The sequence below is a fragment of the Halorubrum trapanicum genome (assembly GCF_002355655.1).
GTDB classification, from domain to species: Archaea; Halobacteriota; Halobacteria; order Halobacteriales; family Haloferacaceae; genus Halorubrum; species Halorubrum trapanicum_A.
In genome coordinates this window covers 2278938-2334339 of the sequence record NZ_AP017569.1, presented here as the reverse complement: position 1 = coordinate 2334339, position 55402 = coordinate 2278938, and the positions used below count along the sequence as shown (strand labels likewise).

General features: G+C 68.8%; 56 protein-coding genes (2 of these 56 only partly in view). 32 read left to right on the top strand and 24 right to left on the bottom strand.

Translation table 11 applies throughout. The features are described 5' to 3' along the window. On the bottom strand, positions 1–1205 hold the 5' portion of the coding sequence (locus CPZ01_RS11385) for an ATPase domain-containing protein (protein WP_096395187.1). The gene continues 283 nt to the left of window position 1, outside the view; the window shows 1205 of its 1488 coding nt (coding positions 1–1205); the start codon lies at positions 1203–1205; its stop codon lies beyond the left edge, outside the window. 73 nt (positions 1206–1278) lie between these two features. On the opposite strand from CPZ01_RS11385, the gene CPZ01_RS11380 reads away from it, so the two are divergent. After that, positions 1279–2799: a PAS domain-containing protein gene (locus CPZ01_RS11380; protein ID WP_096395185.1), complete on the top strand. Its 1521-nt coding sequence runs from the start codon at positions 1279–1281 to the stop codon at positions 2797–2799. Between the two features lie 71 nt (positions 2800–2870). Here the strand turns inward: CPZ01_RS11380 and CPZ01_RS11375 are convergent, their stop codons facing one another. Further along, positions 2871–3836 carry a hypothetical protein gene (locus CPZ01_RS11375; RefSeq protein WP_096395183.1) on the bottom strand — a complete coding sequence of 322 codons (966 nt, stop codon included), beginning with the start codon at positions 3834–3836 and terminating at the stop codon, positions 2871–2873. 151 nt (positions 3837–3987) lie between these two features. Here CPZ01_RS11375 and CPZ01_RS11370 point away from each other — a divergent pair, with 151 nt between their 5' ends. The 5 genes from CPZ01_RS11370 to CPZ01_RS11350 all read left to right on the top strand — a co-directional run bounded on the left by CPZ01_RS11370 (position 3988) and on the right by CPZ01_RS11350 (position 8388). Beyond that, positions 3988–4512, top strand: a complete 525-nt coding sequence (locus CPZ01_RS11370) for a transcription factor (protein WP_096395181.1) — start codon at positions 3988–3990, stop codon at positions 4510–4512. After that, positions 4512–5207 carry a DUF2110 family protein gene (locus tag CPZ01_RS11365; protein WP_096395179.1) on the top strand — a complete coding sequence of 232 codons (696 nt, stop codon included), beginning with the start codon at positions 4512–4514 and terminating at the stop codon, positions 5205–5207. The genes CPZ01_RS11370 and CPZ01_RS11365 overlap by 1 nt, the downstream gene beginning before the upstream one ends. 12 nt (positions 5208–5219) lie before the next feature. Further along, entirely contained in the window at positions 5220–5999 is a 780-nt protein-coding gene (locus CPZ01_RS11360) for a DUF5803 family protein (protein ID WP_096395177.1), read from the top strand. A 75-nt stretch (positions 6000–6074) separates the two neighbouring features. Further along, positions 6075–6773, top strand: coding sequence for a competence/damage-inducible protein A (locus tag CPZ01_RS11355; protein WP_096395175.1), 699 nt, complete (start codon positions 6075–6077; stop codon positions 6771–6773). 475 nt (positions 6774–7248) lie between these two features. Next, positions 7249–8388 carry an ATP-NAD kinase family protein gene (locus CPZ01_RS11350; protein WP_096395173.1) on the top strand — a complete coding sequence of 380 codons (1140 nt, stop codon included), beginning with the start codon at positions 7249–7251 and terminating at the stop codon, positions 8386–8388. A 148-nt stretch (positions 8389–8536) separates the two neighbouring features. Here the strand turns inward: CPZ01_RS11350 and CPZ01_RS11345 are convergent, their stop codons facing one another. Together CPZ01_RS11345 and CPZ01_RS11340 are read right to left on the bottom strand one after the other, a co-directional pair. Next, complete coding sequence (locus CPZ01_RS11345) at positions 8537–10228, bottom strand: Na+/H+ antiporter NhaC family protein (protein WP_092920490.1); 1692 nt, start codon at positions 10226–10228, stop codon at positions 8537–8539. A 288-nt stretch (positions 10229–10516) separates the two neighbouring features. Then, a complete protein-coding gene (locus tag CPZ01_RS11340; RefSeq protein WP_096395171.1) occupies positions 10517–11161 on the bottom strand; it encodes a LysE family translocator in 645 nt (214 codons plus the stop codon). Between the two features lie 332 nt (positions 11162–11493). Here CPZ01_RS11340 and CPZ01_RS11335 point away from each other — a divergent pair, with 332 nt between their 5' ends. Further along, positions 11494–12060 carry a maltose acetyltransferase domain-containing protein gene (locus CPZ01_RS11335; protein WP_096395169.1) on the top strand — a complete coding sequence of 189 codons (567 nt, stop codon included), beginning with the start codon at positions 11494–11496 and terminating at the stop codon, positions 12058–12060. Between the two features lie 3 nt (positions 12061–12063). Here CPZ01_RS11335 and prs read toward each other — a convergent pair whose 3' ends face one another. Then, entirely contained in the window at positions 12064–12924 is an 861-nt protein-coding gene (gene prs / locus CPZ01_RS11330) for a ribose-phosphate diphosphokinase (protein ID WP_096395167.1), read from the bottom strand. A 165-nt stretch (positions 12925–13089) separates the two neighbouring features. On the opposite strand from prs, the gene CPZ01_RS11325 reads away from it, so the two are divergent. Further along, the gene (locus tag CPZ01_RS11325) at positions 13090–13746 is read left to right on the top strand and encodes an HVO_0476 family zinc finger protein (RefSeq protein ID WP_096395165.1); all 657 of its coding nucleotides are present in this window, start codon (positions 13090–13092) and stop codon (positions 13744–13746) included. A gap of 686 nt (positions 13747–14432) precedes the next feature. Here CPZ01_RS11325 and CPZ01_RS11320 read toward each other — a convergent pair. After that, a complete protein-coding gene (locus CPZ01_RS11320) occupies positions 14433–15101 on the bottom strand; it encodes a hypothetical protein (RefSeq protein ID WP_096395163.1) in 669 nt (222 codons plus the stop codon). A gap of 864 nt (positions 15102–15965) precedes the next feature. Here CPZ01_RS11320 and CPZ01_RS11315 point away from each other — a divergent pair. From CPZ01_RS11315 to CPZ01_RS11300, 4 genes are all read left to right on the top strand, one after another. Next, positions 15966–16469: a hypothetical protein gene (locus CPZ01_RS11315; RefSeq protein ID WP_096395161.1), complete on the top strand. Its 504-nt coding sequence runs from the start codon at positions 15966–15968 to the stop codon at positions 16467–16469. A 244-nt stretch (positions 16470–16713) separates the two neighbouring features. Continuing rightward, a complete protein-coding gene (locus CPZ01_RS11310; RefSeq protein WP_096395159.1) occupies positions 16714–17019 on the top strand; it encodes a putative quinol monooxygenase in 306 nt (101 codons plus the stop codon). Between the two features lie 100 nt (positions 17020–17119). Then, complete coding sequence (locus tag CPZ01_RS11305) at positions 17120–18778, top strand: gamma-glutamyltransferase family protein (protein ID WP_096395157.1); 1659 nt, start codon at positions 17120–17122, stop codon at positions 18776–18778. A 208-nt stretch (positions 18779–18986) separates the two neighbouring features. Then, on the top strand, positions 18987–20369 hold the full coding sequence (locus tag CPZ01_RS11300; RefSeq protein WP_096395155.1) for an ABC transporter substrate-binding protein: 1383 nt from the start codon (positions 18987–18989) through the stop codon (positions 20367–20369). 139 nt (positions 20370–20508) lie between these two features. Here CPZ01_RS11300 and CPZ01_RS11295 read toward each other — a convergent pair whose 3' ends face one another. The 4 genes from CPZ01_RS11295 to CPZ01_RS11280 form a co-directional block, all read right to left on the bottom strand. Further along, the gene (locus tag CPZ01_RS11295) at positions 20509–20922 is read right to left on the bottom strand and encodes a DoxX family protein (RefSeq protein ID WP_096395153.1); all 414 of its coding nucleotides are present in this window, start codon (positions 20920–20922) and stop codon (positions 20509–20511) included. 77 nt (positions 20923–20999) lie between these two features. After that, the gene (locus CPZ01_RS11290) at positions 21000–21839 is read right to left on the bottom strand and encodes an Nmad3 family putative nucleotide modification protein (RefSeq protein ID WP_096395151.1); all 840 of its coding nucleotides are present in this window, start codon (positions 21837–21839) and stop codon (positions 21000–21002) included. Positions 21840–21853: 14 nt separating this feature from the next. Then, entirely contained in the window at positions 21854–22447 is a 594-nt protein-coding gene (locus CPZ01_RS11285; RefSeq protein WP_096395148.1) for a DJ-1/PfpI family protein, read from the bottom strand. A 133-nt stretch (positions 22448–22580) separates the two neighbouring features. After that, positions 22581–23492, bottom strand: a complete 912-nt coding sequence (locus CPZ01_RS11280; protein WP_096395146.1) for an acyltransferase — start codon at positions 23490–23492, stop codon at positions 22581–22583. A gap of 153 nt (positions 23493–23645) precedes the next feature. Here CPZ01_RS11280 and CPZ01_RS11275 point away from each other — a divergent pair, with 153 nt between their 5' ends. From CPZ01_RS11275 to CPZ01_RS15720, 5 genes are all read left to right on the top strand, one after another. Next, a complete protein-coding gene (locus CPZ01_RS11275; protein WP_096395144.1) occupies positions 23646–24719 on the top strand; it encodes an aldo/keto reductase in 1074 nt (357 codons plus the stop codon). 301 nt (positions 24720–25020) lie between these two features. Beyond that, positions 25021–25761, top strand: coding sequence for a helix-turn-helix domain-containing protein (locus CPZ01_RS11270; protein WP_096395142.1), 741 nt, complete (start codon positions 25021–25023; stop codon positions 25759–25761). 68 nt (positions 25762–25829) lie between these two features. Continuing rightward, on the top strand, positions 25830–26015 hold the full coding sequence (locus CPZ01_RS11265; RefSeq protein ID WP_096395140.1) for a hypothetical protein: 186 nt from the start codon (positions 25830–25832) through the stop codon (positions 26013–26015). Between the two features lie 154 nt (positions 26016–26169). After that, positions 26170–27522: an APC family permease gene (locus CPZ01_RS11260; RefSeq protein ID WP_096395138.1), complete on the top strand. Its 1353-nt coding sequence runs from the start codon at positions 26170–26172 to the stop codon at positions 27520–27522. 304 nt (positions 27523–27826) lie between these two features. Further along, the gene (locus CPZ01_RS15720; RefSeq protein ID WP_321167225.1) at positions 27827–28189 is read left to right on the top strand and encodes a DUF4396 domain-containing protein; all 363 of its coding nucleotides are present in this window, start codon (positions 27827–27829) and stop codon (positions 28187–28189) included. Positions 28190–28294: 105 nt separating this feature from the next. Here the strand turns inward: CPZ01_RS15720 and CPZ01_RS11250 are convergent, their stop codons facing one another. Both CPZ01_RS11250 and CPZ01_RS11245 read right to left on the bottom strand, forming a co-directional pair. Beyond that, positions 28295–29653: a M28 family peptidase gene (locus CPZ01_RS11250; protein ID WP_096395136.1), complete on the bottom strand. Its 1359-nt coding sequence runs from the start codon at positions 29651–29653 to the stop codon at positions 28295–28297. Between the two features lie 78 nt (positions 29654–29731). Then, on the bottom strand, positions 29732–30067 hold the full coding sequence (locus CPZ01_RS11245) for a DUF7113 family protein (protein ID WP_096395134.1): 336 nt from the start codon (positions 30065–30067) through the stop codon (positions 29732–29734). Between the two features lie 124 nt (positions 30068–30191). On the opposite strand from CPZ01_RS11245, the gene CPZ01_RS11240 reads away from it, so the two are divergent. Further along, positions 30192–32075 carry an ATP-binding protein gene (locus CPZ01_RS11240; protein WP_096395132.1) on the top strand — a complete coding sequence of 628 codons (1884 nt, stop codon included), beginning with the start codon at positions 30192–30194 and terminating at the stop codon, positions 32073–32075. A 103-nt stretch (positions 32076–32178) separates the two neighbouring features. After that, positions 32179–32634, top strand: coding sequence for a universal stress protein (locus tag CPZ01_RS11235; protein WP_096395130.1), 456 nt, complete (start codon positions 32179–32181; stop codon positions 32632–32634). Between the two features lie 30 nt (positions 32635–32664). On the opposite strand, the gene CPZ01_RS11230 is transcribed toward CPZ01_RS11235, so the two are convergent. Further along, complete coding sequence (locus tag CPZ01_RS11230; protein ID WP_096395128.1) at positions 32665–32952, bottom strand: transcriptional regulator; 288 nt, start codon at positions 32950–32952, stop codon at positions 32665–32667. Positions 32953–33059: 107 nt separating this feature from the next. Between CPZ01_RS11230 and CPZ01_RS11225 the strand changes: the two genes are divergently transcribed. After that, on the top strand, positions 33060–33791 hold the full coding sequence (locus CPZ01_RS11225; RefSeq protein WP_096395126.1) for a DUF4013 domain-containing protein: 732 nt from the start codon (positions 33060–33062) through the stop codon (positions 33789–33791). A gap of 92 nt (positions 33792–33883) precedes the next feature. On the opposite strand, the gene CPZ01_RS11220 is transcribed toward CPZ01_RS11225, so the two are convergent. The 4 genes from CPZ01_RS11220 to CPZ01_RS11205 form a co-directional block, all read right to left on the bottom strand. Then, a complete protein-coding gene (locus CPZ01_RS11220) occupies positions 33884–34360 on the bottom strand; it encodes a 50S ribosomal protein L11 (protein ID WP_006112818.1) in 477 nt (158 codons plus the stop codon). Positions 34361–34989: 629 nt separating this feature from the next. Further along, the gene (locus CPZ01_RS11215; protein WP_096395124.1) at positions 34990–36366 is read right to left on the bottom strand and encodes an MFS transporter; all 1377 of its coding nucleotides are present in this window, start codon (positions 36364–36366) and stop codon (positions 34990–34992) included. Beyond that, on the bottom strand, positions 36363–37103 hold the full coding sequence (locus tag CPZ01_RS11210) for a TetR/AcrR family transcriptional regulator (RefSeq protein ID WP_096395122.1): 741 nt from the start codon (positions 37101–37103) through the stop codon (positions 36363–36365). The genes CPZ01_RS11215 and CPZ01_RS11210 overlap by 4 nt, the downstream gene beginning before the upstream one ends. Positions 37104–37272: 169 nt before the next feature. Then, on the bottom strand, positions 37273–37467 hold the full coding sequence (locus tag CPZ01_RS11205) for a cold-shock protein (RefSeq protein WP_004596869.1): 195 nt from the start codon (positions 37465–37467) through the stop codon (positions 37273–37275). A 223-nt stretch (positions 37468–37690) separates the two neighbouring features. Between CPZ01_RS11205 and sdhC the strand changes: the two genes are divergently transcribed. From sdhC to CPZ01_RS11185, 4 genes are all read left to right on the top strand, one after another. After that, a complete protein-coding gene (gene sdhC, locus CPZ01_RS11200; RefSeq protein WP_096395120.1) occupies positions 37691–38116 on the top strand; it encodes a succinate dehydrogenase, cytochrome b556 subunit in 426 nt (141 codons plus the stop codon). Position 38117: 1 nt separating this feature from the next. Beyond that, positions 38118–38489: a succinate dehydrogenase hydrophobic membrane anchor subunit gene (locus tag CPZ01_RS11195; RefSeq protein WP_096395118.1), complete on the top strand. Its 372-nt coding sequence runs from the start codon at positions 38118–38120 to the stop codon at positions 38487–38489. Positions 38490–38496: 7 nt separating this feature from the next. After that, positions 38497–39381 (top strand): succinate dehydrogenase/fumarate reductase iron-sulfur subunit, encoded by an 885-nt coding sequence (locus CPZ01_RS11190; RefSeq protein WP_096395116.1) that lies wholly within the window; start codon positions 38497–38499, stop codon positions 39379–39381. A gap of 111 nt (positions 39382–39492) precedes the next feature. Further along, positions 39493–40095, top strand: a complete 603-nt coding sequence (locus CPZ01_RS11185) for a hypothetical protein (RefSeq protein WP_096395114.1) — start codon at positions 39493–39495, stop codon at positions 40093–40095. 66 nt (positions 40096–40161) lie between these two features. Here CPZ01_RS11185 and CPZ01_RS11180 read toward each other — a convergent pair whose 3' ends face one another. Beyond that, positions 40162–41463 carry a site-specific integrase gene (locus CPZ01_RS11180; RefSeq protein ID WP_096395112.1) on the bottom strand — a complete coding sequence of 434 codons (1302 nt, stop codon included), beginning with the start codon at positions 41461–41463 and terminating at the stop codon, positions 40162–40164. 125 nt (positions 41464–41588) lie between these two features. Here CPZ01_RS11180 and CPZ01_RS11175 point away from each other — a divergent pair, with 125 nt between their 5' ends. The 3 genes from CPZ01_RS11175 to CPZ01_RS11165 all read left to right on the top strand — a co-directional run bounded on the left by CPZ01_RS11175 (position 41589) and on the right by CPZ01_RS11165 (position 44656). Beyond that, positions 41589–43418: an FAD-binding protein gene (locus CPZ01_RS11175; protein ID WP_096395110.1), complete on the top strand. Its 1830-nt coding sequence runs from the start codon at positions 41589–41591 to the stop codon at positions 43416–43418. A 290-nt stretch (positions 43419–43708) separates the two neighbouring features. After that, complete coding sequence (locus CPZ01_RS11170) at positions 43709–43936, top strand: TrmB family transcriptional regulator (protein WP_096395108.1); 228 nt, start codon at positions 43709–43711, stop codon at positions 43934–43936. An 84-nt stretch (positions 43937–44020) separates the two neighbouring features. Further along, positions 44021–44656, top strand: a complete 636-nt coding sequence (locus CPZ01_RS11165; protein WP_096395107.1) for a uracil-DNA glycosylase — start codon at positions 44021–44023, stop codon at positions 44654–44656. Positions 44657–44707: 51 nt separating this feature from the next. Here CPZ01_RS11165 and CPZ01_RS11160 read toward each other — a convergent pair whose 3' ends face one another. Beyond that, positions 44708–45883 (bottom strand): NAD-binding protein, encoded by a 1176-nt coding sequence (locus CPZ01_RS11160; protein WP_096395106.1) that lies wholly within the window; start codon positions 45881–45883, stop codon positions 44708–44710. Positions 45884–46034: 151 nt separating this feature from the next. Between CPZ01_RS11160 and CPZ01_RS11155 the strand changes: the two genes are divergently transcribed. Genes CPZ01_RS11155 through CPZ01_RS11140 form a run of 4 tightly spaced genes read left to right on the top strand, consistent with a single transcriptional unit; the run spans position 46035 to position 50105 of the window. After that, positions 46035–47303, top strand: coding sequence for a potassium channel family protein (locus CPZ01_RS11155; RefSeq protein ID WP_096395104.1), 1269 nt, complete (start codon positions 46035–46037; stop codon positions 47301–47303). Positions 47304–47347: 44 nt separating this feature from the next. Next, a complete protein-coding gene (locus tag CPZ01_RS11150; RefSeq protein ID WP_096396257.1) occupies positions 47348–48703 on the top strand; it encodes a cation:proton antiporter regulatory subunit in 1356 nt (451 codons plus the stop codon). Between the two features lie 22 nt (positions 48704–48725). Continuing rightward, positions 48726–49010: a ubiquitin-like small modifier protein 1 gene (locus tag CPZ01_RS11145; protein ID WP_096395102.1), complete on the top strand. Its 285-nt coding sequence runs from the start codon at positions 48726–48728 to the stop codon at positions 49008–49010. A gap of 39 nt (positions 49011–49049) precedes the next feature. Next, positions 49050–50105, top strand: a complete 1056-nt coding sequence (locus CPZ01_RS11140) for a deoxyhypusine synthase (protein ID WP_096395054.1) — start codon at positions 49050–49052, stop codon at positions 50103–50105. Between the two features lie 551 nt (positions 50106–50656). Here CPZ01_RS11140 and CPZ01_RS11135 read toward each other — a convergent pair. From CPZ01_RS11135 to CPZ01_RS11115, 5 genes are all read right to left on the bottom strand, one after another. Further along, a complete protein-coding gene (locus CPZ01_RS11135) occupies positions 50657–51691 on the bottom strand; it encodes an LLM class flavin-dependent oxidoreductase (RefSeq protein ID WP_096395053.1) in 1035 nt (344 codons plus the stop codon). A gap of 467 nt (positions 51692–52158) precedes the next feature. Next, complete coding sequence (locus CPZ01_RS11130; RefSeq protein ID WP_096395052.1) at positions 52159–52335, bottom strand: 50S ribosomal protein L37e; 177 nt, start codon at positions 52333–52335, stop codon at positions 52159–52161. Beyond that, positions 52332–52574, bottom strand: coding sequence for an LSM domain-containing protein (locus CPZ01_RS11125; protein WP_017344111.1), 243 nt, complete (start codon positions 52572–52574; stop codon positions 52332–52334). The genes CPZ01_RS11130 and CPZ01_RS11125 overlap by 4 nt, the downstream gene beginning before the upstream one ends. A gap of 80 nt (positions 52575–52654) precedes the next feature. Then, entirely contained in the window at positions 52655–53968 is a 1314-nt protein-coding gene (locus CPZ01_RS11120) for a hypothetical protein (protein WP_096395051.1), read from the bottom strand. Further along, the gene (locus CPZ01_RS11115) at positions 53965–54618 is read right to left on the bottom strand and encodes a hypothetical protein (protein WP_096395050.1); all 654 of its coding nucleotides are present in this window, start codon (positions 54616–54618) and stop codon (positions 53965–53967) included. The genes CPZ01_RS11120 and CPZ01_RS11115 overlap by 4 nt, the downstream gene beginning before the upstream one ends. A 279-nt stretch (positions 54619–54897) precedes the next feature. On the opposite strand from CPZ01_RS11115, the gene CPZ01_RS11110 reads away from it, so the two are divergent. After that, positions 54898–55402 carry the beginning of a ribonuclease J gene (locus CPZ01_RS11110; RefSeq protein WP_096395049.1) on the top strand. Its footprint extends 848 nt past the window's final position, so 505 of the gene's 1353 nt are visible here — the first part of the coding sequence; its start codon is at positions 54898–54900; its stop codon lies beyond the right edge, outside the window.

The following is a 55402-nucleotide window of genomic DNA, read 5'->3' as shown; positions in this document are numbered from 1 at the left end:
TTCCGCGTCTCGTCGACGAAAATCCCCGTCACGCCCGCGTTCTTGAGGTACCGACCGAGCGCGTGCATCTGCTGGAGCATCTGGTCGTCGCCGCCGCGGAGCGTCAGCCGGTAGCCGGAGATGCCGTCGACCATGACGATGTCGGCGCCCCGCTCTTCGACCTCGTCGCGGACCATCCGCGCGAACTCCTGCGGCGACCGCTCTAGCGCCTCCACCTCGTTCACCTGGAGGGTCCCCCGCTCCAGCATCTCGTCGACCGGGATGTTGACGGCGCGCGACCGGGTGAGGAACGTCTCCCGGTTCTCCTCGAAGAGGTAGATGACGGAGCGCTCCCCGCGGCCCGCGGCCTCCTTCATAAACTGCGTGCTCAGGGTGGTCTTCCCCACCCCGGTCGGCCCGCTCACGATGGTGACGGTGCCGCGTTCGATCCCGCCGTGGAGCAGCTGGTCCACCTCCGGGATCCCCGAGGAGATCTGTTCGAACTCGAGGTCCCGGTCGCGCTGTCCGGGCTGGAGCGCGGGGTACACCTCGATGCCGGAGTCGGTGACCCGGTAGGCGTGGTCGCCGCTCTGGGTCGCCGACCCGCGGAACTTCGGCACGCTGATCGTCTTGCCGTACTCCGCCGCGTCCAGCCGGATCGTCCCGTCCGTGATGAACTCCAGGTCGTCCGTCGGCAGCGACTCCGTGTTCTGGACGGTGAAAAGCACCGTCGCCCCCTGATCCTTTAAGAATCGCATGAACCCGACCACCTGCTTCCGGAACTGGTAGTCGTCGGACAGGAGGAAGCGGAGCTGGGTCAGCGGGTCGACGACGACGCGGTCGGGATCGACCTCGGTCACGCCCTCGACGATCCGGTCGGTCAGCGGCTCGCGCTCCACCTCCGCGGGCTCGAACACCTCGTACGACTCGTCCTCGACGAAGGCCTCGGCGTTCGGACTCAAATCGAGGAACTCGATCGCGTCGGTGTCGAAGCCGAGCGCGGCCGCGTTCGCCTTCAGGTCCCGGAGGTCCTCTTCGAGGTTGACGAACAGCGCCGTCTCTCCCTCGTCGACGCCCTGCTGGAGGAAGTGGAAGCTCAGGATCGTCTTGCCGCTCCCGGCCTGCCCGCGGACCATGTAGCTCCGCGCGGGGATGAGGCCCCCGGACAGTACCTCGTCGAGCCCGGCGACCCCCGTCGACGCTCGCTCGGCCGTTGGCGATGTCATAGCTCCCCAGTCGCCCTCGACCGGCATATAAATGGGTAGTTCTTAGTGGGTTCCCCGCCCCGTTGGAAGGGAGATGGGTTCGGAGTCGGGTCCGGTTGTCGGTGGCGCCGACAGCGACGGGTCCGCCGTCACCGACTCGGCCCCCGGCGATAGCCGAGCCCCCAACCAGGGGCGCACGGAGACGTCGTCACCGGGCGACGACGCGACGGTCCTCCTGTTGATGGACGCCGACCGCGACCGCGAGCTGCTCGCCGAGGCGCTCAGCGACCGGTACCGAATCCGGGCCGCGGCCGACCCCGCCGCGCTCGACGCCGAGTTCGACTGCTGTCTCCTCGACGCGGGCGCGTTCGAGGCCATCGGGGACGCGCTGGACGCCCGCCGCGAACGGGCCGGCCCCGCGTTCCTGCCGTTCGTGCTGTTGGTCGGGGAGAACGCCCGGACGCAGCCGACCGACCGCGCCTGGGAGCGCGTCGACGACGTGATCGAGCTGCCTGTCGCCCGGCGGGCGCTGCTCACGCGGGTCTCGAACCTGATCGAGCGCCGGACGACCTCGCTCCGGCTCCGACGGACCGTCGCGGACCTGCGGCTCAAGGAGCGATCGATGGACGAGGCGCCGGTCGGGATCACCCTCGCGCGGGCGGCGGACGGCGACGACAACCCGCTCGTGTACCTCAACGAGGAGTTCGAGTCGCTGACCGGCCACGGCGAGGAACGGCTCGGCGAGGACTGCCGGTTCCTTCAGGGACCGGACACCTCTGAGGAGACGACCGACGAGATCCGGGCGGGGCTCGACGAGGAGCGACCGGTCGACGTGGACGTCCTCAACTACCGAGCGAACGGGCAGAAGTTCTGGAACCGGCTCCAGATCGAACCCCTGCGGAACGAGGCGGGCGAGACCACGCACTTCGTCGGGTTCCAGACGGACATCACCGATCGGAAGATCCGCGAGCGGCGGCTGGAGGTGATGGCCCGGGTACTCAACCACAACCTCCGGAACAAGATGAACCTCATTTCGGGGTACGCGGACCTGCTCCGAAAGGGTCCCGACGAGGAGTCGCAACGCCGGGCACTCGACGTGATCGCCGAGACGGCAGCGGACCTCACGGGGATCGCGGCCGCCGTCCAGAAAGTCGACGAGACGGTCTCCGCGCCCCCGCTCGACGCCCCGATCGACCTCCGCGACGAGCTGATCGAGATCCGGAACCGGACCCGCAGTCGCTACCCGGAGGCCGAGGTGACCCTGGCGCTTCCGGACGACGATCCGATCGGGGTGACGGTCGTCGGCCTCCCCGTCGCCGTCGCGGAGGCGGTCGAGAACGCCGTGAAACACAACGACGCGCCGTCGCCGTCTGTCGAGGTGCGCGTCGAGCGCCGTCCGCCGGGGTGGATCGCGATCGAGGTCGCGGACGACGGCCCCGGGATCCCGGACCACGAGACGCAGGTGCTGGAGGCGGGCGAGACGTCGCTGACCCACGCCGACCGGCTCGGCATCTGGCTCATGTACTGGGTCGTGGCGAAGGCGGGCGGCGAGTTCGACGTCGACACCGGCGCGGACGGGACGACGATCCGGCTGGAGGTCCCGGCGCACCCCTGACCGGGTTGCGGGCCACGCGGCCTATGGGCCACGCGACCGGTCGGCCGCCACCCTTTGCCCTCCGTATTCCCCTAAAACGCTCGCTTCGAGCGGAGCCGCGCGAGCCGCGTCCGGGCCTCCTGCCGGCTCGTTCCGCGGACGCGGCCCGTCTCGGCGTCGGCCATGGAGACGAAGGAGAGCCGGTCGAGGAGCGGCGGCCAGTCGCCGGCGCCCGCGGCGTCGCTCGCGAACGCGACCGCGTTGCCGAGCCCGTTCCGCTCCTCGGTTCCGGCCCGCGCGACGAGGGCGTCCGCGGCGCGGCGTCCGCCGGCGACGGAGAGCCGGTCGCCGACCGTCGCGGGGATCCACGCCGGGAGGAGCAGCAGCCAGCAGCAGACGCCGGCGGCCGCGTACGCCCACGACGGGACGCGCTCGCGGTCCGGCTCGTAGCCGTGGATCCGGTTGACGCGCCGGTCCGCGGCGGTGCGGTCGCCGCGGCGCCCCACGAGCAGCGTCGCGAGCAGCGCCGCGGTCTCGACGGCCGCCAGCGCCGGGAGCGTCGCCGTCGTGAGCAGCGCCTGCCGCGTTCGAAGCCTGACGAGCGCGTGGCGCAGCGCGGCGTCGCGGTCGGCCTTCGGGAGGGCGAGCAGGCGCGTCGACACCACCAGCCGCGACCCGCGGTAGCCGTCCGCGACGGCGACGTTCGCGGCGTCGGCGCGGACCGCGGTCGCCTCGGGCGCGTCGACGCCGACCTCGGCCGCGAGCGACTCGACGCGGTCGGCGACGAAGTCGGCGCGGCGGTCGTCGAGGTCGGCGGCGGGGAGCCGCGCGATCCGCCTGTCGACGAGGACCGGGCCGAGCAGCGCGGAGGCGGCCGGGCCGGCGACGACGGCCGCGAGCAGTCCCCCGGGCGCGCCGACCGGGACGAGCCCGAGTCCGCCGGGGCCGAGCAGCGCGGCGAGCGGGACCAGCGGGACCGCCGCCAGCACCGCCGGGACCGCGAGGAGCGCGAGGGCCCCGAGCGCGCGTCGCCCCCGTCCGTCGACCGAGTCTGCCATACGGGCGAGTGTGAGCCACGGCCCGTAAAGCTCTGCCGGACCCGCGGGTGGGTCGACCGCGGGCCGCGGGGGCGACCTCCCCGGATCGGTGCGGGGAACGTGACCGCGCCTTTCGGAGGTTTTAACCGGATTCCTCCACCAGTTTCCCGTAATGGCTTTTGAGGATCTACTGAACGACCCCGTCATCCAGAAGTACCTCCACGAGCTGGTGGGGCCGACGGGGATGCCGGTCGCGGCCGCGCCGCCCGACGGCGAGGTCACCGACGAGGAGCTGGCCGAGGAGCTGGGCCTGGAGCTCAACGACGTGCGGCGCGCGCTGTTCATCCTGTACGAGAACGACCTGGCGACGTACCGGCGCGTCCGCGACGAGGACTCCGGGTGGCTCACGTACCTGTGGACGTTCCACTACGACAACATCCCCGAGAACCTCCAGGAGGAGATGTACCGGCTGCTCGAGGCCTTAGAGGAGCGCGAGGAGTACGAGCGCACGCACGAGTTCTACCTCTGTGAGGTGTGTTCGATCCGTTTCGAGTTCGGCGAGGCGATGGACTTCGGCTTCGAGTGCCCCGAGTGCGGCTCCCCGGTGGAGGCGATGGACAACGACCGGCTCCGCGACGCGATGGACCAGCGCATCGAGGCGCTGCGCGACGAGCTCAACGTGGACGTGACCGGCTGATGGTCGTCCTCGCAACCAAGTGCTACGTGGAGGGCGACGCCCGCGAGCGGGCGCTCGACGGCATGAACTCGCTCGTCGCCAACGACGTCGGCGAGCTCGACGCCGACTGGCAGGTGGGCGTCCGCGACGACGAGTTCGTCCAGGTCGACGTGACGGGCGAGGACGCGCCGGTCGCGCGCAACGTCCTCGCGGAGACGTGGGGCGAGATCGTCGCCCACGACGGCGGACTGGAGGCGGGCGAGGAGTACGTCGGCACCCTCGAGTCGTGGGACGACGTCGGGTTCACGCTCGACGCCGGGGTCGACGTGTTCGTCCCCGCCGACGAGCTCGGGCTCGGCGTCGGCTCGCCGGAGCAGGTCGTCGAGCGGTTCGGCCTCGTCCAGCACCTCCCGATGCGGTTCGTCTACGGCGGCGACGCCGGCGACCCGGACGCGGAGCCCTCCCGGCTCGCCGACGCCGAGCGCGACCGCCTGTACGACTGGCAGCGCGGCGACGGCCGGGTGAACGTCAACTCCGCGACACGCGGCGAGACGCGGGCGACGGTGAACCGCGCGGGCCACGCGCAGGACATCGTCACCGTCGAGCGGCTGGGGCTCTTAGAACAGAGCATCGTCTGCGCGGAAGGCACCGACCCGCCGGGACTACTCGCCGCCATCGGCTCGTACCTCCCGGCCGAGATGCGCTGCGTCGTCTGAACCCATACAAACGTGAACAGACGCTTCGCGCTCGCGGCGGCGGCGATCGCCCTCCTCGCGGTCAGCGCCGGCTGCCTCGGCTACGCGACCGGGGGCGGCGAGGTGACGAACGAGACGCTCGACGCCGAGCCGCCCCGCGAGTACGAGTTCGACACGGACCGCGACGCCGCGTTCACCCTCTCGACCGACGCGAGGTACACCGCCGTGTACGCGGTCGGCGACCGGGAGGAGATCCGGCTGTACGAGCAGACGCCGTACGCGGGCGACCAGCCCCTGGAGTTCGAGGCGTTTCGGTATCAGTACCCCGACGGCGAGGTGATCACGGGCAGCGAGTTCCGCGCGCGCGGCGGCGAGATCGAGCGGACGACCGACGAGACGTGGATCCGCTTCGCCGACGACATGGCCGGCGGCAAGGCCGCGTTCTCGGGCGCCGGGTCGCCGCGCCGGTTCACGATGCGCGCGTACGTCGAGGGGTCGTACGCCGTGACGCTCCCGCCGGAGTTCAGCACGGAGTTCCCGGTCGTCGGCCACGTGTCGCCGCGCGACTACTCGGTCGAGACGGTCGGCGACCGCGACCGGATCGTCTGGGACGAGGTGACGAGCGGCTCGATCGTCGTCCAGTCGTACCGCGAGGGCGACCTGGCGGTGTTCGGCGTCATCCTCGCCGTCGCCGTGGTCGCCGCGATCGCCGGCACGCTCTACTTCCGCCGGCAGCTGGAGGCGCTCCGACAGCGCCGCCGCGACCTCGGACTGGGCGTGTACGACGACGAGGACGACGACGGCTGGCTTTGAGCCCCCGTCGTCCGTCGGTCGCTCGCGTCGGCCCGCGCCGCGGTCCTTTTCTAGCACGCGCCGCTTGAGGCGGGTATGAACGCCGCCGTCGTCACCGTCGGGGACGAGCTCCTCGTCGGGGACACCGAGAACACGAACGCCACCTGGCTCTGCGACCGCCTCGACGCGCGGGGGGTCGCCGTCCGGCGGGTGACCGTCGTGCCGGACGAGGTGAGCGAGATCGCGCGCGTCGTCAACGAGTACCACGCCGAGTACGACGCGGTGGTCGTCACCGGGGGCCTCGGCCCGACGCACGACGACGTGACGATGGCAGGGGTCGCGGCCGCGTTCGGGCGCGACCTCGCAGAAAACGAGGAGGCGGCCGCGTGGCTCGCCGAGCGGGGGTACAGCGGGAGCGACCTCGCGGCGGAGACGACGCACCTCCCCGCGGACTGCCGGCCGCTGCCGAACGAGGTCGGGGTCGCGCCGGGCGCCGTCGTCGAGTCCGTCTACGTCCTCCCGGGGGTTCCGGGGGAGATGAAGGCGATGTTCGACCTGGTCGCCGACGAGTTCGCGGGAACGCGGACCCACGTGGTCACGGTCGACGTGGACGAACCGGAGAGTGAACTGCTCGACCGGTTCGCGTCGCTTCGCGAGCGGTTCGACGTACGGGTCGGCTCGTACCCGGGCGAGGTCGTGACCGTGAAGATCACCGCGGAGAGCGAGGGAGAGGCGGAGCGCGCCGCGGCGTGGATCCGCGAGCGCACGGACGCGGTCGAGGAGCGGTCCGCCTGAGCGGTCCGGAGACCGTCCGCCTAGCGGTAGAGGTACGCGACCCACACGGCGACGAGCGCGAGGCTCGCGAGCAGGACCGCGCCCGCGGTCGCGCTGATCGGCAGCGGCTCCGTCACGGCGGCTTCGAGGATCATGTCCCGGAGTTGTCTTGGGGGCGTCTTAAGCGTTGATTCTCGAACGAGGAGGGGACCGTCCGGCGGACGGGCACCGATGCGCTGGCACGAAAACGGGACCAGGAGCGGTGGGCGTGTGGCGGCTACCACGAGAGGGATCCGGTCCCTGTGAGACGAGCAGTTGCGAGGCCGATGGCGGGCTCACTCCATCGGCACACGGTCCTACGGGGTGACGCCTGTTGGTTCCCGTGCCTCGTTGTTGCGGATTTTTATCAGTCCACCGGGGGGCCGACGGCGTCCGACCTCCTCGACCCCCGGCCGGACGCGGCTCGCTTAAGGGGCCGGCGCGGTGAACGTTGGGCATGCACGTGGGGATCGCGGTGAACCCGGTCGCCGGGATGGGCGGCCGCGTCGGGCTGAAGGGGACCGACGGGAAGGTGGCCGAGGCGGTCGAGCGCGGCGCGGAGCCCCGGGCGCCCGACCGGGCGAAGCGCATGCTCGACCGGCTGGCCGCGGTCGCGCCCGAGACGAGGGTCTCCGTCGCCGCGGACCCGATGGGCGAGTCGATCGTCCGCGAGGCGGGCTTCGACCCCGTCCGCGTCGTCGACCCGTTCGACGGCGAGGGGGCGGAGTCGGCGGCACCCCCTGAGCCGACGGAGACGACCGCGGCCCACACCGCCGCGGTCGTGCGGGCGTTCGCGGGTATCGACGGGGATGGGGACAGCACGGAGGGGAGAGACCCCGTCGACCTCGTCCTGTTCGTCGGCGGCGACGGCACCGCGGCGGACGTCGCGGACGCGCTGGAGGGGACCGACGTGCCGATGCTCGGCGTCCCGGCCGGCGTGAAGGTGTACTCGTCGGTGTTCGCCGTGTCGCCGGAAGATGCCGCGGAGGTCGCCGCCTCCTTCTCGCGGACCGAGCGCCGCGAGGTGATGGACATCGACGAGGACGCCTACCGCGAGGGGGAGGTCAACCCGACGCTCCGCGGGGTCGCACACGTCCCGGTCGCGGAGGACCTCCAGTCGTCGAAACAGACCGCGAGCGGGACCGTCGAGTCGCTGGCGGAGGGCGTCGCGGCCGACATCCGCGAGCGCGACGGCGAGGGCGTCACCTTCGTCCTCGGGCCGGGATCGACCGTCGGCGCGATCAAAGAGGAGCTCGGCTTCGACCCCTCTCCCATCGGCGTCGACGTGTGGCGCGACGGCGAGGTGATCGCCTACGACGCGACGGAGGCGGAGATCCTCGACGCGCTCGGCGAGGAGAACGTCGTCGTCGTCTCGCCCATCGGCGGGCAGGGGTTCGTCTTCGGCCGCGGCAACCCCCAGATCTCGCCGGCCGTGATCCGGCGCTGCGACCTCCGGATCGTCGCCTCGCGCGCGAAGCTCGACGACGTGCGCGCCCTCCGCGTCGACACCGACGATCCCGACCTCGACGCGGAGCTCGCGGGGTGGGTCCGCGTCCGCGTCGGGAAGTTCGAGACGCGGATGATGAAGATCGTCTGAGGCGAGGCGCGTCCCGCCTCGCCGTCACCTGCGACGACGGCCGTGGCGACCGGACCTCTGGAATACCCCTCGTCCGGCGGGCGTCTAGTCCGTCCGAGGTCACTGAGCGCTCACGCAACGCGAAGATCGACCGAGGGTCGATGTCGGTTCAGCTACCTATCACCGCGAACCCGAACACGAGGGCGAGGTATACGACGACGACGGTGACCGCCAACACCGGAACCAGCGTGAGGTGGTCGTGACTCCCGTTGTTGCCGTCGACCTCACCGCGCTCAACGGCGTCGACGTCGACCTCGCCGGACTCGATGGCGTCGGCGGAGGGCATTACCTCGGGGAGTCCCTTGCGTCTGGCGTCAAACTTGTTGAGAGCGAGCACCGCGACCACCGTCAGCACGAGCGCTAGTGGCAAGAGGACGTAGGCCGTCTGAAGACCGAGACCGTACAGCACGAGCACGAACACCGTGACCCCTGCGGCAGTTCCGGCGAACGGGATCTGGGTGTTAACGTGGTCGATGTGGTCAGAGCCCGAGAAGATCGACGACATGACTGTCGTGTCGCTAATCGGCGAACTGTGGTCCCCGTAGATGGCGCCGCCGAAGAGCACCCCGACGAGCACGGGGAGGATTGAGGGACCGACTAACTCGTACCCCAGCGGGATTGCCAGCGGAGTCAGAATAGCCATGGTCCCCCAAGAGGTACCGGTCGTGAAGGCGACGAACATCGCCGCGAGGAAGATGATCACTGGGAGGAAGCTCCCGGGGACGCCGCTGCCGACCATCACGTCGACGATGACCTGAGCGGTGCCCACCTTCTCTGCGGCTAAACCGATCGACCACGCCAACACGATAATCGCGATGGCGATGTTCATCGTCTTGAAGCCCTGAATGATGGTGTCGCTGGCCGTTTCGAGGTCCATTGTTCGGTAGCCGAGCGCGCCGACAAATCCAGACACCATGAACGCGAAGGAACCGTACAGAAGACCGAGGGCCACGTCGGTCTCTTGGAACGCCTCCGAGATGCCGACGCCGGGGTTATGGCCACCTCCGAGCCACCACATCGAGACCAAGCTGACGACGAGCAACACCATGATCGGCCCGAAGAAGTTCACCAGCGTCGGGTTCTTATCGCTGGGTTCGCCGACGTCTTGTGAAACGTCCGACAGCGGTGTCGCGTCCTCACGGATGGTCTGACCGGTGGACCGCGCTCGCCACTCGGCGTCGAGCATCGGACCGAAGAACCGCTGGGTAATCGCGATGAACCCGACCATGAAGAACGCCATGAAACAGTAGATGTTCCAAGGAATGCTCTGGAGGAACAGTCCGAAGGGAGTCATCCCGAGTTCCGAGGCGGTGACCGTGGCGGCCTCGAAGCCGACGATAATCATCGACACTTGGTACCCGATCCAAGATGACACCGGCCCGAAGGTCGCTACGGGCGAGGTCGTTGAGTCGAGCGTATACGCGTGCATCTCTCGGGAGGAGCGGTTCTCCTGAGCGAGGTCCCGCGTGGAGTTTCCCGTGACAATCGTGCTGGTGTACGAGCTAAAGAAGATGAACACGCCGATGAGCCAGGTGAGAATCTGCGACTCGCGGGCGCTGTCGACTCGGTCGCCGATCCACTGCTCTAGTGCTAGTATGCCTCCGGAGCGATGGATGAACGCCGCGCCCGCCCCCATGAACATGATCAGGATTATGAACTTCGTGTCGAATGGCGACCGGAACACCTCTACGAGCCAGTCCATGGTGAGCGCTGTCGCGGCGATGGGGTTCCAGCCCGCCACGATCATCGCACCGATCCAGACGCCGGCGAACAAGGACACGAGCACCTGCCGTGTCGTCATCGCCAGTACGATCGCAAGAAGCGGCGGCGCCAACGCCAACAGACCGTAGGTTGTGGTGGTCACACCCACGATTGAATATCGACCCATGATAAATATTCGTATATATCTACAACGGCCTCCGTGGCGTGCCGAAACGTCTCGAACCCTTCCCGGTCGACGTACGATATCAATAATATTCTCAGTCTATCGTACGATTATCATATTCACAGACGGAAGTACAGTACACACGACTGCGCCGAAATCACGGATAGTGATCGTACGAGTACGGTTTTTGAAATTTCTCAGGGATCACGCGCCGAGCTGCTTCTCGGTTACAAGTTTTAAACCGAAGCCGATCAGTACGCTACCGCTCGCATACTGTACAAACCGAGAAATCGTCTTGGAGTTAACGATGATGTGTCGTACGCGGCTGGCGAACATTACCACGATCAAGAGGTACAGGACGCTGAGAGTAGCGTAGGTCACCCCTAGAATGGAGATCTGGAGCGAGACGTTTGCCGGCTGAGAGACGAACTGTGGGAAGAACGCGAGGACGAAGACGGCAACCTTTGGATTAGAGACATTGATCGTCACCGCTTGCCGGTATGACCGTTTAAGTGAGGTGTTTTCCGCTGAGAGGTGATTCCGGATCTCGAACGCTTCGTCGTGTCGGAACGTCTGAACACCGAGATAGACGAGATAGGCGGCGCCAACGTATTTCACGACGGTGTAGGCGAGCGCTGACGTTCGGACAATCGCAGCTAATCCGAGTACCGCTGCTGTCGTGTGAACGAGGACTCCCGTCGCCGTTCCACACGCGGCAGCCGCCCCAGCATAGCGCCCGCGACGGAGACTCTCTGTCAAGGCGTATATCGTATCGGGGCCGGGAGAAATAATGACCACGACCGCCGCCGAAACGAACGCAACGAGGGTCGGAGGATCAAAAATGGGCATAGTTGAAGAGAACAATTTCTCGGTTTTTTATTTTTATTGGAGAATCTAACGTTATCTGAATATACGTTACTATGGATCAAAAGCATTGTACTCCACGGATACTCTCAACTACGATATATTTTCCCAAAGCTGAATAAAAAGAATGTGATCCCGCTACGCTCTCCCGGAAGCGGTCCGGTGCGTTGAATCCGAGTACCGCACGGCCATCACGACATCTGTCGACTCGACAGCCTCCCCGCGCTGAAGCGCGAGGCTTTTCGCCTCGAGTTTTTGTAACAACCTTCGGCAGCGCCGACGGACAGCCCTTTGTCGCTCGCCGCGGCCGATGATGTATGGAACGCGAGAAGGAGCGGATGCTCGCCGGCGAGGCGTATGACCCGTCGGCTCCCGAACTCGCCGCCGATCGCCGGCGCGCACGGGACCGCTGCCGGCGGTACAACGCCACCGCCCCGACGGAGACCGACCGGCGCGACCGACTCCTCGGCGAGCTGTTCGGCGAGGTCCGCGGCGACGCGACCGTCGTGCCGCCGTTCCGCTGCGACTACGGGTACAACGTCGGCGTCGGCGACGGCTTCTTCGCGAACTACGGCTGCGTCTTTCTCGACGTCGCGCCTGTCGCGTTCGGCGAGAACTGTCAGCTCGGCCCCGGCGTCCACGTGTACACCGCGACGCACCCGATCGACCCCGACGAGCGCGCGGCAGGCCGCGAGTTCGGCGACCCCGTCGCGGTCGGCGACGACGTCTGGATCGGCGGGCGGGCGGTCCTCACGCCCGGCGTCGAGGTCGGCGACGGCGCGGTCGTCGCCGCGGGCGCCGTCGTGGTCGACGACGTGCCGGCGCGGACGGTGGTCGGCGGCAACCCGGCCGAGGTGATCCGGGAAATCGACGACGACGAGTGATCTTTACAGGGAGTCGAGCGCATTGGCCACCGCCGGCGCGACGCTGACGACGCTACAGCCCCGCTCGACGGTGTCGGTGCCGACGATCCGGTCGACGCCGGCGGCGCGCAGCTTCGTCACCGCGTTGGCCGCGAGGACCGGGTGGACGCAGGCGGTCAGCACTCGCGCAGCGCCGCGGTCGGTGAGCACGGCGACCGACTCGCTCATCGTGGAGCCGGTCGCGATGATGTCGTCGACGACGACCACGTCGCGGTCGGCGACCGGCGCGTCGGAGGGCGACACCGCGACGGCGCCCGTCTCGCGGTCGCGGTGCTTCTCGAAGTAGTCCGTCTCGCCGGCGCCGTAGGCGTCGCGAACGGTGGCGGCCGCGTCGATCGCGCCCTCGTCGGGCGCGAGGAACAGCGGATCGTCGAGGTCGGCCGGGAGCGGGTCAGCGAGCGCGCCCGCGGCGTCGACCGTCTCGACGGGAACGTCGAAGAAGTCGGCGACGGTCGCCTCGTGGGGGTTGACGAGGACGACGCGGTCGGTCCCGGTCGAGATCGCCCGCGCCATCGCGCGGGCCGACACCGGCTCGCCGTCGCCGAACGAGGCGTCCTGGCGGGCGTACCCCATATAGGGGACAACGGTGGTCACGCCCGTCGCGCCGGCCTCGCGGACGGCGTCCTGGAGTTGGAGCAGTTCGACCCACGCCTCGTCGGAGTCGGTCGCGGCGACGATCACGGCCTCGTCGGCGTCGAAGTCGGGCACCGCGGCGAGCCCCTCCCCGTCCGGGAACCGGTCGTATGTCGGGGTCGCGAGCGCCCGGCCCGTCTCCGCGGCGAGCGCGGCCGCGAGCTGCTGCGAGCTGGACCCGGGTACGATCATGGGCGACCGTTCCGCGGACACCGGTAAACCAGTTTCCTTACCGCGCGGCCTCGGCGGGACGTTCCGACCGCGGAACCGCACCCCGTCGGCGCGCGCCACGCGAGCGCGACCCACACCGGCCCCACAGGGGCGGATATTTACGGGCGCGGCGGGTACGAGCGCCCAATGAGCGACACCAAAGCCGGCGCGCGCGTCGGGCTCCCCTGTCCGTCGTGTTCGCCCTCCGAGCCGACCGTCCACGAGGTCCTCAGCCCGGGCGGGCAGGCCACCGTCCGCTGTACCGAGTGCGACCACACCCACAAGGCCGAGATCCCCGAGGAGGAGACCGTCGCCGTGACGATCGTCGTCTCGCAGGACGGCGATTCGTTCACGACGACGATGGACGTGCCCGCCGAGGGCGACGTGGCGACCGGCGAGGAGTTCGTCGTCGACACCGACGACGCCCTGATGCAGGTGCGGATCACGGGGATCGAGCTCGGACCGGAGAACCGCGTCGAGGAGGCTGAAATCACCGACGTGGAGACGCTGTGGACCCGCGCGGTCGACAACGTCGCGGTCCCCGTCACGCTCCACCCGAAGGACGGCGACGCGGACCAAACGCGCTCACTGCGGGTGAACGTCCCCGGCGACTACGAGTTCACCGTCGACGAGACCGTCGAGTTCGGCGAGGAGGAGTTCACCGTCGAGGGGCTCCAGATCCGCGAGGACGCGCCCGAGTACCGCCACGAGAAGCTCGACCACCCCGGCGACCTCGCCTACGCGAAGGACCTCAAGCGGGTGTACGCCCGCGACGAGACGCTCACCGCGTGGTCGGCCTGGTAGGCGCGGCGCGCTCTCCCCACCCCGCCCGGCGAAACCTCGTACCAACATAAACAATTATGAAGGATACGCCCATCAGTCGAGTCGTGCCACCCGTAGTACACGACTGACGCACGCTCGACGGCGGGGACGGCGACCGGTCCCGGCGGTCCGAGCACGCGCGAGGCGACCGAGACCGAACCGACGACCGACCGATCGGGTCCATCGACGAACCCGGCTGACGACGGTGCGACCGACGCCGACGACGGGACCGACGGCCTGCCGACCGCCGCCGAGGCGGTCGCGCAGGCGGCGGGGACGTTCGACCCGTCCGATACCCGGCGGATCGCGAACGGCACCGACCGCTGGAACGAGTACGCCGGCTCGTCGCACTGACGCCGCGGCCGGATCCTTTTATTCGACGGCGCGACTACCGACGAGCGGCCGATGACGAATCACCGCTCCGAGCCGGACTCGGCACCCGGCGACGACGAGCCCTATGAGTGCCGAGGCCACACTTCGGTGTCGAGCGCGGTGTATTGACGTCGCGTGAGATTTCGGGCAGCGGACACACGATGGTACATACGGCCACCGTGCTGGGGATCCGAACCCGAAAGTTCGGTGCCGCGTGCCGAACACGCTGACTTCGATGGGGTCTCCCGCTGGTGAGTTCGAACCGGAGGCCGCTCGCCCGACCCGTTGGTGAACTCTCACGCGTCGTCCCGTTCAACCGTCGACGAGGTCTGTACGGTCCCCGTTCGCGACGCGTTTTCGACGCCGGTTGAGTCCGGCCCGTCATCGTGGGCATCAGCACGGGAACCATCTCCGCGCTCTTGTCGAGTGCCCGCTCCAGTCGGTTCCGGCGGCTGGGTCCCTTCGGCCTGTTTCTCACGGGCGAGCCACATCACCAGTCCCAGAAACAGGAGACCAACACCGACCCACAAGCCCGCTTCGACGACCGAGACGAGAGCGTCGACGACCGCGAATTCCAGAAGGAGCGAAACCGTCGATGGCAGGAGCAAGAGGCCCGTGAGAGAGAAATACAGGGAGATCCCGGACAGCAACAGTATCAGCCCGCTCTGTACAGCGGTACTCATCATAACACCGTCGTCAAGGCCGGCGTCGGTGACGACGTATTCCGGCCCCGTCAGCGCATCAACCACCTCCGCCAGCAGAATCAGGCCGACGCCGACGCTGCCTCGCTGAACTGCCCCGATCGGATCGGGAACGACTAGCAGCGAGGGGAACGCGTCTGCGATACCGAACGGGTTCAGCAGGAACGTCGCCATCGCGGAGATGACCGACGCCAATCCAGCGAGAAAACAGACGAACACCACTACCGCGACCAAGGTACCGCCGTGATCGGTGTCACGAGACATGGTCGAAAGGCCCTGTATTGGGTGAATCCTCTGAAATATAAAAGCTCGGTTCTGTTGAAATCCTCTGAATCTAATAGTTTTCACCCCAATCGCTCAGTACAGGGGTAGCGGCGAGCGATAGCGGGAGTGAGTATCGCAGATCGGTGGCGACGAGACAGTATTCAAATAGTCGTGAGCGACGGCGACAAGCGCTTATAAAAAGAGAATGCGGTGGCGCGCCTGCGAGCGGCCGCCACCGGCGGCCGCGAGCCAGCCCGCGAGGGAGTCAGTCGCCGGAGCGAAGCGGAGGCGACTGACGAGGTTGGGGAGGGGTGAGGTGCGGTTGCGGGACTGTGCGGGGCGGGACTCAAAGGGGCAGCCGCGAGACGGACGCAGGCGACGTAAGTAGCGTGGCGCTACGCCCACGGAAAGCCGGCGGCGAAGCCGCCGGCGACACCGCAGGGAGCGAACGGAGTGAGCGACCAAGGAACGCAGCGAGCGTGCGTCCGCCTCGCGGCTGGGGCTTTGAAGGCCCTCACCGCAGCAGCGTCAGTCACTTATAAATAACCGACAGCAAAACCGCGATCCTGCTTATAAATAGCCTCACTCACGACGTACTACACTCACTCCCGAAACCAACCAAGAAGCACTCTTCAGCGACCACTTTTTTCAGGTAAGAGCCCATCTGAAAAAGAGGATTTCAACAGAGCCAAAAACTCGTTTTTATCGGAACCGCAGTAGGTAGAGAGTAGTGGTGAAGAAGCACGTCGAGTTTCGGTCGACTCGAACCCCCGTCCCGTGTTCCGGTCACGCCGGCTTCCGAACATCGCGCCACGAGGGACTTCCCCGAAAGATACAATCTGTTGGTAGTCCAACTGGTGTGACGTGACCGCTTGGACGAACAGCACCGGTTGGGACGGGGCGCCGGAGGAGTACTTCCAGTCCTCCGAGGAGCGGCTCGAAGAGTCCCTGTACACCGGCGCGACGAGTCCGCGAGACCTGACGAACGACGAGCTGAACCTGTTGCTCGACGATCCGATTCACTCGCCGATGGAGCAGAAGCTCCGCGAGGAAAAAGACAGGCGAGCCGGGATCGATCGCGATCCGGCTTCGGAGACGGAAGCGTCCGCCGGGTCCGCGAAGCAGACGCGCGATCCGATCTCGGAGACCGAGCTGTACGATCGGACCGCGGAGCGAATTCAGCAGATCTCGCGGCGAGTCGCCGGCGAGACGCTCAGCGAGTCCGATCTCAAGGGCCTGGTGAAGGAGATACACACCGAGTACGGCACGGCGGACAAGCGGCGGATCATCGCCGACCTCCACTCCGACGACACCGACCGACAGGAGGACGCGCTGCGCGAGGTCGGCCGGGATCTCGGGTACATCTGAACGCTCCGGCTCGATCGGGGCACAGTGGCGTTGTCCCCGTGACACCGGGTCAGCACCGTGGCGCGCTCGCCATGCCGGCCGCCCCGTCCGCCGGCTCAGAGGAAGTGTGAGGCGTGCCGTCGCACCGGTCGACGTGTCCCCCCGGCCCGTCGATAGGGATCGGGCTTCGCGTCCGGATACCCCCCGCGTCCGGATACCCGGTGTCACGGGAGTTTTACGCCTCGCAGCCCTCCGATCTACTGGAATGTCCGACTCCGAGTACGCGCTTCAGGCGCGGCTGGAAGCCAAGCCCGAGAAGGCCGACGAGGTGGCCGAGTTCCTCGAGTCCGCGCTCCCCGCGGCCGAGGCCGAGGAGAAGACGACGACGTGGTTCGCGCTGCGGCTCGACGAGACCACGTTCGGCATCTTCGACACGTTCCCCGACGAGGAGGGCCGACAGGCGCACCTCGACGGCGAGATCGCGGCGGAGCTGTTCGAGCGCGCCGACGAGCTGTTCGTCGAGGAGCCGCAGGTCGACGAGATCGACGTGCTGGCGGCCAAACACTCCTGAGCAGTCCGCGGTCGCAGCCGAGCGTCCCGCCGACCGCGGCGGACCGACACCGGACACATCCGGTCGGAGCTTTATTCTCTCGCGCCCCGGACGGAACCGTATGGAGCCAGACTTAGACCGATTCACGTCGCGCCGGTCGACCGTGTACGGTCAGCGCGGCGTGGTGGCGACCAGTCAGCCGCTCGCGAGCGAAGCGGGAATCGAAGTCCTCCGAGAGGGCGGCAACGCGTTCGACGCCGCGGTCGCGACCGCGGCCGCGCTCAACGTCGTCGAGCCCACCTCGACCGGGCTCGGGGGCGACGTGTTCGCCCTGTACCGGACCGCCGACGGCGACGTGGGCGCGATGCGCTCCTGCGGCGGCGCGCCCGCGGACGCGACGATCGAGAACGTCAAGGCGGCGCTCGCCGAGGACGACGACGCCGACTCGTACTACCCCGACGACGGCGGCTACGCGGTCGACGACGCCGGCGAGGCCGGGATGCCCTTTTACGGCCCGCACGCGGTCACGGTCCCCGGAACGGCCCGGGGCTGGGAGGCGACCGTCGAGGAGCTCGGACGCCTCAGCCTCGCCGACGCGCTCGCGCCCGCCATCCGCTACGCGACCGAGGGGTACCCGGTGTCCGAGGTGATCGCGTCGTACTGGGCGAGCGCCGACGCGCTGTTCAGCGACGACCACGCCCGCGAGGCGTTCCTCTTCGACGACGAGCCCCCGAGCGTCGGCCAGACGGTGACGCTCCCCCGGCTCGGCGAGTCGATGCGGACGATCGCCGAGGAGGGCGCCGACGCGGTGTACGAGGGGGAGATCGCGGAGGCGATCGCCGACGAGGTCCAGTCGCGGGGCGGGTTCATGACCGTCGACGACCTCGCCGACTTCGAGGTGGAGTGGCCGGACCCGGTGTCGACGACCTACAACGGCGCCGAGGTGTACGAGCTCCCGCCGAACAACCAGGGACTGATCGCCCTCGAAGCGCTCAACGTCGCGAGCGAGCTCGGCGCCGGCGAGTACGAGTACGACTCGCCGGAGCGCGTCCACTACTTCGCGGAGGCCATGAAGCGGGCGTTCCACGACGGCCACCGCTACATCACCGATCCCGAGTACGAGGAGGTCCCGCCGCTCGCCTCGGAGGAGTGGGCGGCGGAGCGCGCCGCTGGCGTCGGCGAGACCGCCTCGCACGACGTCTCCTTCGGCGTGCCGAACGCGAACGCGGAGGACGCTGACACCGTCCTCCTCACCGTCGCCGACGAGGCGGGCAACGTCGTCTCGTACATCAACTCGCGGTTCGCTGGCTTCGGCTCCGGCCTGGTCGCCGGCGACACCGGCATCGCGCTCCAGAACCGCGGCGCGTCGTTCTCGCTCGACCCGGACCACCCGAACAGCCTCGAACCCGGCAAGCGCCCGTTCCACACGCTCATCCCGGGCGTCGTCCGGTTCGACGAGGACGACTGGGCCGCGTTCGGCGTGATGGGCGGGTACATGCAGCCGCAGGGCCACGTTCAGGTGATCTCGAACATCGTCGACTACGATATGCCGCTCCAGCGCGCGCTCGACGAGCCGCGCTGGCGCTACCGCGAGAGCGGCGAGCTGGGGCTCGAACCGCACTTCGACGACGACGCCGCGGCGAAGCTGGTCCGGAAGGACCACGACGTGCGGACGCTCTCGCCGGTCATGTTCGGCGGCGCACAGATCGCCCGGAACGAAGGCGGAGTGCTGTCGGCCGCCACGGAGCCCCGGAAGGACGGGAACGCGCAGGGGTACTAAGCCGGAGGCGACCGCGCCGCCCCGCGGCCCGATATCCTATCAGCGAGCGAGAACGACCCCCGCGTTCGCGGTCGACCGCCGATCGGCGAACGGTCGGGAGAGCGCGGCTGTACCGAACGGAAGCGGCTTGCTGCGTCCGAATTCCGGCGCTGTGGTATTTGTGATCGTGGATACACTTATAAGCGCTCGTATGGTATACGCTCACAGCATGAAGCGACGAATCCAGCGACGCGACGTACTCAAGGGCGCCGGCGCGGTCGGCATCGCGGGCCTCGCCGGCTGCTCGACGGAGAGCGGCGACGGGTCCGATGGCGGTGACGGCAGCGACGGGTCTGACGGCGGTGACGGAATGGACGGCGGCGACGGCTCCGACGGCGGCGACGCCAACAACGTCCCCGACGCGGTGATGGTCGTCGGCTTCCCGCAGTCCGGCATTCAGCTGTTCCGCGACTTCTACTCCGAGTTCGCCGACAGCGCGCCCGACCTCGACATCATCGTCCCCGACGGGCTGATCGACGCCGACCTTCCCGAGGAGGTCGACAACGATATGAACAACGTCATCGGCACCGCGCCCTCCGCGGGCGGTCCCGGGGCGGAGTTCTTCACCGAGTCGTATCAGGAGGCGTACGGCGAGGAGCCGGGCGTGTTCACCGCGCAGGCGTACGACGCGATGGCGGTCGAGATCCTCGCGGCGACCGCGGCGGGCGAGAACGACGGCGAAGCGATCCGCGACCGAGTCCGGACCGTCGCCAATCCCGGCGGCGAGGAGTTCGGGCCCGCGGACCTCCCGGACGCGGTCGAGACCGTTGCGAGCGGCGACCCGGTCAACTACGTCGGCGCGTCCTCCAGGGTCAACTTCGACATCAACGGCGACATCGCGACGGCCGCCTACGACATCATCGACTTCCGGAACGGCGAACTGGAAACCATCGACACCGTCGAGTTCGGGAACGACCTCACCGAGGAGGACCTGAACGCGACGGCCGCGGATCCGGTCGGCGTCGACTCGTTCACGGCACGGATCGGCGTGTTGATGCCAGAGACGGGTGACCTCGGTCCGCTCGGCGTCCCGATCCGCGACGGTGCGCTGCTGGCCGCGACACAGGTCAACGACGCCGGCATCAACGTCGACGTCGAGACGCGGGTCGAAGACACGCAGACCAACCCGCAGGCCGGTATCTCGGGCGCGAACGCCATCGTCAACGCCGGCTACGGCGCCGTCGTCGGACCGGCGTCGTCGAACGTCAACCTCCAGGTCGCAGACCAGGTGTTCATCCCCAACGGCGTCGTCGGCATCTCGCCGTCCTCGACCGACCCGAACGTGACGGACTTAGAGGACAACGGCTACATCTTCCGGACCGCGCCCTCCGACCTGCTCCAGGGGCCCGCGATGGCCGACCTCGCCGTGGGCGACAACGTCGGCGCCGAGAGCTCGGGCACGCTGTACCTCAACGACGCCTACGGGCAGTCCCTGGAGGAGGCGTACGTGAACGCCTTCGAGGAGCGCGACGGGACGATCACTCAGCGCGTCTCCTTCGAGCCGAACCAGCCGACGTACACCAGCCAGTGGTCGAGCGTGCTGAACGAGTAGGAGTTCGCCAGAGCCGTTCTCCGATTTTTTCGTTGCTCGTGAGCCGCTGCGCTCGTCGAGGAGCGGGGAGACAGTCGGAATCGACACCGGAGCGGGTTGTGAGACGATTCGGCTGCGCGTCGCGATTCGCCGCCGCCGGTCACTTCTTGTACGCCTCGCGCAGGAACACCAAGGCCCCGCCCAACATTGCGAGGTTGCCGAAGAAGGCGAGCCGCTCGCCGCTCTTGTCGTCCTCGTCGGCGTTCCAAAAGTCGTGCATCGTCGCGGTGACGACGGTCAGGAACGCGACCGCTGCGCCGGTCGCGACCCGGGGGAGCCGCCAGAGCGCGATGCCGAGCCCGGCGACGACCATCATGCCGGAAGCGAACGGCGCGGCGACGTCCGGCATCGGGACGCCCGCCGACTCGGCGTACTCGATCGTGTCGTCCATGTCGCGGAAGTCCTCCGAGGCCTGCGCGGCGAGGCCGACCCCAAGCAGGACGCGGCCGAGCCGCGACGGCGCGCCGCGGTCGACCGCCTCGTCGGTCGTCTCCGTGGGTTCGTCGTCGCTCATACCTCTCGTAACGGCGGCCGACGGTATAAATCGCGGTGGCGACGGGAGCGGACCCCCGCCGCGTCGCACCCGGCCCGTCACACCCCGTCGATACGCTCCAGTACCCGACTCGTCGCCGCCGCGTCGAAGGCCATCGGGCGTCGCCACCAGGGGCCCCTCCCGGAGTCGCTCGACAGGTCGGTGACGATCGGGTTCGCCTCGCCCCCGGCGTCGGCCGCGCTCAGCGGGACGACGCGGTCGAAGAGCCCGGACGCGTCCGGGTCGCCGAGCGCGACCACGCGGGCGTCGAACGGGTCGCGCTTCAGGTGCGCGTTCGTCGGCGCGACCGCGGCGGCGGCCGCGCGGTCGACGACGCCCCCACCGTCCCCGTCGCCGCCGTCTCCCTCCCCGGTCGAGAGCACGCGCTCGACCCGCATCCCGGCGAAGAGGTACGCGCCCCAGTCGGGCGCGAGGTCGGCGTCGACGTCGACGCCCCGCTCGCGGAGCCACGCGCCGCCGCGCTCGTCGACTTCCGGGTCGCCCGCGCGCTCGTCGCCCGGTCCCGCCCACCCGCGCGGTCGCAGCGTGAGCGTCGCGTAGAAGAGGAGCCAGTCGCCGGGGTCGAGGTCGGCGATCCGGGACGCCTTCACCCCGTAGGGGTCGCCGTACGTCGCCCGCTCGCGGCCGTGGACGCCCGGGAACTCGGGGTCAGCGTGGACGGGCGTCCCGCGCAGCTCCGCCGGGACCGCGAAGGGGAGGTCGAGGTCGCCGTAGGCCGGGACCGGCTCGTCGACGGGGAACCGGTCGCGGGAGAGCGTCGGCGCCGACTCGGGGATCGGGACGTACGCGAACGAGCCGTCGGGATAGACGGGGCCGCGGAAGCCCGGCTCGTTCGTGTTGGCAGCGACGTTGACGGCGACGGCGCGGGGGTCGGACACGAAAAACGAGGGGTTCAGTCGGCCGTCGCGGCGGCCCCCTCGTGTTCGATCTCGGTACCGAGGAGGTCGAGGAACTCCGCGATCCACTCGGGGTGGTCGGGCCACGCCTGCCCGGTGACGAGGTTCCCGTCGGTCGTCACGCCGTCGACCCACGAGCAGCCGGCGGCCTCGACTTCGGGCCTGACGGCCGGGTACGCCGTCATCTCGTAGCCGTCGAGCACGCCCGCCGCCGCGAGGATCTGCGGGCCGTGACAGATCGACGCGACCGGCTTGTCGGCCTCGAAGAAGTGGCGCACCGCGTCGAGCACCTCGTCGTAGCCGCGGAGGTACTCGGGGGCGCGTCCGCCGGGGACGACCAGGGCGTCGTAGTCGGCCGGGTCGACGTCGTCGAACCCGTGGGTGAGCTCGAAGTCGTGGCCGCGCTCCTCGAGGTACGTCTGGTCGCCGCGGAAGTCGTGGATCGCGGTCTTGACCGTCTCGCCCGCCCCCTTCTCCGGGCAGACGGCGTGGACCTCGTGCCCGACCGCCCGAAGCGCCTGGAACGGGACCATGATCTCGTAGTCCTCGCCGAAGTCGCCGACGATCATCAGTATCTGTTGTCCTGGCATGCGCGTAACACCGTCTGTCAGTACGCGCTACTAGCCAATAACGATACTGGGGAGTGATACCATGATACGCTCCCCCTCGAAAGCGGTTCTCGCGCCGTCAGCCGGACGGCGGCATTAGGGAGACCGGCGGGCGTCAGCGGGACTGGTTCGGCGGCCGGAGGTCCCGCTGAAACTCGTCGAACTGTTCGAGGTCGTCGGGGAGCTCGTACTCGATCTCGCGGTCGTCTTGGTTGTCGGGGAGCCGACCGTCTTCGAGCTCCTCCGCTGCCTCCTCCCACCCGGGTTTCACGCGGACGGAGCGCGCGGGCGAGCCGACGACGACGTGGTGGTCGGGCACGTCGCCCTGAACGACGGAGCGCGCGCCGACGACGCTGTTTTCCCCGATCCGACAGCCCGCCCTGACCATCGCGTCGTAGGTGACGCGCGCGTCCGCCTCGACGATCGTGTGGAAGTTCCGCACCTCGGTCTGGTCGACGATGTCGTGGTCGTGGCTGTAGATGTGGACGCCGTCGGAGATGGACGCGCGGTCGCCGATCGTCAGCTTCCCGCGGTCGTCGAGGTGGACGTCGTCGTGGATCACGACGTTGTCGCCGACCTCGATGTTGTGGCCGTACGTGACGGAGATTCCCTTGAAGAAGCGACAGTTGTCCCCGCACTCGGCGAACAGGTGCTTGCCGAGCATCTGTCGGAAGCGGAGCGCGAACTCGACGTTGTCGGCCATCGGCGTGGCGTCGAACTGCCGCCAGAGCCACTGGAGGTGTTTCGAGCGCTGGAAGCGGTCCTCGTCCTTCTCGGCGTAGTACTCCGACTCCAGCGTCGCGTTACACGGGTCGTACCCCTGGAGGCGGACGCGCTCGGCGCGCGACACCGACTCGCCGCTCTGCCACGCCTCCCACGCCTCGCGGTCGCCGTGGAGGTCGATCAGCACGTCGCGAACGACCTCGCAGGTGTCCTCGTCCGAGGAGAGCCGCTCGTCCACCTCGTCGATGAACCCTCGGACCCCGGCCTCGGCGCCGTCGGGCAGGGACACGTGTCGCTTTGTCATCGGCCCTCCTTCGTCGCCGTCCCTCAAAGGGATTCGGTTGTGCGAACGGGACGCGCGGGCGCCGCCCGCGATCCGGGCCCGCGCGCGGTGGCGGCGTTCCCACGCGGTGACCGAGACCGCACCGGATAAGTGCGCCAGCACCCAACGGCGAGTATGGAACACCGCGAACTCGGTAACTCGGGCGTCGAGGTCTCGGAGATCGGCTTCGGCGCGTGGGTCGTCGGTACCGACTGGTGGGGCGACCGCTCGGACGACCAGGCGGTCGGGATGGTCGAGGAGGCGCTCGACGCGGGCGTCACCTACGTCGACACCGGCGACGTGTACGGCCACGGCGACAGCGAGGAGATAATCGGGAAAGCGATCGACGGCCGCCGCGACGAGGTGACGCTCGCGACGAAGATCGGCTACGACTTCTACAACAACCCGCAGGCCGGCCACGGCGAGCTTCCGAAAGAGCTCGACCGCGAGTACCTCGAAACCGCCTTCGAGCGCTCGCTCGACCGCCTCGACACCGACCACGTCGACCTGCTCCAGTTACACAACGCGAACGTCGACGACGTCACGCCCGAGGTGCGGGACCTCCTCCGCGAGTGGAAGGAGTCGGGGCGCGTCCGCGCGCTCGGCTGGGCGCTCGGCCCCTCGATCGGCTGGCTCGCCGAGGGCGACGCCGCCGTCGAGTACGAGGAGTTCGACGCGGTCCAGACCGTCTTCAACCTCTTCGAGCAGGAGCCCGGCCGCCACTTCGTCGAGACGATCCGCGAGAGCGACTCCGACACGTCGGTCATCGCCCGCGTCCCGCACTCCTCCGGCCTCCTCAACGAGCAGGTGACGCCCGACACCGTCCTCGAAGACGGTGACCACCGCTCGCACCGCCCGAAGGAGTGGTACGAGACGGGCTGGGAGAAGGTCGACGCCATCCGCTTCCTCGAGGACCCCGACGGGGTCGAGGGGACGCGCACGATGGCGCAGGCCGCGATCCGCTGGCTGCTCGCGCACGACGAGGTCGCCTCCGTCACGCCCACCTTCCGCGACGGCGACGACATCGCCGAGTGGAGCGCCGCGAGCGACGTGCCGCCGATCTCCGACGCCGAGTACGACCGCCTCGAAGCGCTGTACGCCCGCAACTTCGACGTCGACCGCGACGACGGGATGGACGTCCTCCGCACCTCCGTCGACGGCGAGGACATCGAGGCGGCCGGCCTCGACAAGCGCGCGGCCTCGTACTGAGCGGCGACCCGCCCCGCCGCTTGCGACGACGACCCACCCTTCTATTTCGCGTCGAAACCGCACGACAGCGGCGCTACTCGTCGGCTTACGACCACTTTCACCGCGCTCCACGACCGCGAGCGGCGGCCGCGCCACTGGCGGCGGTAGGAACGGTGGCTCGGTGGAAACCCGTCGTCACAGGGGGCTCGGTGGGGGTAACCGACTCGTCATCGCCACCACGCCGACCGTTGCGCAGTCGCGGGTATAAATGGCTCGCGACGCTCCGGAACCCGTTTGAACCCCGGCCACCTCTACCCCTCCCATGCGAGAAGTGACGTTCCGGATCCGCCACGCGGGGGAGCCGGAGTGCGAGGTGAGCGCGCGCCACCCGGAGGTGCGGTATCGCTCAGTCTCCTCGATGACCGGCAGCGGACCCGAGCGCAAGCGGATCGCCGAACTCACGGGGCCGCCGGCCGAGATCGAGGCGTTCGTCGAGGAGTTCCGGGAGTTCGATCTGATCGTGTCGGCGGAGCCGCTCGCGCCGATCGAGGGCACGCACGCGTACGTCGCGCTGACGATCGACGTCGACGCCGCCGACTGGGACGGGATCGGCGACCGGTTCTCGCAGATGGGGATCCACTACCGAACGGGGACGACCATCTCGGGCGGGGTCGAGCGCTGGACGGCGTACCTCGAGGACGGGGACGACCTCTCGGCGGTGATGCGCGAGCTGGAGCGCGGCGGCAACGAGGTGGAGCTGGCGCGGAACGTCGAGCTCGCGTCGATCGAGCGCTCGCCGCAGCTCCCCGCGTCCGGCCTCCTCGACGGGCTCACCGAGCGGCAGCGAGAGGTCCTCGCGACCGCGATCGCCGCGGGCTACTACGACCACGGCGGCGGCGTTGGCGTCGAGGAGGTCGCCGAGGAGCTGGGGCTCGGGTCGACGACCGTCTGGGAACACCTCTCACGCGCGGAGTCGGCGGTGATGAACGCGCTGTTCGACCGGTTCGCAGAGGGCGAGCCGGTCGGCGCCGTGCGCGAGCGAGACCGGACGGACTCGTCGTGATCTGAACGGATTTGACGTATTTCGGGCCCGAACCAACGCTTTTGTCGCTCCGGAACGGAGCGGCGCACATGGACGACGGAACCGTGTCCGTGCCGGACGAGCAGTACGAGCGTCTCACCGCCCTCGCCGCCGCCCGCGGCGTGAGCCCCGAGACGCAGCTGGCTCGGCTCATCGACGACGCGTACGCCGGCCTCGACGACGACGCCCCCGAGTCGCTCCCGCTCGGCGTCTGCGACGGCTCCGACGAGGAGTGAGTCGGGCGGCGGGCCGGTGAGAGACTCGTGAGCCGCCGCGCCGGGCGGACGCGGTAGTGCGTTATCCGCGACGGGAGCGGTACGATGACCGACGGGGAAGCCAAAGCTTTGAACCCCCTCCAAACGCGGCCTCCCACAACCGAGGTTGATAGCTGTGGCTGAGAATCTTGGACTGAAAGAGGCGCTCTCGATGGCGCTCGGCGGTATGATCGGTGGCGGCATCTACGCCGTCCTCGGCGTCGTCGCGCAGATCACGGTCTCGGCCGTCTGGTTCGCGTTCCTGATCGCCGGGGTCGTCGCCACGTGTGCGGGGTACTCGTACAACGCGCTCAACCGCCTCACGGATAACCGCGGGGGTTCGGTGACGTTCGTACAGTGTTACCTCGGCAACTCGACCGTGGCCGGGATGATCGGGTGGACGCTCCTGTTCGGCTACGTCGGCTCGATCGCGATGTACGCGTTCGCCTTCGGCGAGTTCACGGCCGCGTTCGGTGTCGTCCCGTCGCGTGTCGCGGGCGTGTCCGTGCGGCCGCTCGCCTCGGTGCTGGCGGTGGTCGGATTCGTTGGTCTGAACCTGCTCGGGGCGCGAACCACCGGAGTCGCCGAGAACGTCCTCGTCGCACTGAAGGTCGGCATCCTCGTCGCGTTCGGGCTACTCGGACTGGTGTACGCGTTCGGGTTCAGCGGCGCCCCGTTCGACTACGGCCGCGGCCACTTCGGCGGCTTCGACCCCGTAACGGCGGCCGCCATCTCGTTCGTCGCGTTTCAAGGGTGGCAGCTCCTCTACTACGACCAGGATCGCATCGAGGACCCCGTCGAAACCATCCGGAAGGCCGTGTACATCTCCATCCCCGTCGCCGTGGCCGTCTACGTCCTCGCGGGGATGGTGACGGTGAACCTCGCCCCGGAAGCGCTCGTGTCCCGCCCGCACGTCGCGCTGAAGGACGCCGCGTGGCTCGCGATGCGGCCCTACGGCCTGGCCCAGCTCGGGGCGGTCGCTCTCGCGCTGTCGGCGCTGTTCTCGACCGGGAGCGCGATCAACGCGACGCTGTTCTCGTCGGCGCATTTCGCCAAGGGACTGCTCGGCGACGACCTGCTCCCGGATCGGATCGGGAGCCCGGACGGCGACGGTATCCCCGAACGGACGGTCCTGTTGCTCGGCGGCGTCACCGCGATATTTACGTGGTACGGAAGCCTCGAGGCCATCACTTCGTTCGCCTCGCTGTCGTTCATCCTCGTGTTCGGCGCGATGAGCTACCTCGCGTTCCGGCAGCGCGACCACGACGAGGTGAACGCCGTCATCCCGGCGATCGGGACGGTCGGATCGCTGGCGTTCTTCCCGCTTATGCTGTTCAATCTCTACACCCGAGAGCCGAACACGTTCTACACCGTGCTCGGCATCGCGGCGTTCGTCCTCGCCGTCGAACTGCTCTACTTCGAGCGCGACATCATCGAGGAGGAGGTCGACGCGTTCGACCCGCCGACTCGGATCGTGGGGGAACGCTGATATATGGCGCTCAGAACCTCGCTTCAAGGCGTTCTGACGAACCCCACGTACCTGCTGGGCTGGGGGACCCTCGTCGCCGTCTCCCTCGGGGCCCTGAGCCACGACCTCCGCTCGAACAACAGCGGCCTCGGGAGCCTGATGAAGTTCGTCTGGGGTCTCACCGTGTTGTACTCCGGCCCGATCGGACTGGCGGTGTACTGGTACTCCGGCCGGAGTCAGATACGGCGCGACAGCCTCTGGCGTCGAGGCTTTCGCAGCGTCTGCCACTGCTACTCCGGCTGCGGCGCCGGCGAGGTGACCGGCCTTGTCATCGCCCTCGGTGTGCTGGCGATGGACCGCCTCGCCGTCGTGGCCACGACGTCTCGCGTTCGCGTACGCGTTCGGCTACGCGCTGACCGTCGGCCCGCTCATGCAGGACGGAGTGTCGTTCCCTCGCGCGATGCGGGACGCGTTCCTGAGCGAAACGCCGAGTATCACCGTGATGGAAGTCGTGGCGATCGGGGCCGACCTCTGGCTGGCGGGCGAGGCCGGACTGACGGACGCGCTGTTCTGGTCCGCGCTCGTGGTCTCGTTGTCGCTGGGGCTCGTCGCCGCCTATCCGGTCAACGTCCTCCTGATCAGGATGGGCGTAAAGGAAGGGATGATGGACCCTCGCGACGCGGCCTAGTCTATCGCCGTCCGAGGGCTTCGACGCGGCCGCGCCTCTCGGTACCGGTCTCCGTCGTAGCTCCCGACAGTCGCCGTCGTAGTCCTCCGCACTCGCTCGTCCGGATCACTCCTCGTAGGGCCACCGCCCGCCCGTCTTCAGCTCCTCGACGTACCCCTCGTCGATGGCGTCGCGGACCGACTCCCGCGAGCGGTGTTCGGCCTCGACCTCGCCGGTCGCGAACCGGTAGACCGCCGCGGTCACGAGCGTCGCCACCTCGCGGAGGTCCCGCGAGTCGAGCTTGTCGAGGGTGTCGGCGTGGGTGTGGCCCCAGCCGCGCCCGGACTGGTCGCTCGTCGTGGAGGCCATCACGGCCGGGATCCCCTCCTGGACGAACGCCCACTGGTCGCCGTGCGGCGAGATCGTCTCCCCGGTCGTCAGGGAGGCGTCGAACGCGTCCGCGACGCCCTCGAAGACGGCGCGCATCCCCCCGAACCCGTTCGTCCCCACGCGGAGATTCCGAGAGCTACAGGCGCCGTCGAGGTTGACCACGCAGGCGATCTCCTCCTCGGGCGTCGTCTCCGCGGTGTGATACGCCCCCCACAGGCCGATCTCCTCCGAGCCGAACGTGACGAGCCGCACCCGCGTGTCGAGATCGTCCTCGACGGTCGCGAGCAGGCGCCCGACCTCGGCGACGAGCGCCGACCCCGCGCCGTTGTCGTTGGCGCCGTCGCTCACGTCGTGGGCGTCGACGTGGGCGGTGAGGTACACCGCCTCCTCCGTGTCAGGTCCGACTTCCGCGACCGCGTTGACGGAGGTCGTCGGCTCGTTCCGGCAGTCGACGTCGAGCGAGACGGTCGGTCCGTCTTCGTTTCCGTCAGCTGCGAGCCGCGCGAGCCGCTCGCCGACCTCCTTCGAGACGCCGACGGCGGGGATCGGCCCCGGCCGGTTGTGGTACCCGATCTCGCCGGTCGGCGGGAGCGCCCCCTCAATGTGGTTGCGGAAGACGAACCCGACCGCGCCGCGCTCGGCGGCCGCGACGTACTTCTCCATCCGGTGGATCCACCGGTCGTGGGAGTCCGGCGTGCGCGAGGAGGCCATCGCGACCGCGCCCTCCAGCTCGTCTCCCGCGGCCGCGAACGCCTCGTCGGTGCCGTCGCCGACGTCGACGAGCGGCGCCGTCGCCTCGCCGCTCGGCGTCCCCGGTAGCGCGATGACCTCGTGGGAGTTCTCGTGGTGTCGCTCGACCGCGCCCGACACCGCGAGCGAGGACTCACCGCGCCACCAGCCGGGGATCTCGAACTCGTCGAGGCCGGCGTTCCGCAGGCCGGCGTCCTCGAACGCCTCGACGACGCGCTCGGCGCCGCGGCGCTCGCCGGTCGATCCGGCCATGCGGTTCCCGATGTCCGTCAGGTCCGTGAGGACGCTCCACCCGAAGTCGCTCGTCCGCGCGTCGCCGACGACGCGGTCCGGTAGCTCGGTCATACGGGCCGGTTGGGCCGCGGGCGAAAAGGGGTTCGGGAAGCGGAGCCGCGGTCGACCGCTCCCGCCCGTCGCCGCGGCTCAGGCCGGGTCAGCCGCGGTCACCTCGACCGCGACGTCGGCGGGGTCGACGCCGATCCGCGCGAACTGCGTGCGGACGTGCTCGCGGGCGGCCTCGACCGCCTGGTCGCGGGTGTCGAACCCGCGGGGCATCGGCTCCTCGAAGGCGACGCGGATCTCCTCGCCGTCGACGACGAGCGGCGACCCGCCGCTCTCGACCTCGTAGAAGGAGTCGCACACCCAGACGTACGGCGCGTCCTCGTCCGGCGCGCCCTTGTACGCGGGCGGCTCCTCGCCGCGCTCGAACACCGTGCCGGTGAGGTCCGTCCCGCCGCCGCTGCCGCGAACGAGTATCATGCCACGGGTACGTGGTCGAGCGGGATAAGGGCGCCGTGACCGGCGCTCCGCGGCCGGTCCACAGTGGGGCGGCCCCCGCGGCGCGAGGGCAAACGCTTTCGGCCCGGCGACCGGTGGATACGCCATGACGCTGGAGGATTTCACCGAGTTCACCGGTGACGGCGAGGGCGACGGCGACGCCCCGGGCGAGGACGACGCCGGGAGCGCGGCCGGCGGCGACTCCGCGGTCGACGACGGAAACGCGACCGACGGAGGGAGCGCGACCGACGCCGCGGCAGGGACCTCCGGAAGCGACGCCGCGGACGACGCGTTCGCCGACTACGACGCGACGCCGGCCGGCAGCGATTCGGGCCTCGGTGTGGTGTCGGTCTCGCAGGGGCTCCGCGTGGCCGAGGAGGAAGAGGAGACGTCGCTGAAGGCGTTCGTCACGACGGGAAACCGCGAGTCCGTGCGGCTCGGGAAGTACCTCCTGATCCCGTATCCCGACGGCGAGCGGCTGTTCTGTCGGATCACGGGGTTAGAGTACGCACAGGAGTTCCAGTCGGACGACGCGACCGAGATCCACGCCCGCCGGCAGATGCGGCGCGACGAGTTCGCCGAGCGCGACTACAAGTTCGTCGCCGACCTGGAGCCGATGTCCGTCGTCTACGGCGAGGGCGAGGAGATGAAGCGGCGGATGACGGACCGCGTACCGAAGCCCGGCGCCGTCGTCGAGGAGGCGGCCGACGACGCCGAGATCAAGACGGGGCTGAAGATCCCCGACGACGGCGTCTTCCTCGGCCACCTCTCGGTCGGCGGCGAGAAGGTGCGGACCGCGGCGGAGCCCCCGACAGTCGACTACCGGGTGAAGGACGACTACGGCGACGGCGACCCGCTCGCCTTCCGTCACACGCTCGTCGCCGGCGGCACCGGATCGGGGAAGACCCACGCCTCGAAGAACGTCCTCCGGCAGTACCTCGACTCCGACCGGACGTACCCGATGGGCGACGGCCGTGAGTCGCGGATGGCGGTCGTCCAGTTCGACCCGCAGGACGAGTACGCGCAGATGCACGACGACAACCCCGACCTCGACGACGCGTTCGCGCGGCGGCTCGAACGGGAGGGGATCGCCCACGGCGGCCACGACGACACGGTCGCCCTCGTGCCCCGCGTCGCGAACGCGACGTACCCCGGCGAGGGGCACCGCGCCGAGCGCGTCGAGTTCACGATCCCCTTCTCGCTGGCGGACGACATGCCGTGGCTCGTGGCCGGCTCCGGGCTCAACGACAACCAGTACCCCGCGCTGCTGACGCTGCTCAACCGCTTCTTCGACGACTACGGCGACTCGGGCACCTACAGCCAGTTCCTCTCGTACCTCGACGACCCGGCGCTCAAAGAGGAGCTCCACGAGAGCGGGCGGGTCCACGAGGCCACCTTCGACGCCGTCAAGCGCCGGGTCCGCGGGGTTCCGAGCGGCGTGTTCGACCAGGACGCGAAGCCGATCACGGAGCTCGACCACACCCTCGTCCGGCCGGGGGGACTCTCTGTCGTCCCCACCTACCACCTGCCGACCTCCCGGCAGAAGGAGATCGTCGTCCTCGCGGTCGCGGGACTGTTAGTCGACGACAAGCTCTCGAACGACCCGGCGAGCGACCGGATCAAGGAGACGCCGCTCCTCGTCGGGATGGACGAGGCGCACAACTTCCTCGCGGACGCCGACAACGTCCAGGCCCAGAAGGTGGTCCAGAAGTTCACGGAGGCCGCCAAGCAGGGCCGCAAGGAGCGGCTGGGTCTCTTTTTAATTACGCAGGACCCGCAGGACGTGGCCGAGTCGGTGTTCAAACAGATAAACACGAAGATCGTCTTGAACCTCGGCGACGAGGACGCGATCTCCAGCGTCAACATCCCCTCGAACCTCGCCGGCAAGGTGCCGTACATGGAGAAGGGGCAGATGGTCGTCTACTCGCCGGACAACTCAGAGCCCGTCGAGCTGATCGGGCTCTCGGAGTGCGTGACCCGGCACGATTGACGAGACGTATCCGCGCCCCTCTGCGCGACGCGGCGCGCCCCGGATTGCCGCCGAGCCGGAGTCGCCGCCGCCCTTTTTATCCGGAGCGGGCGAACCGCCGCGTATGAGCAAGCGCATCCTCGTCGCGGTCGACGGGTCGGAGGAGGCGGCCGAAGCGCTGCGGTTCGCGGCCGGCGAGTGGCCCGACGCCGACCTCACGGCGCTCCACGTGATCAACCCCGCGGACTCGGCGACGGGCGCCGAGGGGGGGTTCCCGGGCGCCTCCGACCAGTGGTACAAGAGCGCCAAGCAGCGCGGCGAACGGATTCTCTCCGAGGCGGTCGACGCGGTCGATCAAGAGATCGACACGCGGCTGGAGGTCGGGCGCCCGACGAAGACGATCCTCGCCGTGGCGGGCGGCGAGAAGCCCGTCGGCGAGGACGGCGACGAGCCCGGCGAGCCGTTCGACCACGTCGTGCTGGCGAGCCGCGGGCGGACCGGGCTCTCGCGTGTCCTCCTCGGTAGCGTCGCGGAGGGCGTGGTGCGCCGCGCAGAGGTGCCCGTGACGGTCGTCCGGTGAGTCGGGCTCCGCGGGCGGCCCGCCGTCCCCTCACTCCTCGGCGCGCTCGGCCGCGACCACCTCGCCGACCATCGACCACCCCTCCTCGTCGGAGCCGGAGCGGCCGAGCAGGATCCGCTCGTAGTCGTCGGAGCTGATCAGCCGGAAGTCGGCGTCGCTGTCCGCGTCGGTCCGGACGCCCTCGCCGCGGAACTCCCGCTGGAAGAACTCCGTCGACGAGAACTCGAAGACGCCCGTCTCGCCGGTGTCGAGTTCGAGCCGCACCGGCCGAGGCTGGACGTTGTGGATCCGCTTCGCGACGGGGTTGAGGTCGGGCATATCGGCGAGTCGGGTCGGGGCGGATAAAATCCGTCGGCTCCGGCGGCCGCTGAACACTGCCGTACTATCTTAATACCTCACGGCGCGTTAAGAGCGTGAGAACCATCATGATAGAAGCATCGCTCACCTACCTTCGCGACGGCGACGACGCCGTCACCACCGCCGTCATCGGCGGGCTCCTGCTCCTCGCGAGCCCGCTCGTCATCCCCTCGATCCTCGTCTTCGGCTACCTCGCGCGGGTCCTACGGCGCACCTCCGACGGCGACGACGAGCCGCCGGTCTTCGAGGCGTGGGGAGAGCTGTTCGTCGACGGCCTGAAGGCGTTCGCCGTCGTCTTCGTTTACTCGCTGCTCCCGCTCGCGGTCGCCGCGGCCGCCGCGGTCGTGAGCCTCAGCGCGTTCGTCGTGGTCCCGGGAACCGGCGACGGCGGCGCGGGGTCCTTCCTCGGCGCCTTCGCTGTCGGGATCTTCGTCCTCGTCGCGGGGCTCGTCGCCCTGGCCCTGTCGCTCGTCGGGCTCTACGTGACGCCGGCGGCGCTCGCCGCGGTGGCGGAGTCGGGACGGGTCGGCGACGGGTTCGCCGTCGGCGCGCTCTGGGGCGTCGTCACGAAACGGGCGTACGCGACCGGCTGGCTCACGGCGGCGGTCGTCGTCCTCGCCGGCGCGCTCGCTATCGGCGTCCTCTCCGTGGTCCCGATCCTCGGGACGATCGCCGGCGTGTTCGTCCAGTTCTACGCGCTCGTCGCCGCGGCCGCGATCGTCGGCTGGACGTGGGCCGACGTGCGGCCGGTCGCGACCGAACCGCCCGAGCCGGAGGTCGCGGAGCGGTCCGCGGTGTAGCCGGTCCGTAGTGTAACGGGTCGGAACGGCCCGCGATGTAACGGATCGGAATCGAAAGCGGCGCCGAAAGTCGGAGAGCCGCGAAAAGGGAGCTACTCGTCGAGGACGTCGTCGTACTCGCCGGCGTCGACGCGGTCGTCGAACGTCCGGGCGTCCTCGCCCTCGATGGTGACGCCGAGGGAGGCGCAGGTGCCGCCGACCTCCTTGGCGGCGGCCTTCGTGTCGTACGCGAGCAGGTCGCTCGACTTCTGCTCGGCGACCTTCTTCACCTGCTCGATCGACATGTCGGCGACGAAGTTCTCCTGGGGCTCGCCTGAGCCGGTGTCGAAGCCGGCCTCGTCCTTGATGAGCTCCGCGGTGGGCGGCACGCCGACCTCGATGGTGAAGGAGCCGTCGTCGTCGTACTCGACGGTGACGGGCACCTCCATGCCGTCGAAGGCAGCGGTCTCGTCGTTGATCTCCGCGACGACGTCCTGAACGTCCACCGGCGTCGGTCCGAGCTCGGGACCGAGCGGCGGGCCGGGGTTGGCCTGCCCGCCGGGGACGAGCGCTTCGATAGTTCCAGCCATGTCCGTACGAACCCGTCGCCGACTTTTAACGGTTGTTCTTTCGGGCAGGGGGAGTCAGCGGTTCGCACACCTTACATCTCGCGTAACTGGCGGTGAACGACCGTTTCGACGAGCTACGTAGATCCAGTGCGGATTTATAAAGGATCTCGATATTCCGAGTGGAGCAATAGCGAACCCCTAGCCGCTCATTTATAAATGTCTGATGCCGGATCGGCGGAGAACGTCCCCAAAGCCCCAGCCGCTCGTTTATAAATAGTTGATCGCGGTTCGGCGGCGAACACTTCCAAAGCCCCAGCCGCTCGTTTATAAATAGTTGATCGCGGTTCGGCGGCGAACACTTCCAAAGCCCCAGCCGCGAGGCGGGCGCACGCTCGCTGCGGTCCTCAGTCGCTCGTTTCACTCGCTCCTTGCGGTCCTTGCGTCGCCTGCGCCCGCCTCGCGGCTGCCCCTTTGAGTCCCACCCCGCACAGCACCGCAACCGCACCTCACACCTCCCCAGCCTCGTCGGCCTCCCTCCGGTCGGCCGACTCCCTCGCGCGTGCTGCTCGCGGCCAAGGGCCGCTCGCAGGCACGCGCCACCGCCTCGTTCATTTATAAACCGTAGCTACGCTGGTCGAAGGCACCCTCGACTACGAGTCGACCACGCTCGACGGGTCGCTCGAACCCGTCTCGTCCGCGACGCGGCCGGGGAGGAACGTCCCGGTCTCCCGGCGGACGCCGAGGAGGAGGACGCCACCGGCGAGCAGCGGGAGGGCCGCGCAGGCGGCGTAGATGGGAGTGAACCCGACCGCCTCGATCAGGGGGAGCGACACCATCGGGCCGAGGCCGCCGCCCACGTCGCCGAGGACGTTGTTCGTCCCCGAGGCGCGCCCCATCCGCTCGTCGGGGGTCAGGTCCGCGAGCAGGGCCATCATCGGGCCGCTCGTCCCGCCCTGCCCGGCGCCGATGAAGACGCAGGCGAGGCCCAAAGAGAGGACCGACCCGGCCCGGGCGAGCAGCAGGAACCCGACGAACGAGACGACGAGGAACGCCAGCAGGATCGGCGTCCGGGAGTCACGGGTGTCGGAGACCCGCCCGCCGACGAGCATGAAGAACGCGGCCGAGACGACCGTGCCGGCCATGAACAGCCCGGAGGTGCCCTGCGGGGCGAGGCCGAACAGCGAGATGTCCTCGGCGCCGAGGAACAAAACGAGCGTGGAAAAGAGCGCACCGATGTACGCGAACATCAGCCCGAAGTTGACTAAGCCGACCGTCACGGCGGGGACCGCGGTGTCGACCTCCCACGGCCTGATCGAGTCGTCGGAGCGGTCGGTCGTGACGTGTGTCTCCGGGACGTACCGGTAGGCGACCACGCTGGCCGTGAGCGCGAACGCGGCGGCGACGGTGAACGCGGCGACGTTGCCCGCGAGCGCGGAGACGATCCCGCCGAGCACGAGGCCGGCCGGGAACCCCATCGTGATCCCGCCGCGGACGATCCCCATGTTCGTCCCGCGCGAGCCGCTGTCCGAGAGGTCGGCGGCGATGGTGTAGGCGGTCGCGAACACGGCCGCGGAGCCGAGCCCCCAGAGGACCCGCGCGAGCAGGAACCACGTCTCGGGCGCGACGGCGACCCCGATCGGACCGAACCACTCCTCGGGGCCGACGACCAAGGGACCGGCCGCGACCGTCGGCAGCGAGGCCGCGAGCGGGCGGAGCGACTCGGCGGGCGGCATCGCGAGCGCGACGACGTAGCCGAGCGTGGCGACCCCCTCGACGAACAGGCCGACGACGAACGGCGTCCGCGTCCCGTACCGGTCGACGAGGGCGCCGGCCGGCGCGTTCGCGACGAGCCGCACCCACCGGTTCGCTGAGAGGATCGCGCCGACCACGAACGCCGAGATGCCGAGAACCGCGCCGAGGTTCGGTAAGATTGGGAAGACGACGCCGCCGCCGAAGCCGACGAAGAAGGTGCTCGCGATCACCGCGAGCAGGACCGGCGGCGGCCGCTCGAACCCGAAGCGGGTCATTCGCGGTCGCCCGCGGGCCCGTCGGCCTCAGGGTCGTCGTCCGAACCGTCGGGGTCGTCGTCACCGTCAGAGTCGTCGGGGGTGCGCCGGAGCGCCTCGATAGCCTCGTCGAGCGGCGGTAGTTCGACCCCCTCCGCGAGCAGCGGCCCGACGATCCGCCGGAGCGCCGCCTCCGCGACCTCTCGGGTGTAGCCGTCGCCCTCGGCGTCGCGCTCCGCGCCGGCGAGCGTGATCTGCCGCGTCCGCGCGCCGTCGAGGGTGGCCACGAGCAGGGCCGCCGTCTCCTCGACGTCGACGTCGCGGAAGACGCCGGCCTCGATGCCGTCCGCGAGGATGTCGGCGACGGTCCCCCGGAGCAGCCGGTCGCTGCGCGCCAGTTGCTCGCGGATCCGCTCGTTGAACGGCCCCTGCGTGCGCAGCTCCAGCAGGGCGATGTGGAACGCCTCGCGGTCTGCCTCGTCGGGCGCGAAGACGAACCACCCGACGAACTGGACCAACCGGTCGACGGGCGGGTCGTCGGCGCGGGCCGCGATCCGCTCCTCGGAGTCGGAGATGATGTACTCCAAGAAGGCGACGAGCAGGTCCTCCTTCGTGTCGTAGTGGTAGTGGAGCAGCGACTTGCTCTTCGAACACTCGTCGGCGATGTCCTGCATCGTCAGGTCGGCGTAGCCGTGAGCGCGGAGGGCGCTGTACACCCCGTCCATGATCTCCGCTGCCGCGCTCGGCGAGTCGCTCATTGACTGACCGGTCAGTCAGCGAGCGGTAAATCCCTATCGGTCGGGGCCGTCCGGCGGCGAGTCAGATCGCCGCCGACGCGGCCCGTCGCTCGCGGCGGAACGCGCTCCGGCGCCGCCGCTCGGGGGACGAGAACAGTCGAAAAGCCGATTCGCCTCGGGTGTCGCCGACTTACAGACGGGTGACGTTCGACGCGCGCGGACCCTTGTCCGCCTCCTCGATGTCGAACTCGACTTCCTGACCCTCTTCGAGGTCCGGGCCGCCGACGTCTTCCATGTGGAAGAACACGTCTTCGTCCGCGTCGTCAGTCGAAATGAAACCGTAGCCGCCAGTGTCGTTGAAGAAGTCAACTTCGCCTTTCGCCATTGCGACCGTAGAACCGGGAGTGGGACATATAAGGCTTCCGCGACGACCCACGGCGTGGAACGGCGTCACACCGACGGGTTTCGCGGGACGGGTCCGTTTCAGAACTCGGCCGCATGAACCCCCGTACGTTCCGATTTCGCTCCGATCGGTGTCTCCGGGGATCCGGCCGCGCAGGCCGCCGTGTTAGTAACTACTATACGAGCGCGGTTCAGAACCGTTAGGTATGAGTCAGTCGTACAATCGAGGCCTCATCGAGGACTTCGGCCGCTGGCGGGAGTTCGAGGCGGGGATGTGGGCGTGGATCTTCCACAAGTTCACGGGATGGGTGCTCATCGGGTACCTGTTCACGCACATCGCCGTGTTGAGTACGGGGATTCCGGCGGCGGGCGCGAGTCAGGCGGCCATCAACGCGGGCACCGACGTGTACACGCAGACGATCGTCTCCTTGGAGGGGCTGCTGCTCGTGCGGCTCCTGGAGGTCGGCCTGCTCGCGGTGGCGGTGTTCCACATGCTCAACGGGACCCGACTCCTCCTCACCGACCTCGGGATCGGGCTGGACGCACAGGACAAAAGCTTCTACGCGTCGCTAATCTTAACCGGAGCGATCACCGTCGCGTCGGTACCGACGTTCATCGCGGGGGCGTTCTGAGATGGCCGAGCGCTACTCCTCGTTCAAGTCGGGCGGCCGGATGTGGTTCCTCCAGCGGGTCACGGCGGTCTTCCTCTTAGTCGTGTTGGCGTTCCACTTCTTCTTGCTCCACTTCGTCCACCACGCCGACGAGGTGTCGTTCCTCGCCAGCTCCGCCCGGATGGAGCAGCTGAGCTACTACTCGCTGATGATCCTCTTCCTCGTGACCGCGACGTTCCACGGGGTCAACGGCGTCTACAACGCCTTGGTGAACCAGGGGCTCACCGGCACGAAACGCACCGTGATCAAGTGGACGCTCGTCGCCGCGAGCGTCGTGCTGATCGCGCAGGGAATCCGCACCGCGAACGCGTGGGCGGGCATCGGACTCTACTGAACCGACCATGAGCACGCAAATTCCGAAGCAGACCGAGGAATCGACCGAGACCGAGACGGAGCCCGCCTCGAAGGGCGACGAGCGCCGCGCGGAGAAGCGGCGCCGCGCGGCCGAGCGCCGCGAGCAGCGACAGGCGGAGGAGGCCGAGAAGGCGGCCGCCGACGAGGACACGATCGAGCTGAAGGTGTTCCGCTACGACCCGCAGGTGGAGGGGAAACAGGAGCCGCGGTTCGACACGTTCCACGTCCCGTTCACCAAGGGGATGACCGTCCTCGACGCGCTGATGTACGCGCGCGACACGTACGACTCCTCGCTCACGTTCCGGCACTCCTGCCGGCAGGCCGTCTGCGGCTCCGACGCGATGTTCGTCAACGGCGGCCAGAAGCTGGCGTGTAAGACGCAGATCTCGGACCTCGAGGAGCCGGTCCGCGTCGAGCCGCTCCCGCACGCCGAGGTGACGAAGGACCTCGTCGTCGACATGGAGCACTTCTACGAGCAGATGGAGGCCGTCGAGCCGTACTTCCAGACGGACGAGTACCCGGACGGCGAGCTCGAAGAGCAGCGCCAGGACCGGGAGAACCGCGAGAAGATCAAGATGTCCACGCGCTGTATCTGGTGTGGCGCGTGCATGTCCTCGTGCAACATCGCCGCGGGCGACAACGAGTACCTCGGGCCGGCCGCGATCAACAAGGCGTACCGGTTCGCGATGGACGAACGCGAGGGCGAGGAGATGAAACAGAAGCGGCTGGAGATCATCGAGCAGGAACACGGCGTCTGGCGGTGTCAGACGCAGTTCTCCTGTACGGAGGTGTGCCCGAAGGACATCCCCCTTACCGAGCACATCCAGGAGCTGAAGCGCGAGGCGGTCAAAAACAACCTGAAATTTTGGTGAAATAGACTTAGAATAACTGACGTGGCGGAGCGGGATACCGTGGCTGTGCCACAGCGTTGACTCTCCGCCGCCAGACTAACCTATTAGTCAATAGATGTGATATGACTCTGTATGGCTGCGATAGGAAACATCAAAAGACGGACCCACGAGCTGGTGAAAGACTGGGTTCCTGAAGAAGAACATGACCGTGAGTATGACTATCAACAGGATCTCCAACAGTATCTCGATACTCAACTCAACAGCGGCGGTCGGATGGGTCAACAGTCAACCCACGTCGTTGAGACTGAGCACGGCCAGCAGAACGCCGATATCGCTGTTGACGATACTGTCGCTATCGAACTCAAACAGGATTTGACCAACAGCAATACGAAGAAGTTACGCGGTCAAATCGACGCGTATCAGCGTGAATACGATGGCGTGATTGCTTGTGCGTGTGGGATTGAGGATATGTCGGGATGGCGTCGGCTACAGAACGACTTTGCTGATGACCCGATGGACATGGGTATGGACCCAAATACGGCCCCTGTACGATTCGTTCACAAGGCGACATCTGAGATAGGCACTCAACACGGTGGAAATGCTACTGATGCTGGCATGAGCAATGAGATCGGCGGTGAGTTGGACTTTGAGGATATGACACCCATACAGCAGATATTCATGTTGCTGGTGTTACTTGTCGGGGTCGGCTATCTTTTGTTCACGATGGTACTGTAGGGGCTTTCGCGACGGGCGACGGACACTACGGGAGCCACTATTGGGAGGGGATTTTCCCCGCGGCCGTTACTCGTCTCCTAACAGTTGCTTGATCAATTCGGGGTTCTCCGCGACGATCTCAGGGTTCTCCTCGATATGTTCACGAACGGCGTCAATCGCTTCGCGCTCGGCGTCTGTTGTTGCCTGTTTTGCTCCTTCGTGGACTGTCTCTTCGACAGAGTCTTTTACAGACTTGGCATCGGGGGTAAACACCATCCCACAACTGGGGCATGCTTTTGCTGCGTTTGGTAGCGGTTCGGAGCAGGTTGGACACGTCTCAGGAGTTAAACTCCCTCCCTTCGGTTCTGGCTCGCGGCCCGCGTCGGTAGCCTCACGTGCTGCTCTGATGTGGTCCTCGTCGGTCAGATGTTGATACGTCGTCTCCATCACGACTGAATCCTTCTTGTGACCAATAAGGTGCTTAATGTGGGACTGATCAAGATCAAACTCCCGAACTGCGTTAGTCACGAAGTAATGTCGGAAATTGTGTGCGTTCGCTGGCTTGTCGACACCTGCTTCCTCGACAATCTTACTCAGACGGCTGTGGATGGCAGGTGTTGAGAGATAGTCACCTTCTCCGCTGATGTTTCTCGCAGATGGCAGAGCTGTAATGAGGTAGTCGTCGCGGTCGCCAGTCGGGTGTTTCTCAAGCCAGTCTCGGACGGCGTTTTCGGCGCCAAGAAGTGGGCGCTTTTGACCAACAGCTTCCGCGCCTTTCAAACCGTCTGCGTCGGTATTGAGGTAGTAATGTCCACTTTCGAGGTCGACGTCTTTGATTCGGAGTGTCTGAATCGCACGGATACGCTGGCCTGTGTACAGTAGCAATTCAATCAGGCACCTATCACGGGCGTTATCGCACGCACCACGGATTGCGTCAATATCGTCTGCTGTGAACATATCGTGTTCATCCACCGCCCCACCGTTATTCTCTCGTTGTTTCAGCGAGATTGCGTCAGGATCGACAGCCGTCTCGTGATAGCGGTAGAATTTGATTGCGGCAGCCTGTCGCTGTCGCACGGTCTCGACGGCTAAGTCCCCAAACCACTCGTTGAAAACGTCGGTGAGTGATTCGACAGTATGGTCTAACAGGTCTACTTCCGACTCTTTAGCGATGAGCCGAATACTGCGACCGTATCCCTCAAGCGAATTGTGTGATAGTGTCTCCGTCTCTCCGTTCTCGTCTTGATATGAGAATTCAATATCCTCAGGATCGAAGGCTCGGAGAAATTCCAGGGCAGCCTCTTTCCCATCGTCAGAGAGTGAGCCGCAATCCCTAATACGGTCCTTTTCTTTTCGCAACTTATGATCGGGATCGTCTCCTCGAACCATAGAGGCGAGTCATCCCCGATTAAGTAGAAGGTTATGCTCAGTTACATCAAACAAAGCCTGAAGTTCTGGTAATCCCGACAGACAGTATCAAGGGACTCCGGAACCTACGAAATTACATACCAACAATGCACGAACACGACGTCGTCGTCGTCGGGGCCGGCGGGGCGGGACTCCGGGCGGCGATCGCGGCACAGGAAGCGGGCGCGGACGTGGCGATGGTGTCGAAGCTCCACCCCGTCCGGTCGCACACGGGCGCGGCGGAGGGCGGGATCAACGCGGCGCTGCGCGACGCCGACTCCTGGGAGGACCACGCGTACGACACGATGAAGGGGTCCGACTACCTCGGCGACGCGCCGGCGGTCGAGGCGCTCTGTCAGGAGAGCCCCGAGGAGGTCATCCGCCTCGAACACTGGGGGATGCCGTTCTCCCGCGAGGACGACGGGCGCGTCTCTCAGCGGCCGTTCGGCGGCCTCTCGTTCCCGCGCACGACGTACGCGGGCGCCGAGACCGGCCACCAGATGCTCCACACGATGTACGAGCAGGTGGTCAAACGGGGAATCACGGTGTACGACGAGTGGCACGTGATGGATCTGGCCGTCACCGACGAGGACGACCCCGCGGAGCGGACCTGCCACGGCGTGGTCGGGTACGACATCCAGAGCGGCGAAATTAGCGGCTTCCGCGCCAGGGACGGCGTCATCCTCGCGACCGGCGGGATGGGGCAGGTGTTCGACCACACCACCAACGCGGTGGCGAACACCGGCGACGGCGTCGCGATGGCGTACCGCGCGGGCGTCCCGATGGAGGACATGGAGTTCATCCAGTTCCACCCGACGACGCTGCCGTCGACCGGCGTCCTCATCTCCGAGGGCGTCCGCGGCGAGGGCGGAATCCTCTACAACGAGGACGGCGAGCGGTTCATGTTCGAACACGGCTACGCGAACAACGACGGCGAGCTCGCCTCCCGCGACGTCGTCTCCCGCGCCGAGCTCACCGAGGTCAACGAGGGGCGCGGCATCGAGGACGAGTACGTCCACCTCGACATGCGCCACCTCGGCGAGGAGCGCATCCTCGACCGGCTGGAGAACATCCTCCACCTCGCGGAGGACTTCGAGGGCGCCGACGGGCTCACGGAGCCGATGCCGGTCAAGCCCGGCCAGCACTACGCGATGGGCGGCATCGAGACGAACGAGTTCGGCGAGACCGTCATCGACGGGCTGTACGCCGCCGGCGAGTGCGCCTGCGCCTCCGTCCACGGCGCGAACCGCCTCGGCGGGAACGCGCTCCCGGAGCTCATCGTCTTCGGCAAGCGCGCCGGGCGCCACGCCGCCGGCGAGGAGATGGGCGAGGCCGAGGTCACGACCGGCCGGTCCAGCGACTGGGAGCCGGCCGACTACGAGTTCGGCGTCGAGGTCGGCGAGACGGACGGCTCGGACCCCGCCGCGGCCGACGGCGGCGCGGTGGCGACCGACGCCGAGAGCGTCGTCGGGGGCGCCGTCGACCGGACGCAGGACCGCGTCGACGAACTGCTCTCGCGGAAGGGCCGCAACCACGCGGAGATCCGCTCCGCGGTCCAGGAGACGATGACGGCGAACGTCAACGTGTTCCGCGAGGAGGGCCGGCTGGAGGAGACGCTCGAAGACCTCCGCGAGGCCCGCGAGGCGTACAAGGACGTCGCGGTGTCGGACCCGTCGCGGACGTTCAACACCGACCTCATCCACACGATCGAGACGCGGAACATCCTCGACATCGCCGAGGCGCTCACGATGGGCGCGCTCGCCCGCGAGGAGTTCCGAGGCGCCCACTGGCGCAAGGAACACCAGGAGCGCAAAGACGAGGACTGGCTGAAGCACACGCTCATCTCGTGGAACGACGGCGAGCCGGAGCTGTGGTACAAGCCGGTCGTCCTCGAGGGCGAGAACAAGACGTACGAACCGAAGAGCCGCTCGTACTGAGCCGGCCGCCGACGTTCGGCCGCTCGCGACGCGGGGGTCCCGCGCGGACCTCGCCGGGCGCCGTCGCGGACCCCCGCGCCTCGCCCGATCGATCCGGATCGTTCACGGTTTGCTATCCGTCGACGATCGAAATCTGGCGTCGATATTCGTCGATTGAGCGTTCGTCGATCGACGTGCTTCGTTCGAATGTGCCGTTTTCGCCGGAGGCAAGCGCTTTCGAGCGCCTTCTAGAGTTTCGACGATTGTTGAAATGGGGGTTTATTATCGTCGAACTCAACGAATCGGACAAGATGTTAGAAGCCGAAACCGCGTCCGCGACGGCCCCGGCGCTCCCCCGGGAGCTCCAGTCGCCCCGCGCCAAGCTCGTGTACCTCTACCTGACCACGAACGGCGACGCCACGGTCTCGGAGATGGGCGAGTCGCTCGGGATGAAGAAACTCTCCCTGTACAGCATCCTGAAGACCCTCCGGAGCGAGGGGCTCGTCGACTGCGACGGCGACTGTTACGTGCCGAACTGACGCGGCCGTTTTCTCGACGCGGGGTCGGCGGGGAGACCCGCCTCGCGCCGGAGCGTTTAGGGGCCCACAGCGCCCACTCCGACCGTGGACGCGAACCAGACGGAGTTCGAGAACCCGTTCGCGATGGACGCCGACTGCGAGAACTGCGACGAGCTGTGCGGCGCCCGCGACCGCGTCGTTCACGGCTACGGCGACGTCGGCGCCGAGTTCCTCGTGGTCGGGACGGCGCCGACGGCGGCCGCCGAGCGCAACGGCGTTCCCTTTACGGGCGAGGGGGGCGGCGAGCGCGTCCAGTCGATATTCGGTGACCTCGGCTTCGTCCGCTCGGAACCGGACGCCGCGGAGCCGGACGTCCAGAACATCTTTTTCACGAACCTGACGCGCTGTCGACACCCGGATCGCGACCCGACGGACCGCGAGGTCGACACCTGCGAGCCGTTCCTCAACGCGGAGATCCGGATGATCAACCCGCAGATCATCGTGCCGGTCGGCGAGCGACCCCTCCGGGAGCTGGCCGTCGAGTACACGACGCGCCGGCCGGACTCCTTCGACGTCGACGCCGAACACGCGACGACGATCCGCGGGCGCGGGTTCGAGCTGGTGCCGATGAAGGAGCCGGCGGAGATGAGCGACGACGAGGCCGACGCCTTCCGCGATCACATGCGCGAGAACGTGTTGAGCCGCGACTACCGGCAGACGAAGGGACGGCAGAGCCGCTGAGCGGTCGGCGGCAGGGTGGCGCGTTGCGGCCGGTCGACGCGCCGTCGTCGTTCAGTCGTCGAGGTCGACGTCGTCTAAGATTCCCTCGGTCGCCTCCTTGCTGTCGGCGCCGAACGCGCAGTCGACGAGGATGTGCCCGCCGAGCGTCGACGGCGAGATCACCTGATCGGCGCCGGCGCGGCGGAGCTTGTCGACGTTCTCTCGCTGGGTCACCGCCGCGACGATCCGCACGTCCGGGTTGAGCTGGCGGGCGGTGAGGATGGCGAGCGCGTCGCGCGCGTCGTCCTCGGTCGCGGCGACGACCGCGCGGGCGCCGTCGAGGTTCACCCGTTCGAGCGGGTCGACGTCGCTGGGGTCCGCCGTGAACACCGGGATGTCGCGCTCCGCGAGCCGCCTCGCGGCGGTCTCGTCGGGCGTCACGACGGCGTACTCGACGCCCTCGCGGGCGGCGAGCTCTTCGAGAATCGGTTCCGTCAGGTCCCCGTAGCCTAAGACGAGGACGTGGTCGTCGAGGAGGTCGATCTGTCTGTCTGTCATCTTTCCGAGCGCCTTGGAGAGCTGCGCCTCGATGGCGGGCGTGAGGAGGACCCCGAGCGCCACCGCGAAGGCGGCGACGTTCATCACGAGCGAGGAGAGCACGAACAGCTGCGCGATGTCGGCGGCGGCGCCGGCCTCCGGGGTGATGTCCCCGTAGCCGACCGTGGAGGCGGTGACGACGGTGAAGTAGAACGCGTCGACGATCGTTTCGACGTCCCTGAACTGGTCGCGGAGCGCGTACGTGCCGACCGTCCCGTACGAGAGGGCGGTCACGAGCGCCGCGCCCGCGGCGAGCTGGGTCGGCGACGGGGAGAATTTCCGGTCGAACCGCCCGCGGTTGTAGAGGAGGGCGGGCAGCGACAGGACGGACAGCGCCACCAGCGGAAACGAGAGGACCGACGCCTGCATCAGCCCCTGAATCGCGGTCAGCGGGAGCAACACCGCCGTGGAGTACCAGCCGACGCGGTAGCCGTTCTTCAGCGCGAAGCCGCTCCCGAGCATCGAGAACCCCGTGATCGTCCCCGTGAACCCGACGGTCTGTCGGACAAAGTCGGGGACCAGCGGGGCGAGCGGCCCGGAGACGCCGAGCCCGCCGATCTGGGCGAGCCCGGCGAGGATCGACAGCACCGCGACCGCGAACGTCAACAGGATCGACGCTCGGACGGTCACCCAGTCCCGGGTCAGCTCCATACCCCCGCGTCGCCGAGACCGAACTTAAACCCCGCGAGGGCGAGCGAGTCCGGCGTCCTCCACGGCGTCGGCGCCGCGACCACCGCGCCGCGACTCCCGCGACGCGATCCGCGCCGACACACGTTTAACCGCCCCGCCGGTTGAGGGGCGTATGTCGCTGCCCGTCGAGATCGCCTTCGGGATCTACCTCGGCGTTATCACCGGGATCGTCCCCGCGCTGGTGGCCGGGACCCTCGGGTTCGTGTTCAAGTACGTGACGGACGTGACGATCCCCGGGCTCGGGGTCGTCGTGCTGTCGCTCGCGATCGCCGGGATCAACGGCGGGCTGCTCGCGCTCAACGACGAGACGATCCGGTCGTCGGAGCGCGCGCCGGCGATCCTCACGGCGATCGTCGTGGTGTTGATGCTCTCCATGTACGCCCACGCGCAGGGGGACCGGCTCGGCGCCAGCGTCCCGAAGCGCATCTCGCTCAAGCAGCTCCGGGACCGGACGCTCTCGACGGACGTGATCGAGCTCGTCGGCGGTCGGGGACGGGTCTCCGTCGAGGTCGCCGGCGAGGTGAACGACATGGAGGGGTACCCGCCGCTGCCGGCCGACACGCGCCGCGCGATACTCGACGGCGACTGGACGTTCCCCGCCGACCTCCCACTCGCGGAGCTCGAAGACCGGTTCGCGGAGCGGCTCCAGACGGAGCTCGACCTCGCCGACGTGGCGGTTCGGATCGACGAGAAGGCGCGCGCCACCGTGGCCGCCGCGCCGCCGACCGGAGCGCTCTCGAAGCGCGTGCCCGCCGGGAAGCGCGCGGTGTCGGTGTCGGCGCTGGTCCCGACCGGCATCGCCCGGGGCGACGTCGTCCGCGTGATCACGCCCGACCTCGACGCCGAGGGCGCCGTCATCGCCGCCCGGTCGGGCGGGAAGCCGGAGCCGGGGGCGGGGGCAGCGTCGAAGCCCGCTCCCCCCGCGGGCGAGGACCCGGACCCCGACGACGACGCTCGGACCGACGGCGGCGAGGGCGCCGTCTCCCCTCCGCCGGCGGCGACCGCCCCGACCACGACCGGCGGCGAGGGGCGCGTGACGCTCGCGCTCGACCGCTCCGAGGCGGCGGCGCTCCTCCGCGCCGACCGCGGTCGCGTGCTGGTGCTGTCGCGGGGCACCCGCCGCGAGTACGAGCTCACGGCCCTGCTGCGCCGGGCGGGGAAGCGGTTCCGGAGGGTCACGGTCGCCGCCGGCGGGCCGCTGGACGGTCACACGATCGGCGAAGCCGAGGTCCGCGAGGCGTACGACGTGGCCGTCCTCGCCGCCCGCCACGAGTCGTGGACGATCGCGCCCGACGGCTCGCAGGCGCTGTCGGCGGGCGACGACCTGTTCGTCGTCGGGAGCCGCGACGCGCTCGACCGCTTCGCGGAGGTGGCCGCGTGACGCTCGCGCTCGGCGCCATCGCGGGCCCGGGGGCGGTCACCGCGATTGTCGGCGCCGTCGACCTCGGCCTCGTCGCGAGCGGCCTCGCCGTCGCCGCCGTCGACGTGGGGTTCGCGCGGCCGCGACAGGCGGCGGTCACGCTCGTCACGTTCGCGGTCGTGGTCGCGCTCGTGGCCGCGGGCGCGGCGCTCGCGTACCGCTGGTACTTCCGCACGGAGATCCCGGAGGGAGTGACCGGCCTGATCGGCGTCTCGGTCGTCGCCTTATACCTCAACACGACCTCGCTGGGGTCGGTCGCCGTGGGGGACAACCCGGCCCTCCTCGCGCCCGAGAGCGTGTTCTTCAACCTCGTCTCGCTCGGCGTCGCGGCGGTGATCGCTCCCGTCGGCCGGTACGCGGGCGACCGCCTCGCGGTCGACGTGTTCGCGCTCTCCGGCGCCAAGCAGCTCGAGGGAGAGCTGAGCGGGGTCGTGCGCGCGGTCGGCCGGTTCACCGCGGTGACGCTCCCGCCGGCCGACGAGATCGCCGACATGGACACGTACGACCCCGTCTCGCCGGAGAAGAAGACGGAGCTCGCGGAGACGACCCTGCTGTTCCCGCGAAAGCTCTCGGCGGCGGAGCTCCGCGACCGACTCGTTACCCGGCTCAAAGACGAGTACGGCGTCGGCTACGTCGACGTCGACCTCGACGCCGACGGGACCGTCGAGTACTTCGCGGTCGGCTCCCGGGCCGCGGGGCTCGGCCCGACGCTCGCGCCGGGGTCGGCGGCGGTCGCGGTGTCGGCGGACCCCCCGAACAACGCCACCGTCGGCGACACGGTCCAGCTGTGGCGCGACGACCCGGAGCCGAAGCGCGTCGCGACCGGCGAGCTTCGCGGCGTCGCCGGCGACGCCGTCACCGTCGCGCTCGACGAGTCGGACGCCGAACGGCTGACCGACGAGGGCGGCTACCGGCTCGTGACCCTCCCCGCGGAGCCGCAGGCCGACCGCGAGTTCGCCTCCCTGCTGCGCACCGCCGACGAGACGATGGCCTCCGTCGCAGTCGGCGCCGGGAGCGACCTCGACGGGAGCACCGTCGGCGAGGTCGGGGCCGTCGTCGCCGCGGTCCGCCCGGCAGAGGGGCCCGTCCAGCCGATCCCGCCGCGCGCGTACGCCTTCGGCGCCGGCGACCTGGTGTACCTCGTCGGTAGGCCGGACGCGATCCGCCGGTTCGAGACGGCCGCCGCGTCGCCGGCCGACGCGGGCGCGGAAGCCGGGGGGACCGAGACGCCGTCCGCGGCCGCACGCGACGCCGAACTCGACGACGGCGACGGGGAAACCGACTTGGACGAGGGAATCGACTTCGGCGCGGAGGCCGAGGTCGACGAGGGAACCGATTCCGACGGGACGCAACGCTCTTGAGTCGGCCGCGCGGGGATCCGCCATGGAGTGGAAGCTGTTCGCCGACCTCGCGGAGATCGCGGGCGACCGCGACGTGACCGTCGACGCGGAGCCGGGCGACACGGTCGGCGACGCGCTCGACGCGCTGCTGGACGCGCACCCGGACCTGCGTGACAGGGTGATGGAGGACGGGACCGTCGCGGACCACATCAACGTCCTGCGGAACGGGCGGAGCGTCCGCCACGACGAGGGGCTCGACGCCACGCTGGAGGCGGGCGACGAGCTCGCGCTGTTCCCGCCCGTGAGCGGCGGGAGCGCCGGCCGATAGATCGGTCGTTTCAAACGCGCGCCGATCCCATCCGGAGCCATGACCGACAGCGACGAGGAGGCGGGAGGGGGCGGCGACGGCGACGAACACGGCGGCCACGAGCCGCATCGCGAGGAGTTCGGCGAGGACCCGGTGGGTCACACGCGAGCGACCGCCGGGATGACGGTGAGCGAGCTCGTCGACGGCTACGGGGACGCGGGGATCGGCGCCGCCGCCGTCAACGAGGCCGGCGACGTGCTCGCGGAGATGTTCGAGAACGACGACTGTACCGTCTTCCTCTCGCTCGCGGGCGCGATGGTGCCCGCCGGGATGCGCCGGATCGTCGCCGACCTCATCCGCGACGGGTACGTGGACGCCCTGGTGACCACGGGCGCGAACCTCACCCACGACTCCATCGAGGCGATCGGCGGGAAACACCACCACGGGCGCACCCACGACCCGGAGAAGACGCCCCGCGAGCACGACGAGGGGCTCCGCGACGAGGGGGTCGACCGCATCTACAACGTCTACCTCCCGCAGGAGCACTTCGCCGACTTCGAGGGCCATCTCCGCGAGGAGGTGTTCCCGGCGCTGGAGGGGGAAGACGCCGTCTCCATCGCGGACCTCACGCGCGAGCTCGGCCGCGCGAACGCCGCGGTCAACGAGCGCGACGACGTCTCGGAGGGGCCGGGCGTCGCGGCCGCCGCCTACGAGTGCGACGTGCCGATCTACTGTCCGGCGGTCCAAGACTCGGTGCTGGGACTTCAGGCGTGGATGTACGCCCAGACCGCCGACTTCACGCTCGACGCCCTCGCGGACATGACCGAACTCACCGACCTCGCGTTCGAGGCCGACGACGCGGGCTGCCTGCTCGTCGGCGGCGGGGTGCCGAAGAACTTCACGCTCCAGACGATGCTCGTCACGCCGCGCGCGTACGACTACGCCGTCCAGATCACGATGGACCCGGAGGCGACCGGCGGGCTCTCCGGCGCGAGCCTCGAAGAGGCGCGCTCGTGGGGGAAACTGGAGAAGGACGCGCGCAACGCCTCCGTCCACGGCGACGCGACGGTGATGCTCCCGATGCTTATCGCTGCCGCCCGCGAGCGCGTGGAGTAGGAACGCGACCGCAATTCCGACCGAGTCATTGTTTATAAACCGATCCGCGGTGGCGCGTGCCTGCGAGCGGCCGGAGCGAAGCGGAGGCCGCGAGTCGCACGCGCGAGGGAGTCAGTCGCCGGAGCGAAGCGGAGGCGACTGACGAGGCTGGGGAGGTGTGAGGTGCGGTTGCGGTGCTGTGCGGGGCGGGACTCAAAGGGGCAGTCGCGAGGGCGGCGTAGGCGACGTAAGTACCGCAGGGAGGGAGCGATAGCGACCGACCGAGGAACGCAGCGAGCGTACGTCGCCCTCGCGGCTGGGGGTTTGACAGTGTCCGCCACCGATCCGTCAGCAGCCATTTATAAGTAAGCGGCTGGGGCTTTGGCGGTGTCCGTCACCGATCTGCCAGCAGCGATTTATAAGTAAACGACTGGGGCATTGCCGGTGTTCGCCGTCGATCCGTCAGCAGCGATTTATAAGTAATCGGCCGAGGTTCTGGTGGTGTCCGTCACTGCCGATCGGTTTTCCCAACCAACTGAGCAATCGAGAATGTCCACCGAGTTAAGACCGAACTATTCCCGCCCGTCCAGATCCATCGCCTCGGCGAGCAACGCGTGCGAGTCGAGCGCGTCGTCGTGGTCCGGCACGGTGTGCTGGATCATCATCTCGTCGACGCCGACGCGGTCGGCCAACTGCTCCAACAGCCCCGAAATCGTCTCCGGACTCCCGGAGATCGCGCGCGGCCACTCGTCGTCGTCCAGCGTCGCGGGCGTCGGCTCGGGCGCCCCGCCGAGCTCGTCGACCGCCTCTTCGACCGTGGGCGTCTCGTCGCCCAGCTCGCCGCGCCGCATCCGGCGGAACGTCGCCTCGGCGGGGGCGCGTCGCCGGGCCGCGGCCTCGTCCGTCTCTGCCGCGACCGCGTTGACCGCCACCATCCCCCGCGGCTCGTCCAGCCCCCCGACTCCACCCTCGGGGTCGAACGCCTCGCGGTACGCCGCGAACGCGCGCTCGGCGAACCCGGGGCGGATGAAGCCCGCGAAGCAGTAGCGCAGCCCCAGCTCGCCCGCGATCTCGCCGCTGGACGGGCTCGACCCCAGCACCCAGGGCGTCGCGGGCCCGGCGTCCGATCCCGGCACCGAGAGGTCGGCGTACTCGTGCCCGTCGGGATACGCGTCCCGGAGGTGGTTCACGACCGCGGTGATCCGCTCGCGGTGGTCCTCGTTCGGGTTCTCGACGCGGCGGTCGGTGCCGAGCGCGCGGTCCGAGGCGGGCGAGCCGTTCGCGCGCCCCATGCCGAGGTCGACGCGGCCGGGCGCCAGTCCGTCGAGGACGCCGAACGACTCGGCCACCTTGAACGGGCTGTAGTGGTTCATGAGGACGGCCCCGCTCCCGATCCGGATCGACTCCGTCGCGCCCGCGAGCCGGCCGAGCAGCACCTCGGGCGTGGTGCCCGCGAGGCGGTCGCCCATCCCGTGATGCTCCGCCACCCAGAACCGCTCGAAACCAAGCCGCTCGGCGTGTTTCGCCGCGTCGACCGTGTTCTCGAACGCGTCCGCCGCGGTGCCGCCGCGGGGGACCGGCGAGAGGTCGACGACTGAGAGGTCCATGTCCCGACTCGGCCATCGCCGCGGGAAACGGTTTGGGTGCCGGCGGGGGCGTGGCGAACCGCAACCCCGGACCATGCGGTGGCGCGTGCCGACGAGCGCCCGACAGGGCGCGAGTCGCACGCGCGAGGGAGTCGGTCGCCGAGCGGAGCGACGGCGACCGACGAGGCTGGGGAGGCGCGAGGTGCGGTGCGGTTGCGGTGCGGTTGCGGTCGGGCGGGACTCAAAGGGGCAGCCGCGAGGACGAAGCCCGGCGCAGTAAGCACCGCAGCGAACGGAGTGAGCGAGGAGCGCAGCAAGCCGCGCGACTCCTCGCGGCTGGGGCTTTGGCGGCCTTCGCCGCTCTTCCGTCAGCAGGCGTTTATAAGCAAGCGGCTGGGACTTGGAGGAGATCGCCGCTCCCCAATGCTCTATTTATAAACCCGCCGTTCACCGAGCAGAAGCGAGAAGAAACCGAAGAGACCGCGTCGTCAGTTGTCGCCGGTCTTCGACTGCCAGGCGTAGTCGCGCCGGGAGGCGGAGTCGCCGAAGCCGCACGAGGAGCAGCGCTCCTTCTTGACGTGGTAGGACTTCTCGCCGCAGCGTCGACACTTCACGTGAACCGTCTTGTTCTTTTTCCCCTGAGAGGGCGTACCTGCGCCGGTCATGCTTTGATGGTGACGACGTTATCGCCGCGTATAATCGTTGTGTCTTCGATCGCGACCGCGAACTCGCCGTCGAGGTCGTCGTCGACGCGGTCGTCCACGTCGGCCTCCGGCTCGATGACGACGTTCATGTGTTGGTCGTAACCGCCGAGGACGCCGTAGTACGTCGTGCCGTCCTTCAGGTGTACCGTCACGGGCTCCTCGAGCGACGCTTCGAGCACGTCGAGGGGTCGTCCACTCATTGTCCGTATCGCCGCCCGTCGCGGTAATAAAAATACCGGGACGAAGCCCCGAAACCGGTCGGTTTGACACGAACGTTCCGTCAGTCGTCCCCGACCGCCCCTCGGGCCAGCCGCTCCCGCACGAACTCGGCCGCCGGTGGGACCGCGTTCGCGTACAGGGCGGCGTATGCCAGCTCGGCCTGGCTCCGGCGGACCGAGCCGTACCCCTCCGCGATCCGGTCGGCGACGTACCCGACCGCCTCCACCGCCGGACGGACGAGCCGGGTCGCCAGCGGACCGCCGCCCTCGACAGCCTCGGCGACCGCGGTTCCGGCTCGGTCCGCCGCCGACCGGACGGACGACTCCGAGGGGACCTCTCGGTGTTCTCCGTCGCGGATCGCCGCTACGGCCCTCCGGTACGCCTCGATCTCGGCCAGTGCGACTCCGGACTCGACCGCGGCGGTGGCGTACTCGTCGGCTTCGACCGCCCGCTCGACGTCCTCGACGGCCGACTCGGTCCGGAGGTCGCTCACCGCCACCAGCTCCTGTGCCACCGTGCCGCTCAGGTCCTCGTCGGCGAACGGCTCCTCGCCGCCGGTCCGCTCCCGGACGGTCGCGCGCGTCCGGATCACCGACCCCCGCAGCCCGTCGGCGGCCGCGACCAGCGACGCCCACTGTGGCGTCGCCCCGTCGCGCCCGTCGAGGTACGCCTCGCGGAGCCCGGCAGCGTCGGAGATCGCCGCTCTCGCATGCTCGACGCGCGCGACCGCCTCGCCGGCGCGGAAGGGCTCGGCGACCGGGTCGTCCGGGTACGTCACGCGGGGGGCGACGTGCCCCGCACACTCCGCGAGCAGCGACTCGATCGGCTCGTACGCCAGCACCGCCGCCGCCGGCGACTCGGCCCGGTACTCCAGTCCCGACGCGAGCGCCCCGCGGTCGTCGCGGACCGCGCGGCGCCGGGCGATCAGATCAGATCCCTCGTCGGCCCCGGTGGCGGCTCGGTACGCGCCCCGAACCTCCGCGGCGTCCTCCCGGCGGCGCCGCCACGCGGAGAGCACATCGACCGGCCAGCCGTCGGGCACCTCGGCGTCCGCGCGCCGACGCGCCTGCTCGCGGTCGTCGCCGATCGCCGCGGCGACGCCGGCGTTGGGGAGGTCCGGATCGGTCGGCACGTCGTCGAGCAGCTCGCGCGTCCGCGACTCGTGGGCGGCCGCGAGCGACCCCGGAACCGCTACCGGGTACGGCGATGCCGGCCATTCGACCGGTCCGACGGCGTCCGCCGGGAGCGACGCGGGCGCCTCGCGACGCTCCTCGCCGGCGCCGAACGGGAGCGCCGAACAGCCGGCGACCGCCGCCGCGCCAGCCGTCGCGATCCCGGCGAGGAAGCGGCGGCGCGAACTCGATTTCCGGCTCACGCCTCATCACCGCCGCTCCCGGACACGGCCGACGCGTTGAACACCGCGGGCGGCTCCCGTCGGAGGCAGGAGCCGCTCATGCCGCTGCCGCTCCCGGTCGAGCGGTCGGCGGCGACCGGGAGCCGGATCGCGAACCCGACGGTGTGGGTCTCGTCGGCGTCGCACTCGACGTCCGCGGGACGGTACGCCTGACAGAAGTCGGCGTGCGGGTGGAGGTCGTCGTCCGCGAGCTCGTCCGGCTCGACCGAGACGGACCGGAACCGGACCTCTCGACACGCTCGCACGGGCATCGTGAGGAGGTACGCCGACGCCGACTCGAAGTCGGTCGCGGCGAGGAACGACCGAAGGCGCTCGCCGGCGTCCGTCTCGGCGAAGGCGAGCTCGGTGAGGTCCTCGTCGGCGACCAACACCCGTCGCGTGCTGCGGCGCTGAAACGCGCGCTCGTCGGCCGAGAGCGACGGCAGTTCGTCGCCCGAGGCGACGAGCGCGCCGCCGCTCTCGTCGCGGACCTTCTCGAGGTCGTAGCCGTCGATCCGTCGGTTGGTGGTCGGGTAGCTGTTCGACGCGGTCTCGCTGCCGGCGCAGCCGGCCAGGGCGGCGATCCCTGACGCGGCCGCGAGGAGGGTTCGGCGGCGGGGAACGTCTGGCATCGCCGGCCGTTCGGCGGAGAACGTGATACGCTTTGCGGGACTCGCCCGGTGATTCCGTCGTCACCGCATTCGGACGCGCACCGCCGCCGCGCGACCGAACCCGGGAGTTTTTAACGTGCGCGGGAGTACGCCGAGGTACCACACTCCCGCGGGACACGGTGAGTCGCGGCGACTCGGCCGTAGCGGGGCCTTCAACGACGCGCGGTAGGACGTAGCGCTGACGGCTCCTTGCGGGGTTTCAGTGATCGGCGCCGACAACGGCTCCGACACCAACACACCATGGAAATCGAAATTGCGACACTCGGCGGTTACGAAGAGGTCGGTCGACAGATGACGGCGGTCCGTGCGGGCGAGGACATCGTCATCTTCGACATGGGCCTGAACCTCAGTAAGGTCCTCATCCACGACAACGTGGAGACCGAGAGCATGCACAGCCTCGACCTGATCGACATGGGCGCCATCCCGGACGACCGGGTCATGAGCGAACTGGAGGGCGACGTCCAGGCGATCGTCCCCACCCACGGCCACCTCGACCACATCGCGGGGATCCCGAAGCTCGCCCACCGCTACGACGCGCCGATCGTCTCCGCGCCGTACACGATCGAGCTGGTCCGCCAGCAGATCGAAGACGAGGGCAAGTTCCAGGTCGACAACGACCTCGTGAAGATGAAGCCGGGCGCCACGATGGCGATCGGCGACTCCGAGCAGGTCGAGATGGAGTTCGTCAACGTCACTCACTCCATCATCGACGCGATCAACCCGGTCCTCCACACGCCCGAGGGCG

Bases quoted from the DNA above. Each gene is read 5' to 3' on its own strand.
- CPZ01_RS11295 (WP_096395153.1), bottom strand. From the start codon at position 20,922: ATGAGCGACGACGAACCCACGGAGACGACCGACGAGGCGGTCGACCGC.
- CPZ01_RS11190 (WP_096395116.1), top strand. From the start codon at position 38,497: ATGAGCACGCAAATTCCGAAGCAGACCGAGGAATCGACCGAGACCGAG.
- CPZ01_RS11345 (WP_092920490.1), bottom strand. From the start codon at position 10,228: ATGACGACACGGCAGGTGCTCGTGTCCTTGTTCGCCGGCGTCTGGATC.
- CPZ01_RS11325 (WP_096395165.1), top strand. From the start codon at position 13,090: ATGAGCGACACCAAAGCCGGCGCGCGCGTCGGGCTCCCCTGTCCGTCG.
- CPZ01_RS11365 (WP_096395179.1), top strand. From the start codon at position 4,512: ATGGTCGTCCTCGCAACCAAGTGCTACGTGGAGGGCGACGCCCGCGAG.
- CPZ01_RS11125 (WP_017344111.1), bottom strand. From the start codon at position 52,574: ATGAGTGGACGACCCCTCGACGTGCTCGAAGCGTCGCTCGAGGAGCCC.
- CPZ01_RS11140 (WP_096395054.1), top strand. From the start codon at position 49,050: ATGACCGACAGCGACGAGGAGGCGGGAGGGGGCGGCGACGGCGACGAA.
- CPZ01_RS11280 (WP_096395146.1), bottom strand. From the start codon at position 23,492: ATGACAAAGCGACACGTGTCCCTGCCCGACGGCGCCGAGGCCGGGGTC.
- CPZ01_RS11380 (WP_096395185.1), top strand. From the start codon at position 1,279: ATGGGTTCGGAGTCGGGTCCGGTTGTCGGTGGCGCCGACAGCGACGGG.
- CPZ01_RS11175 (WP_096395110.1), top strand. From the start codon at position 41,589: ATGCACGAACACGACGTCGTCGTCGTCGGGGCCGGCGGGGCGGGACTC.
- CPZ01_RS11215 (WP_096395124.1), bottom strand. From the start codon at position 36,366: ATGACCCGCTTCGGGTTCGAGCGGCCGCCGCCGGTCCTGCTCGCGGTG.
- CPZ01_RS11270 (WP_096395142.1), top strand. From the start codon at position 25,021: ATGCGAGAAGTGACGTTCCGGATCCGCCACGCGGGGGAGCCGGAGTGC.
- CPZ01_RS11130 (WP_096395052.1), bottom strand. From the start codon at position 52,335: ATGACCGGCGCAGGTACGCCCTCTCAGGGGAAAAAGAACAAGACGGTT.
- CPZ01_RS11160 (WP_096395106.1), bottom strand. From the start codon at position 45,883: ATGGAGCTGACCCGGGACTGGGTGACCGTCCGAGCGTCGATCCTGTTG.
- CPZ01_RS11170 (WP_096395108.1), top strand. From the start codon at position 43,709: ATGTTAGAAGCCGAAACCGCGTCCGCGACGGCCCCGGCGCTCCCCCGG.
- prs (WP_096395167.1), bottom strand. From the start codon at position 12,924: ATGATCGTACCCGGGTCCAGCTCGCAGCAGCTCGCGGCCGCGCTCGCC.
- CPZ01_RS11285 (WP_096395148.1), bottom strand. From the start codon at position 22,447: ATGCCAGGACAACAGATACTGATGATCGTCGGCGACTTCGGCGAGGAC.
- CPZ01_RS11310 (WP_096395159.1), top strand. From the start codon at position 16,714: ATGTCCGACTCCGAGTACGCGCTTCAGGCGCGGCTGGAAGCCAAGCCC.
- CPZ01_RS11180 (WP_096395112.1), bottom strand. From the start codon at position 41,463: ATGGTTCGAGGAGACGATCCCGATCATAAGTTGCGAAAAGAAAAGGAC.
- CPZ01_RS11370 (WP_096395181.1), top strand. From the start codon at position 3,988: ATGGCTTTTGAGGATCTACTGAACGACCCCGTCATCCAGAAGTACCTC.
- CPZ01_RS11355 (WP_096395175.1), top strand. From the start codon at position 6,075: ATGAACGCCGCCGTCGTCACCGTCGGGGACGAGCTCCTCGTCGGGGAC.
- CPZ01_RS11240 (WP_096395132.1), top strand. From the start codon at position 30,192: ATGACGCTGGAGGATTTCACCGAGTTCACCGGTGACGGCGAGGGCGAC.
- CPZ01_RS11195 (WP_096395118.1), top strand. From the start codon at position 38,118: ATGGCCGAGCGCTACTCCTCGTTCAAGTCGGGCGGCCGGATGTGGTTC.
- CPZ01_RS11275 (WP_096395144.1), top strand. From the start codon at position 23,646: ATGGAACACCGCGAACTCGGTAACTCGGGCGTCGAGGTCTCGGAGATC.
- CPZ01_RS11320 (WP_096395163.1), bottom strand. From the start codon at position 15,101: ATGTCTCGTGACACCGATCACGGCGGTACCTTGGTCGCGGTAGTGGTG.
- CPZ01_RS11225 (WP_096395126.1), top strand. From the start codon at position 33,060: ATGATAGAAGCATCGCTCACCTACCTTCGCGACGGCGACGACGCCGTC.
- CPZ01_RS11115 (WP_096395050.1), bottom strand. From the start codon at position 54,618: ATGCCAGACGTTCCCCGCCGCCGAACCCTCCTCGCGGCCGCGTCAGGG.
- CPZ01_RS11155 (WP_096395104.1), top strand. From the start codon at position 46,035: ATGTCGCTGCCCGTCGAGATCGCCTTCGGGATCTACCTCGGCGTTATC.
- CPZ01_RS11375 (WP_096395183.1), bottom strand. From the start codon at position 3,836: ATGGCAGACTCGGTCGACGGACGGGGGCGACGCGCGCTCGGGGCCCTC.
- CPZ01_RS11235 (WP_096395130.1), top strand. From the start codon at position 32,179: ATGAGCAAGCGCATCCTCGTCGCGGTCGACGGGTCGGAGGAGGCGGCC.
- CPZ01_RS11250 (WP_096395136.1), bottom strand. From the start codon at position 29,653: ATGACCGAGCTACCGGACCGCGTCGTCGGCGACGCGCGGACGAGCGAC.
- CPZ01_RS11230 (WP_096395128.1), bottom strand. From the start codon at position 32,952: ATGCCCGACCTCAACCCCGTCGCGAAGCGGATCCACAACGTCCAGCCT.
- CPZ01_RS11350 (WP_096395173.1), top strand. From the start codon at position 7,249: ATGCACGTGGGGATCGCGGTGAACCCGGTCGCCGGGATGGGCGGCCGC.
- CPZ01_RS11305 (WP_096395157.1), top strand. From the start codon at position 17,120: ATGGAGCCAGACTTAGACCGATTCACGTCGCGCCGGTCGACCGTGTAC.
- CPZ01_RS11135 (WP_096395053.1), bottom strand. From the start codon at position 51,691: ATGGACCTCTCAGTCGTCGACCTCTCGCCGGTCCCCCGCGGCGGCACC.
- CPZ01_RS11300 (WP_096395155.1), top strand. From the start codon at position 18,987: ATGAAGCGACGAATCCAGCGACGCGACGTACTCAAGGGCGCCGGCGCG.
- CPZ01_RS11210 (WP_096395122.1), bottom strand. From the start codon at position 37,103: ATGAGCGACTCGCCGAGCGCGGCAGCGGAGATCATGGACGGGGTGTAC.
- sdhC (WP_096395120.1), top strand. From the start codon at position 37,691: ATGAGTCAGTCGTACAATCGAGGCCTCATCGAGGACTTCGGCCGCTGG.
- CPZ01_RS11145 (WP_096395102.1), top strand. From the start codon at position 48,726: ATGGAGTGGAAGCTGTTCGCCGACCTCGCGGAGATCGCGGGCGACCGC.
- CPZ01_RS11185 (WP_096395114.1), top strand. From the start codon at position 39,493: ATGGCTGCGATAGGAAACATCAAAAGACGGACCCACGAGCTGGTGAAA.
- CPZ01_RS11265 (WP_096395140.1), top strand. From the start codon at position 25,830: ATGGACGACGGAACCGTGTCCGTGCCGGACGAGCAGTACGAGCGTCTC.
- CPZ01_RS11335 (WP_096395169.1), top strand. From the start codon at position 11,494: ATGGAACGCGAGAAGGAGCGGATGCTCGCCGGCGAGGCGTATGACCCG.
- CPZ01_RS11245 (WP_096395134.1), bottom strand. From the start codon at position 30,067: ATGATACTCGTTCGCGGCAGCGGCGGCGGGACGGACCTCACCGGCACG.
- CPZ01_RS11220 (WP_006112818.1), bottom strand. From the start codon at position 34,360: ATGGCTGGAACTATCGAAGCGCTCGTCCCCGGCGGGCAGGCCAACCCC.
- CPZ01_RS11340 (WP_096395171.1), bottom strand. From the start codon at position 11,161: ATGCCCATTTTTGATCCTCCGACCCTCGTTGCGTTCGTTTCGGCGGCG.
- CPZ01_RS11205 (WP_004596869.1), bottom strand. From the start codon at position 37,467: ATGGCGAAAGGCGAAGTTGACTTCTTCAACGACACTGGCGGCTACGGT.